The sequence below is a fragment of the Bacillus sp. ISL-46 genome, assembly GCF_018613205.1.
Genome location: NZ_JAGGQR010000004.1, coordinates 115344 through 173014 on the forward strand (window position 1 = coordinate 115344; position 57671 = coordinate 173014).

General features: G+C 39.5%; 51 protein-coding genes, 4 tRNA genes and 1 pseudogene (2 of these 56 cut by a window edge). 14 read left to right on the forward strand and 42 right to left on the reverse strand.

The features are described from left to right. The 3 genes in view from J7E67_RS01945 to J7E67_RS01955 are tightly spaced (at most 2 nt apart) and all read left to right on the forward strand, a layout consistent with a single transcriptional unit that may run on beyond the window. Window positions 1-975: the 3' portion of a circularly permuted type 2 ATP-grasp protein gene (locus tag J7E67_RS01945; protein ID WP_214730808.1), read on the forward strand. 540 nt of this gene lie to the left of the window's left edge; only the last 975 of its 1515 coding nucleotides appear in the window; its start codon lies off the left edge, out of view; it ends in the stop codon at window positions 973-975. Then, the gene (locus J7E67_RS01950; RefSeq protein ID WP_214716219.1) at window positions 972-1931 is read left to right on the forward strand and encodes an alpha-E domain-containing protein; all 960 of its coding nucleotides are present in this window, start codon (window positions 972-974) and stop codon (window positions 1929-1931) included. Before J7E67_RS01945 ends, J7E67_RS01950 begins: the two co-directional genes overlap by 4 nt. Before the next feature lie 2 nt (window positions 1932-1933). Beyond that, window positions 1934-2821, forward strand: coding sequence for a transglutaminase family protein (locus tag J7E67_RS01955; protein ID WP_214716221.1), 888 nt, complete (start codon window positions 1934-1936; stop codon window positions 2819-2821). Between the two features lie 357 nt (window positions 2822-3178). Here J7E67_RS01955 and J7E67_RS01960 read toward each other — a convergent pair whose 3' ends face one another. The 6 genes and pseudogenes from J7E67_RS01960 to J7E67_RS01985 all read right to left on the reverse strand — a co-directional run bounded on the left by J7E67_RS01960 (window position 3179) and on the right by J7E67_RS01985 (window position 9531). After that, window positions 3179-3544, reverse strand: a complete 366-nt coding sequence (locus J7E67_RS01960) for a hypothetical protein (RefSeq protein ID WP_214730810.1) — start codon at window positions 3542-3544, stop codon at window positions 3179-3181. 169 nt (window positions 3545-3713) lie between these two features. Then, window positions 3714-5276 carry an L-serine ammonia-lyase, iron-sulfur-dependent, subunit alpha gene (gene sdaAA / locus J7E67_RS32015; RefSeq protein WP_214730812.1) on the reverse strand — a complete coding sequence of 521 codons (1563 nt, stop codon included), beginning with the start codon at window positions 5274-5276 and terminating at the stop codon, window positions 3714-3716. 60 nt (window positions 5277-5336) lie between these two features. After that, window positions 5337-6517, reverse strand: a pseudogene (locus J7E67_RS01970) (M20 family metallopeptidase). Window positions 6518-6531: 14 nt separating this feature from the next. Then, complete coding sequence (locus J7E67_RS01975; RefSeq protein WP_214730814.1) at window positions 6532-6684, reverse strand: hypothetical protein; 153 nt, start codon at window positions 6682-6684, stop codon at window positions 6532-6534. Between the two features lie 159 nt (window positions 6685-6843). Continuing rightward, the gene (locus J7E67_RS01980) at window positions 6844-8289 is read right to left on the reverse strand and encodes a M20 family metallopeptidase (protein ID WP_251026510.1); all 1446 of its coding nucleotides are present in this window, start codon (window positions 8287-8289) and stop codon (window positions 6844-6846) included. 12 nt (window positions 8290-8301) lie between these two features. Beyond that, window positions 8302-9531, reverse strand: a complete 1230-nt coding sequence (locus tag J7E67_RS01985) for an MFS transporter (RefSeq protein ID WP_214730818.1) — start codon at window positions 9529-9531, stop codon at window positions 8302-8304. Window positions 9532-9667: 136 nt separating this feature from the next. On the opposite strand from J7E67_RS01985, the gene J7E67_RS01990 reads away from it, so the two are divergent. Further along, window positions 9668-11719 (forward strand): helix-turn-helix domain-containing protein, encoded by a 2052-nt coding sequence (locus J7E67_RS01990; RefSeq protein ID WP_214730820.1) that lies wholly within the window; start codon window positions 9668-9670, stop codon window positions 11717-11719. Between the two features lie 159 nt (window positions 11720-11878). Here J7E67_RS01990 and rlmH read toward each other — a convergent pair whose 3' ends face one another. The 14 genes from rlmH to J7E67_RS02060 form a co-directional block, all read right to left on the reverse strand. Beyond that, a complete protein-coding gene (gene rlmH, locus J7E67_RS01995) occupies window positions 11879-12358 on the reverse strand; it encodes a 23S rRNA (pseudouridine(1915)-N(3))-methyltransferase RlmH (protein WP_088084853.1) in 480 nt (159 codons plus the stop codon). A 101-nt stretch (window positions 12359-12459) separates the two neighbouring features. After that, window positions 12460-12618, reverse strand: coding sequence for a CxxH/CxxC protein (locus J7E67_RS02000; protein ID WP_088084854.1), 159 nt, complete (start codon window positions 12616-12618; stop codon window positions 12460-12462). A gap of 154 nt (window positions 12619-12772) precedes the next feature. Beyond that, a complete protein-coding gene (locus J7E67_RS02005) occupies window positions 12773-14014 on the reverse strand; it encodes a S1C family serine protease (protein WP_214716223.1) in 1242 nt (413 codons plus the stop codon). Between the two features lie 250 nt (window positions 14015-14264). Beyond that, window positions 14265-15059 carry an MBL fold metallo-hydrolase gene (locus J7E67_RS02010; RefSeq protein ID WP_214730822.1) on the reverse strand — a complete coding sequence of 265 codons (795 nt, stop codon included), beginning with the start codon at window positions 15057-15059 and terminating at the stop codon, window positions 14265-14267. Between the two features lie 6 nt (window positions 15060-15065). Continuing rightward, entirely contained in the window at window positions 15066-15866 is an 801-nt protein-coding gene (locus J7E67_RS02015; RefSeq protein WP_214730824.1) for a two-component system regulatory protein YycI, read from the reverse strand. Beyond that, window positions 15853-17175, reverse strand: coding sequence for a YycH family regulatory protein (locus J7E67_RS02020; protein WP_214730826.1), 1323 nt, complete (start codon window positions 17173-17175; stop codon window positions 15853-15855). Before J7E67_RS02020 ends, J7E67_RS02015 begins: the two co-directional genes overlap by 14 nt. Continuing rightward, window positions 17172-18998, reverse strand: coding sequence for a cell wall metabolism sensor histidine kinase WalK (gene walK, locus J7E67_RS02025; protein WP_168241411.1), 1827 nt, complete (start codon window positions 18996-18998; stop codon window positions 17172-17174). The genes J7E67_RS02020 and walK overlap by 4 nt, the downstream gene beginning before the upstream one ends. A gap of 5 nt (window positions 18999-19003) precedes the next feature. Next, window positions 19004-19714, reverse strand: coding sequence for a response regulator YycF (gene yycF / locus J7E67_RS02030; protein WP_214716227.1), 711 nt, complete (start codon window positions 19712-19714; stop codon window positions 19004-19006). A gap of 278 nt (window positions 19715-19992) precedes the next feature. After that, window positions 19993-21414, reverse strand: a complete 1422-nt coding sequence (locus J7E67_RS02035) for a peptidoglycan DD-metalloendopeptidase family protein (RefSeq protein WP_214730828.1) — start codon at window positions 21412-21414, stop codon at window positions 19993-19995. A 393-nt stretch (window positions 21415-21807) separates the two neighbouring features. Then, window positions 21808-21880, reverse strand: a tRNA-Phe gene (locus J7E67_RS02040). Window positions 21881-21887: 7 nt separating this feature from the next. Continuing rightward, window positions 21888-21964 (reverse strand) — tRNA-Asp (locus J7E67_RS02045). A 65-nt stretch (window positions 21965-22029) separates the two neighbouring features. Further along, a tRNA-Glu gene (locus tag J7E67_RS02050) sits at window positions 22030-22101 on the reverse strand. A gap of 36 nt (window positions 22102-22137) precedes the next feature. Beyond that, window positions 22138-22213 (reverse strand) — tRNA-Lys (locus tag J7E67_RS02055). A 314-nt stretch (window positions 22214-22527) separates the two neighbouring features. Then, on the reverse strand, window positions 22528-23820 hold the full coding sequence (locus tag J7E67_RS02060) for an adenylosuccinate synthase (protein ID WP_214730830.1): 1293 nt from the start codon (window positions 23818-23820) through the stop codon (window positions 22528-22530). A 223-nt stretch (window positions 23821-24043) separates the two neighbouring features. On the opposite strand from J7E67_RS02060, the gene J7E67_RS02065 reads away from it, so the two are divergent. Continuing rightward, window positions 24044-24961 carry a nuclease-related domain-containing protein gene (locus J7E67_RS02065; RefSeq protein ID WP_214730833.1) on the forward strand — a complete coding sequence of 306 codons (918 nt, stop codon included), beginning with the start codon at window positions 24044-24046 and terminating at the stop codon, window positions 24959-24961. 445 nt (window positions 24962-25406) lie between these two features. Here the strand turns inward: J7E67_RS02065 and dnaB are convergent, their stop codons facing one another. The 8 genes from dnaB to ychF form a co-directional block, all read right to left on the reverse strand. After that, a complete protein-coding gene (gene dnaB / locus J7E67_RS02070) occupies window positions 25407-26762 on the reverse strand; it encodes a replicative DNA helicase (RefSeq protein ID WP_214716232.1) in 1356 nt (451 codons plus the stop codon). A 190-nt stretch (window positions 26763-26952) separates the two neighbouring features. Continuing rightward, complete coding sequence (rplI, locus tag J7E67_RS02075) at window positions 26953-27402, reverse strand: 50S ribosomal protein L9 (RefSeq protein ID WP_214730835.1); 450 nt, start codon at window positions 27400-27402, stop codon at window positions 26953-26955. Continuing rightward, window positions 27399-29372, reverse strand: a complete 1974-nt coding sequence (locus J7E67_RS02080) for a DHH family phosphoesterase (protein WP_214716234.1) — start codon at window positions 29370-29372, stop codon at window positions 27399-27401. Before J7E67_RS02080 ends, rplI begins: the two co-directional genes overlap by 4 nt. A gap of 25 nt (window positions 29373-29397) precedes the next feature. Beyond that, the gene (locus J7E67_RS02085; protein WP_214716235.1) at window positions 29398-30342 is read right to left on the reverse strand and encodes a YybS family protein; all 945 of its coding nucleotides are present in this window, start codon (window positions 30340-30342) and stop codon (window positions 29398-29400) included. Window positions 30343-30465: 123 nt separating this feature from the next. Next, entirely contained in the window at window positions 30466-30705 is a 240-nt protein-coding gene (gene rpsR, locus J7E67_RS02090) for a 30S ribosomal protein S18 (protein WP_214716236.1), read from the reverse strand. Between the two features lie 49 nt (window positions 30706-30754). Further along, a complete protein-coding gene (ssb, locus tag J7E67_RS02095; RefSeq protein WP_088084869.1) occupies window positions 30755-31273 on the reverse strand; it encodes a single-stranded DNA-binding protein in 519 nt (172 codons plus the stop codon). A gap of 59 nt (window positions 31274-31332) precedes the next feature. Next, a complete protein-coding gene (rpsF, locus tag J7E67_RS02100) occupies window positions 31333-31620 on the reverse strand; it encodes a 30S ribosomal protein S6 (protein WP_088084870.1) in 288 nt (95 codons plus the stop codon). A 360-nt stretch (window positions 31621-31980) separates the two neighbouring features. Then, complete coding sequence (ychF, locus tag J7E67_RS02105) at window positions 31981-33081, reverse strand: redox-regulated ATPase YchF (RefSeq protein WP_214716237.1); 1101 nt, start codon at window positions 33079-33081, stop codon at window positions 31981-31983. A 326-nt stretch (window positions 33082-33407) separates the two neighbouring features. Between ychF and J7E67_RS02110 the strand changes: the two genes are divergently transcribed. Further along, window positions 33408-35693, forward strand: coding sequence for an SH3 domain-containing protein (locus J7E67_RS02110; protein WP_214730836.1), 2286 nt, complete (start codon window positions 33408-33410; stop codon window positions 35691-35693). A gap of 51 nt (window positions 35694-35744) precedes the next feature. Here the strand turns inward: J7E67_RS02110 and J7E67_RS02115 are convergent, their stop codons facing one another. The 3 genes from J7E67_RS02115 to J7E67_RS02125 form a co-directional block, all read right to left on the reverse strand. After that, window positions 35745-37751, reverse strand: a complete 2007-nt coding sequence (locus J7E67_RS02115) for a molybdopterin-dependent oxidoreductase (RefSeq protein ID WP_214730837.1) — start codon at window positions 37749-37751, stop codon at window positions 35745-35747. A gap of 82 nt (window positions 37752-37833) precedes the next feature. Continuing rightward, window positions 37834-38031 (reverse strand): DUF951 domain-containing protein, encoded by a 198-nt coding sequence (locus J7E67_RS02120; RefSeq protein WP_026568062.1) that lies wholly within the window; start codon window positions 38029-38031, stop codon window positions 37834-37836. Window positions 38032-38045: 14 nt separating this feature from the next. Beyond that, complete coding sequence (locus tag J7E67_RS02125) at window positions 38046-38912, reverse strand: mechanosensitive ion channel family protein (protein WP_168241419.1); 867 nt, start codon at window positions 38910-38912, stop codon at window positions 38046-38048. Window positions 38913-39074: 162 nt separating this feature from the next. Here J7E67_RS02125 and yyaC point away from each other — a divergent pair, with 162 nt between their 5' ends. Beyond that, window positions 39075-39695, forward strand: coding sequence for a spore protease YyaC (yyaC, locus tag J7E67_RS02130; RefSeq protein ID WP_214716243.1), 621 nt, complete (start codon window positions 39075-39077; stop codon window positions 39693-39695). 44 nt (window positions 39696-39739) lie between these two features. Here the strand turns inward: yyaC and J7E67_RS02135 are convergent, their stop codons facing one another. The 11 genes from J7E67_RS02135 to rpmH form a co-directional block, all read right to left on the reverse strand. After that, window positions 39740-40456 carry a DUF554 domain-containing protein gene (locus J7E67_RS02135; RefSeq protein WP_214716245.1) on the reverse strand — a complete coding sequence of 239 codons (717 nt, stop codon included), beginning with the start codon at window positions 40454-40456 and terminating at the stop codon, window positions 39740-39742. 87 nt (window positions 40457-40543) lie between these two features. Next, on the reverse strand, window positions 40544-41392 hold the full coding sequence (locus J7E67_RS02140) for a ParB/RepB/Spo0J family partition protein (RefSeq protein ID WP_214716247.1): 849 nt from the start codon (window positions 41390-41392) through the stop codon (window positions 40544-40546). After that, window positions 41385-42146, reverse strand: coding sequence for a ParA family protein (locus J7E67_RS02145; protein WP_214716249.1), 762 nt, complete (start codon window positions 42144-42146; stop codon window positions 41385-41387). The genes J7E67_RS02140 and J7E67_RS02145 overlap by 8 nt, the downstream gene beginning before the upstream one ends. 259 nt (window positions 42147-42405) lie before the next feature. Further along, window positions 42406-43269 (reverse strand): nucleoid occlusion protein, encoded by an 864-nt coding sequence (noc, locus tag J7E67_RS02150; RefSeq protein ID WP_214730838.1) that lies wholly within the window; start codon window positions 43267-43269, stop codon window positions 42406-42408. Window positions 43270-43417: 148 nt separating this feature from the next. Further along, entirely contained in the window at window positions 43418-44134 is a 717-nt protein-coding gene (gene rsmG, locus J7E67_RS02155) for a 16S rRNA (guanine(527)-N(7))-methyltransferase RsmG (RefSeq protein WP_214730839.1), read from the reverse strand. 21 nt (window positions 44135-44155) lie between these two features. Then, window positions 44156-46045 carry a tRNA uridine-5-carboxymethylaminomethyl(34) synthesis enzyme MnmG gene (gene mnmG / locus J7E67_RS02160; RefSeq protein ID WP_214716256.1) on the reverse strand — a complete coding sequence of 630 codons (1890 nt, stop codon included), beginning with the start codon at window positions 46043-46045 and terminating at the stop codon, window positions 44156-44158. A 16-nt stretch (window positions 46046-46061) separates the two neighbouring features. Beyond that, on the reverse strand, window positions 46062-47447 hold the full coding sequence (gene mnmE / locus J7E67_RS02165) for a tRNA uridine-5-carboxymethylaminomethyl(34) synthesis GTPase MnmE (RefSeq protein ID WP_088084882.1): 1386 nt from the start codon (window positions 47445-47447) through the stop codon (window positions 46062-46064). A gap of 297 nt (window positions 47448-47744) precedes the next feature. Further along, complete coding sequence (jag, locus tag J7E67_RS02170; protein ID WP_088084883.1) at window positions 47745-48371, reverse strand: RNA-binding cell elongation regulator Jag/EloR; 627 nt, start codon at window positions 48369-48371, stop codon at window positions 47745-47747. Then, a complete protein-coding gene (gene spoIIIJ / locus J7E67_RS02175; protein ID WP_088084884.1) occupies window positions 48368-49144 on the reverse strand; it encodes a YidC family membrane integrase SpoIIIJ in 777 nt (258 codons plus the stop codon). The genes jag and spoIIIJ overlap by 4 nt, the downstream gene beginning before the upstream one ends. 164 nt (window positions 49145-49308) lie before the next feature. Next, on the reverse strand, window positions 49309-49650 hold the full coding sequence (gene rnpA, locus J7E67_RS02180) for a ribonuclease P protein component (protein WP_168241427.1): 342 nt from the start codon (window positions 49648-49650) through the stop codon (window positions 49309-49311). Window positions 49651-49700: 50 nt separating this feature from the next. Next, window positions 49701-49835 (reverse strand): 50S ribosomal protein L34, encoded by a 135-nt coding sequence (rpmH, locus tag J7E67_RS02185; protein ID WP_035446353.1) that lies wholly within the window; start codon window positions 49833-49835, stop codon window positions 49701-49703. Window positions 49836-50502: 667 nt separating this feature from the next. On the opposite strand from rpmH, the gene dnaA reads away from it, so the two are divergent. The 7 genes from dnaA to gyrA all read left to right on the forward strand — a co-directional run. Further along, entirely contained in the window at window positions 50503-51849 is a 1347-nt protein-coding gene (dnaA, locus tag J7E67_RS02190; protein WP_214716260.1) for a chromosomal replication initiator protein DnaA, read from the forward strand. 210 nt (window positions 51850-52059) lie between these two features. Continuing rightward, on the forward strand, window positions 52060-53196 hold the full coding sequence (gene dnaN / locus J7E67_RS02195) for a DNA polymerase III subunit beta (protein WP_214716262.1): 1137 nt from the start codon (window positions 52060-52062) through the stop codon (window positions 53194-53196). Window positions 53197-53320: 124 nt separating this feature from the next. Further along, complete coding sequence (gene yaaA, locus J7E67_RS02200) at window positions 53321-53536, forward strand: S4 domain-containing protein YaaA (protein ID WP_214716264.1); 216 nt, start codon at window positions 53321-53323, stop codon at window positions 53534-53536. A gap of 46 nt (window positions 53537-53582) precedes the next feature. Next, a complete protein-coding gene (recF, locus tag J7E67_RS02205; RefSeq protein WP_214716266.1) occupies window positions 53583-54701 on the forward strand; it encodes a DNA replication/repair protein RecF in 1119 nt (372 codons plus the stop codon). 8 nt (window positions 54702-54709) lie between these two features. Then, window positions 54710-54958, forward strand: a complete 249-nt coding sequence (gene remB, locus J7E67_RS02210; protein ID WP_088084890.1) for an extracellular matrix regulator RemB — start codon at window positions 54710-54712, stop codon at window positions 54956-54958. 64 nt (window positions 54959-55022) lie between these two features. Further along, window positions 55023-56948 (forward strand): DNA topoisomerase (ATP-hydrolyzing) subunit B, encoded by a 1926-nt coding sequence (gene gyrB, locus J7E67_RS02215; RefSeq protein WP_374102986.1) that lies wholly within the window; start codon window positions 55023-55025, stop codon window positions 56946-56948. 26 nt (window positions 56949-56974) lie between these two features. Continuing rightward, window positions 56975-57671, forward strand: partial view of a DNA gyrase subunit A gene (gene gyrA / locus J7E67_RS02220; protein ID WP_214716268.1) — the 5' portion only. It continues 1841 nt past the right edge of the window; the window shows 697 of its 2538 coding nt (coding positions 1-697); its start codon is at window positions 56975-56977; the stop codon falls past the right edge of the window.

A 57671-nucleotide genomic window follows, 5' to 3' on the forward strand; every position in this document is an offset into this window, starting at 1 on the left:
GTAAGAACTCCTTCAGGGTTGTCCTATGTTTATAAAAACCGTTCCCTCATGGTAAATCTTTTTTCAGAATTATATTTTAATCACCATGTTAGAGATATTGATCAAAGTTTAAATATTTTATTAAGTAGTTTACGAAGCCTTGCTCCCCAGTCAAAAAAAAATCCTACTGTTGTTTTACTTACACCAGGAATCCATAACTCTGCCTATTTTGAACATACGTATCTCGCTCAAGAAATGGGAATTGAACTCGTAGAAGGGAAAGACTTAATTGTTCATGACCAAAGGGTTTATTTGAAAAGCTTAGATGGACTTCATCAAGTTGATGTAATTTACCGACGTATTGACGATGAATACCTTGATCCCCTTACTTTCCGTCCAGATTCATTGCTTGGGGTTCCAGGACTAATGAATGTTTACCGTGCTGGCCATGTCGCTATTGCCAATGCCCCAGGAACTGGCATTGCCGATGATAAAGCCATCTATAATTTTGTACCAGAGATGATCCGTTATTATCTAAACGAAGAACCAATTTTAAAAAATGTTCCTACCTATATTCTTTCCAATCAAGTTGATAGAGAGTATGTTCTCAATCATTTGCCTGAAATGGTTGTCAAGGAAAGGTCACTTTCCGGTGGATATGGCATGTTAATTGGACCAACTGCCTCTGAACTGGAAATTAGCTCATTTGCTAAAAGGATTATCCGAACACCTGAAAAATTTATTGCTCAGCCCACAATGAAGTTGTCCACATCTCCATCCGTTACAAATAAAAATATAGCACCCTGCCATATTGATTTACGGGCATTTGTCTTTATGGGGAAAGATGTACATGTTGTTCCAGGAGGACTTACACGGGTAGCTTTAAAAGATGGTTCACTTGTGGTGAATTCATCCCAAGGTGGGGGTACGAAGGATACATGGGTATTGGAAAGCCTTATTAATGATGAAAATAAAAATGAGGTGAAAGAAAAATGATGAATCGTACTGCTGAAAATTTATTCTGGATAGGCCGATATTTGGAAAGAGCAGAAAATTACACGAGAATAATTGATGTAAATTACCATATGCGTCATGAATTAAAAAGTCATGATAATGAATATATATGGGAAAGGCTTATTGCCTCAATTGGTGACATTCATTTTTTTAAAGAACACTTTGAACATGCTAATGAAACGACTGCTCTTCAATTTTTAACGTTTGAGCCGATCAATCAAAATTCCTTGTTTTCTTGTGTTTATTTTGTAAGAAATAATATGCGTGCTTTACGGCAGCTTTTGCCCGGTGAATTATGGGATATAATGAATGAGTTTTATCTTTGGTTAAATGAGCAAGACTTAAGTAGCATGATGATGCAGTCACCGTATAATTTTTTTCAACATTCAAAAGAATGGTTATCCCTTTTTAACGGAACTGCCTATTCCACAATGGTTCGGAATCATGAATGGAATTTTTTTCAATCTGGTAAATCTCTTGAGAGTGCTGAAAACACTGTCCGTATTCTACAAAGCATCTATACTAATTTTACAAAGGACTCCCTTCCTCTTTGTAATCATGCCAAGTATAATCGATTAATTGTATTATTGAAGTCCGTTGGTGGATATGAAGCCTTTCGAAAAGTTTATGCTGATGACGTTACCTTAGCAAAAGTGATTGAATTTTTAATTTTAAATCCTACTTTCCCTCGTTCAGTAAGATATTCCTTGTCTACTTTGGAAATCTTTTTAATGAAGATTAAAAAACAAGACTATCAATTTGATTTACTTGCAGAGAAAGCTATAGAGCTTGTCACAAAATTAAAGCAGAATCTTGCAGGTTTAGATGGTGAAAATTATGAATCTGTTGGATTAGAACTGATTCTTGACATGCTGGAATCTATTAATAGACTCGGAGTAATCATTACAAAAACATTTTTTCAAGAGGAGTTTGTTTAAGCGTGAAATTAAAAATTACTCATCTTACCCAATATACATACAAAGATCCAGTAGTGGCCAGTGTCAATGAGCTCCGGCTTTCTCCCATAAACGATGGACGTCAATCATGTTGTGAGCATACCATTATGATTGACCCGGCCGTTTCATTATTCCCATATACTGATTATTTTGGGAATCTGGTGCATTATTTTACTATTAATTCCCCACATCAACATCTGACAATTAAAATGGATTCCATTGTGGAGACAACTGTGACGGAGCAACGAGAAAGAAGTCAGCTAACCTATGAGGAAGAACGTGCCATCCTTATCAATAAAAAATTCCAAAATAAGTTTGCAGATTATTTAATGGAAACTCCCTATTCTATCATAACACCTGAATTAAAAAAATTCGTTTATACATTTATTGATGAAAATCAATCAAAAAGTATTTATCAATTGCTTGAACAAATTTCAAATGCAATCTATTCAAATTTTACCTACGATCAAAAAGTAACGAACGTAAATACAACCTTAGAAGAAACATTAAGATTAAAACGAGGGGTTTGCCAAGATTATGCCCATATTATGATAGCAACTTGTAGAATATTCAATATTCCATCACGATATGTAAGTGGATATCATTTTATTGGTGATATAGAAAGTAATCAATCTCATTTTCAACACGCTTCCCATGCTTGGGTAGAAGCATACGTACCATCATTCGGATGGGTAGGACTCGATCCAACCAATAATGGTAAAATTGACTTGCGATATGTAAAGCTCTCTTATGGGCGTGACTATAGTGATATCGTCCCAGTAAAAGGTGTTTATAAAGGTTCTAGTAATCAAAATTTAAAAGTTTTCGTTGATATACAATATATACAAGAAGAAGGGAAAAATCTCTGTTAAATTTAAAAGTGTGCTGATTCCTGATTTATATTTAAAAGTAAATATGTTATTTTACTTGCTACTTAAAGAATGATCCGCAACCTTTTCTTTATACACAAAAGTTATTTATAAATAGTTAATAGTGATTTATTAAAAATTTTTCTCAAAAACTGAAAAGAACCAATTACTTTCAAATGCCTTATCCCTACTTAGGTTAGGCTAGAATGTTATCAATGTCTGCTTTTATAACGGAAAAACTAACCCTTTATTTTACATATGCACATTTCAAGGGTTAGTCTGCGTATTATAATTTATTATAAAAAAAACCGCCGCTACTTATGGTAAGGTTCACCGTAACAAGTCTATCGGCGAAAAAATTTATAAGTCAGACCTAGTTTCCATATGTGGTGCATCAGCTAAAAATTCTAATTGTGGTCTTACATACCTTATTACCTTTAAAAAGGCCTTACCTAATTCATTTAGCTCTATTTCTATTCCCATATCTGTTTTAACAACAAAAGCCCAGTCACTTAATGCAAATTTTAATCCATGTGTAATATATTCTATTGGAACATCTTGGCTCAAGCTTTTTAATGGCTCAGGGAATTCTATCCAAACATAATCTTCATAAACATCACTACCATCTTCATGGTAAATATGAAGGTTTACAAATGCTCCATTTAAGTAGGCTTCTTTTGCTTCCTCATGTAAAATAGCCTTAACATTGTAGATACCCTTGGACAAATAAGCAATTATCTCTCTGTAACTATAAAAAGGATCAAGTTTTTGTTCTAACTCACTCCTAGATAATAAGGATATCCATTAGAGCTTTTAGAGGGGAGATTACAACCGTTGTTCCTGTTAGTTTCAACGCTGCTAGTTGAAAGATAAGTGATTTACCTAAGTTAGGCAACTACTTAGTTTGAACCAAGACAATTTCGTCAATAATCGGAATCTCTTTTTTTAATAAAGCTAAGACAGTTTCTTCGATTTTATTGTCAATTTCGCAAACCGTTATCGCAGGACCATTAATTTTTGAACGCTCATTAGCCATTCGGGCAATGTTAAACCCTCTTTGATAAAGAATCCCCAATAATTCTGAAATAACCCCTTTTCGGTCGGTATGACGGATCACAAGTGTTGGGCGTTCACCAGAAAATTTTAACGGATAATCCTCCAATTCTTGAACCTCCACTTTACCGCCGCCTAAAGAACTGGCCAATACCTTTACAGTACGTGAGGCACCTATCAATTCCACGAGAACGGTATTCGGGTGATAGCTTCCAAGCACCCGTTTCGTGAATTCGTATTGTAAGCATTTTTCCTCAGCAATTTTTTTGGCACTTGGAATGCCATCATCCATTGTCGATAAACCAAGAACACCTGCTAATAGTGCTAGGTCTGTTCCATGTCCTTGATAGGTTTCTGCGAAGGAGCCCATCAGCGAAAACTTTACATATAATGGATTTTCATTTAATAGTTGGCGGGCGATGTTCCCGATTCTGACAGCTCCAGCTGTATGCGAACTCGAAGGGCCAACCATTACGGGGCCGATGATCTCATAAGCGCTTTGGTATTTTGCCGGTCCGCAGCCGCTGCTTCTTTCGCTAAAAATCTGCTCTTTTAATTTTCGCCCTGTTGGAGTTCCGGCAAGACCGCCAATCCCTGTTTCCCGAAGAGACTCCGGCATTTGCTGTCCTACTTCATGCATCACATGGATCACTTCATCTGGAGGAATGATGCTTGTTACCCCAGCTAAAGCCATATCTGCCGCAACTTGTGCGGTAATTGCATGTAAACCGTTACGAATGATGCATGGGATTTCCACCAGCCCCGCAACCGGGTCGCAAACCAGTCCAAGTGAATTCTTTAAAGCAAGACCGACAGCATTTCCGACCTGTGTTGGTGTTCCACCAGCAAGCTCTACTAGGGTGCCTGCTGCCATTGCAGTTGCTGATCCGACTTCGGCCTGGCATCCGCCGGCAGCTCCTGAGATGGACGCCTTATTCGCGATTACTAAGCCAAGAGCAGAGGCGGTGAACATTGAATGGACAATTTGTCCCTGGGTAAATTTCCTGCTGTTAAGAGCGTGCACAAGTACAGCTGGCAATATTCCCGCTGAACCTGCTGTTGGGGTGGCTACAATCCGCCCCATTGCCGCATTTACTTCTGATACCGCGAGAGCATTCGCTGCAGCATTTAATGTCGAGGGGTTGACAAAGGAATTCCCTCCTTCGGCATATTGATATAGTCGGTGACCATCGCCTCCAGTCAAACCAGTGCGTGACATAACAGGGCTCGTTGTTCCTTTGCGGACTGCCTCTTCCATCACCGTAAATTGCTCGGCCATTTTTTTAAGTATCGTCTCCCTAGGTTCACCTTTTTGCTGTATCTCTATTTTAATCATTAATTCTGCAATGCTTGTTTTCTCCTGCTCCGCAAGTTCGATTAATTCTTTTAAACTAGTAAAAGACATATGATCACTCCCTTAGAGAAAACGGTCCTCACGCTCAAAGCATAAGAACCCTTCCCTAGTTTACTTTTGTCCAAAGTATTCAGCAACAACAGCTGCCATTGCTTTTGCTGCAATAATCAGGCTATCCTCATTAATGACAAATTTAGGATGATGGTGAGGATAAACAGGACCTTCAGCAGGCTTTGCCCCAACATAGAAGAAGCTGCCTGGAACCTTTTGTAGATAATATGCAAAATCCTCTGATCCGATACAGGCGGTGTCTCTACAACCGCTTTGATTTCAGGTATTTCTGCCTTTCTAATCCCCTTAACAACCAGTTCTGTCATCTCATTATCGTTCACTAAAACAGGGTAATCATGTGAATAGATTAAATCATAGGTAATATCAAATTCTTGAGCAAGCCCTGCTAAAATTCGCTTGAATTCCGTTTCTACTGTAGCGCGAACTTCACTGGACATCGTCCGAACATCTCCTTCAAGTTCCACACTATCCTTAATAATATTGAAGGATCCTTTACCATCAAACGAGCCGATGGTTACTGTTGCCATATCAAACGGATTGATTCGGCGGCTGACAATCGTCTGAGCTGCGACAACGAAATGACTTGCGGCAACAATGCTGTCATTACTTGTGTGCGGCATTGAACCATGTCCGCCTTTTCCTTGGATTTTCACTTTGAAATACGAACGTCCGGCCAGCATTTCTCCGGCACGATAGCAGACTTCTCCAGTATCCGCTAGGGACATTAGGTGAATGCCGAAAACACTATCAACACCTTCTAAACATCCATCTTCAATCATCGCAACGGCGCCGCCAGGAGGTGTTTCTTCCGCAGGCTGATGCAGAAGTACGATATTTCCTTTTAATTGATCTTTCATCTCGATTAATGCTTCGGCTAAAATCATTAAATAGGCAGTATGTCCATCATGACCGCATGCATGCATAACGCCTGGATTTTGTGATTTAAACGGGACATCTGCCTCTTCCGTAATTGGCAATCCGTCAAAATCAGCTCTTAGGGCAATCGATTTGCCTGGGAGGCCGCCTTCGATTGTTACAACTACTCCATATCCACCAACATTGGTTCGTATTTTTACATCTTTATCTTTATAAAAATCAGCAATATATTGAGCTGTCTTTTCCTCTTTAAAAGATAACTCAGGATATTGATGAAGGTATCTGCGAATTTCTATCATTCTTTCTTTTTTCTCATCTAGTTTTTGTAAAAGTTGATTTAACATATTCTCTCCTCCTATTATTTTTCTGTTATAACAGCAAGGGTAATGAGACTGCATACAACAATGGCTAATGCTAGTGTTCCTCCAACGGCATTGAATGCCAGGATGGTTCCAACTGTACTAATCGATAATGAGAATTTTGTTTTTAGAAAAGATGGAATCCAAGACATATTTCCATAAAAGCCTATGCAAGCCGTTAGGCGGTTTATGAGGCGTAGTTGAACTTATGCCTGATAAGAAAGTTATACTTTCTTATCGGCCAAAGAAAAAACGGAAGCCGTAGGAAAAATTCACATAGATTGCGATTTATCAAATTCACTTTTAGAATTTCATATTGTTTGATACACCTTTTGTCTATATTTCGGAGGTGTAAGGTCTTCCGGGATTAGAGATTTATAAGTTTCCCCATCGAGTCTTGTCGCTAACTCTTTTTTAGCATTTTCAAGTAATTCTGGGTTTTCAAGAGCCGAAATAGCAGTAAATGCGATTGCTTTTCCAGCTAATAGCATTGCATCATGTGCGTATCTTTCTTTACCTTGTGCGACAGCCTGCCAAGTATGAAACGGTGTTCCAAAAGCCCAGGTGGAAGTAACACATTGTGCTGTTGGAACATTCCAGCTAACATCGGCAACATCAGTAGAACCTCCCATAAATGTTTCTTTTTCAGAAAAAGGAACGATAAAGTCGGCAATAGGTCGTTCTGCTAATTGAGAAGCTCCCTGTTTCCCAACTTGTAAAGCTGCCGCACGCTTCTCCTCGACAGTCAATGTTTCATAGATTGTTTTTGCATAGTTTATATCATGTTCAGTAGCAAGAGGCGCTCCTATTTCTTGCATAAATTGGTACATCACTTTTTCAAGAGTCATGTTAGGAATCAAATTATGACAAGATCCATGAATTTCGAAATCAACCTTCGTTTGCGTCATAAGTGCCGCACCGCGGGCACAGTCTACTACTCTGTCATAAAGCTCTTTTACCTGATATGGTTTCGGTGCACGGATTAAATAGGTCACTTCAGCATCAGCTTGAACTACGTTTGGAGCCATTCCTCCCGTATTTGTTACCGCATAATGAATGCGTGCCTCATCAATAATATGTTCCCTCATATAATTGACTCCGACATTCATTAGCTCGATAGCATCTAAAGCACTTCTACCCAAATGGGGAGCTGCAGCAGCATGGGCACTTCTCCCTTTAAATTTAAAGTGTGCATGGATGACGGCATTTGCAGTAGAGTGCATGACAGCATTCATTGTTGCAGGATGCCATGAGAAGGCAGCATCAACATCTTTAAAAAGACCGTCTCTTGCCATAAATGTTTTCCCGTATCCACTTTCTTCTGCCGGACAGCCGAAATATTGTACTGTTCCAGCAAGCTTATGTTCTTTCATATAATCCTTAACCGCAATGGCTGCCGCTAGGGAACCTACTCCCAGCAAATTATGTCCGCAGCCATGGCCATTTCCATTTTTAATAATGGGCTCAAACTTATCACTGCGTGCTTGTTGGCTTAGCCCTGCCAAGGCATCGTATTCACCGAGAATAGCAATGACCGGATGACCAGATCCATATGAAGCAATAAAGCCTGTTTCAAGACCAGCTATTCCCCTTTTTACTGCAAACCCTTCCTTTTCCAATGCTTCACAAAGCAAATCAGCTGAACGGAATTCCTCAAATCTGGTTTCTGCAAACTCCCATATTTGATCACTTAGCTGTGCATACAATGTGCGTTTTTCATCTATTAAATTTGTAATTTTTTTTGATATAGCAGTCAATTTTTCCATCTCCTAACTTACATTTTTATTGAAAGAAGGAACCTCTTTCTTGGTGCGAATTAAAAATAAAGATCCAGCACACAATAGAGCAAACATAATTAGCATAATAAAAGCAACTGTATAAGAACCGTCAAAAGCATCTACTAAAAATCCTATTAACATGGGAGTTAGGACACCAGCGAATTGTGCACCAGTATTAATGAACCCATTTGCAGTTCCTACAACCTCTTCAGATAGCATTTTTAATGGAGATGAGATGATCAGAATAATATTAAACGACATTAATACAGTAACAACACTTTGATAGACAACAAACATTGCTATGTTTGGCGCATAAGCCATTAAATATAGAAAAACCGCAGTTAATACTGCAAATACGGCTGCAATTACCTTATCTTTCCCTTCAGGTAATTTATCTAAAATATAGCCACTTACAATCATCGCAATAATTCCTGCAAACGCTGGAATAGCTGAAATATACCCAACTGATGTTAAGTCGAGATGGCGTGCCTCTACTAAATAGGTTGGCATCCATGCCATTAATCCCCATTGCACTGCATAAATGGCAAAATAGGCAATGAACAAATTCCATATAATCGGAGTTTTTAAAACATCTCTTAAAGGAGCTTTACTCTTGGAAGGGTTATCATTCCTTCCTATAGTTGAACCTTTCCGCTCTTTTATGAAAAAGACGTATAGCAAGGCAAATATAATACCAATGGCACCCGCAATGTAAAAAATCATTCTCCAACCGATACTTTGCATGGATTGGGTACCAATTATTGGTGTTATTACCCCCATAATCGTACCAGAAGTAAGCATGAATGACATGGCACGGCTCCGTTCATTTTGCGGAAACCAACTCGCAATACCTTTTGATGCAGATGGAAAAAAGCTACCTTCCCCAAGTCCAAAAAGAAATCGAATAAGGATTAAGGACATGAAGGACCATGCCATTCCTGACAAAATAGTGAAAACGGACCAAGCAAAAACAGCCATGATAATTATTTTTCGGAAACCAAAACGATCGGCGAGCCATCCACCTGGAATTTGCATTAATGCATAACCTGCAAAAAAGCTACTTAAAACAATTCCTGTCTGTGAGGCACTTAATTGGAGATCCTTTGAAATACCTAAAATCGCATAATTCATAAAAAATCGATCAAAATTTCCAATTGACCACCCTAAAAATAGTAAGATGATAATGACATACTTCCAGTTCTGCGATAATTTGGATACCATATAGTTCCTCCTAGCGAAATTTGTTGAACTCTATTTAAGTATAAAAAATTTAGACTATTCAAACAATGTTGGGTCCTATATAATAATCACATAAATTATGTTTAGTTCTACATAGTCCTTTGGGGGGTTGTAAAAAGTGGAGACCTTGATGAAAATCAAACAATTTTTAATTGATACCTGTTGCCTTTCACATTTTCAGATGTGGCAAAGTATAAAAGGATTAGATTTTTCACTTGTTTTATCTCATCATTTTGACAAAGAAACTCCCACACCAGAAAGATTTTTCAATGAAAAAATACTTACCAATGAAAAATACACCGATATTTACTATCGTTATTCCAATCATACAACCATTGTCATCAGACTCAGCAAATCTTCCGTACTAAACATTGAGAGCAAGCAAAAACTTAAACCGATAATAGATTTACATTACTTGCAAGTAATGCTAGATAGAGAAAAATATATTAGGAACAAAATGATGGAGAGCATTCGTGATATATCCGTACTCGAAGATTTAGATGACTTGTTAAAAAAAATATTAGAAAATGCCATATCTGTTATACCTGCAGCAGATATGGGAGTTCTATGGATGTACGAGCCAAGCTTAGATGTGCTATTTCCTAAAGCTTGGACGGGCGGTCCTAGTGAAGAAATTAGAAAAATGAGGATGAAGGTTGGGGAGGGAATTATCGGGAAAACATTTAAAGATAATAAATCTTTTATTTTTACCAATATAGATGAAATTCTCTCAGAATCATCTAATATTTCATCAGATAATCTTTTTCATCTGTATAATTCTGTCCAATTTGATGATTTGAAATCCATTATTTCAGTTCCAATAAAGGTTGAGGAGAGTACTTTATGTGTATTGATCGTCTACCAAAATGGTTCTTATCCCCTTTTAACGAAAGATGATCAACAACTGTTAGAAAGTTTTTCTGATCAGGTTTCTATTGTATTAAGAAATTCGAGACTCTACCAAAATCTCAAAAAACAAAATGATCTTTTAATTCAACGAGATACAATACACAATACTTTAATAAAACTGTCTCTTCAAAATAAGGGTTTACAAAAAATTGCAAATGAAATAAAAAAGATGATAAACCATCCATTAATGATAGTAGACTTAACAGATAATCAACTATATTCAAGTCCAACCCCATGGAAATTGGAACTTCCTTCAGAAATGATAAAAATAAATACAAAATTACAAACTCAATCTTTTTTTACTGAGTCTATTAATAGTCAATCATTGTATATTCACCCCATTATTGCTATTGATGTACCGATTGGAATAATGGCAGTAGAAATGGAGAAAGATGATCTTTTTCCTTTAAACAAAATGATTATTGAACAGGCAAGTTCAGTGATTGCATTAGAGATTATCAGAAAACAAACATTAGTGGATTCTTATTATCAAAAAACAAATGATCTATTTAATGATTTTATTCAGTGCCGAGAATATAACCTGATACGAAAGAAGGCCATTGAACTTAGAATTGATCATCATTCCTATTATATGGCAATCGCAATTCATATCCATCCTCATGCAGATTTTCATTTTCTTTATATGCAAATGCACAAACTAATTGCCCAAATTAAAAAAGAGTTAGGAATATATGTTTCAATCGTTTTTGGTTATGGAAATAAAGTGACGTTGGTATGCCAATTTAATAACTATGCAGATCAAGATTATGTAAAAAAGAAACTAGAGCTTATTCATTCCAACTGGATTAATGTGCATGAAGAATCGCTAAAAGTAGGGATTGGTACTTGCTATCCAAGTATGGGTAATATAGCAAAAAGTTACTCCGAAGCGGATAAAGCCCTTTCTTTTCTTATCTCGAGGCAGCTTAAAAGTATCGTAAATTATCAGGATATTGGCATTAATCATCTTTTTATTCACCAACCCATGGATGACTTGAACTCGTTTGTTAGTGAAGTTTTTAACCCCCTCCAATCTGATAAAGATGGTGCTTTAGATTTGGAACAAACCCTGCTTGCATATATGGAAAACGACCGTCAAGCTACACAAACAGCCAAACTGTTGCATATCCATGTTAATACTTTATATCAAAGGCTAAAAAGGATCGAAGAAAAGCTTCAAATTTCCTTTTCTAATCCGGAAGACATTTTAAAAATTCAGCTTGCATGTTATTTAAGAATTTCAATCGTCTCACTAACTTGACTTCCGCAATATTACTATTAACAGCTTGATAGGTAAGCAATATATTAAAAAAGATCACTCAATTTAGTTTGGTGATCTTTTTTACCTATATTAGTACCTGCATATAGCCTCTTTTATTTATTATGTGACCCGATAAGGTAATCAATGTAAAAACCGCCGTTACTTATGATAAGGTTCCCCCCGATTAATCCGAAACGCTCTATATATCTGCTCAACGAGTATGAGCCTCATCAATTGGTGGGGGAAGGTCATCCGCGAAAAAGAAAGCTGCTCATTAGATCTTTTTATGACTTCATCACTTAAGCCCAATGACCCGCCGATCACAAAGGCAATCTTACTTTTTCCATAGGTAGCTAGCTTGTCTAGTGAATCAGCAAGTTCCTCGGATGAGCCTAATTTTCCTTGAATCGCTAAGGCAATTACATATGTATCTTGGCTAATCTTTGCTAAAATTCTTTCGCCTTCTTTTTGCTTTACCTGGACCATTTCCAACTCACTTAATATTTCAGGTGCTTTTTCATCGGCAACTTCAATGACATCAACTTTTGCATAGGCAGTCAGTCGTTTTAAATACTCCTCAATACCCTGTTTTAAATATTTCTCTTTCAATTTACCAACCGTAACAATCGAGATATTCACAATCCACAGCCCTTTTCAACTTGATTACAAACAGCTTACAAACAAGATATCCACAGAAGTTATCCACATATTCACATTTTTTATCCACATCTTGTATGGAATCATTTGTTCGCCACAACATATGTAGCCGTATTTTGACAATATTCACAGTTTGTTGATAAGTTATCCACATCTATTTTCGACAAAACGGGAAAAGTCTCAAAATCATCCACAATCGTATCTAAGGCAATATCCACATGTTCCTCACAGCAATAAATCATTTTCTACTTCACCTTTCCTACACTTATACATTTCATTAAAGCTATTGTTTACTTTATATCATCCTGTCATACGAAATAACGCAATAACTTATACATCATAACACAAATAAAAACAGGAAAGTGAACGGTTCACTTTCCTGTTTTGCCCACGCTTTTATTGAGTTGTTTCTGCTGCTAATCTTAATGTCGTTTGCTTCAACTTACCTTCACGGTAATATTTAATCTCCAATTGCTCGCCAATTTTCTTTTTCTGGTACAAATGTTTCCGAAGATCGATGACGTCGTTAATTTTTTGCCCATCCATCTCTACGATGACATCCAACTCTTGCAAGCCTGCTTGAGCGGCTGGCGAATTTGGTACGACTTGTCGTAAGGCTACACCATAATTGATTGATCGAGGCAATTTCAACGCTTCTTCTTGATAGTAGGCTGGAATTTCAGAGACTGATTTTAAATCCACTCCCATATATGGACGTTTAACCGTTCCAAACTTTTCAAGATCATCGATAATTGGCCGGGCCGAATTGATTGGGATGGATAATCCAATTCCTTCAACTGCATTTTGCGCAATTTTCATGGAGTTAATTCCAACTAGCTGGCCAGTAATATTAATTAAGGCCCCGCCGCTGTTTCCTGGATTAATGGCCGCATCGGTTTGCAGTACTTCTGCATTCCAGTCGATTAATCCATCCTGATTAATATCAACCGGAATCGTCCGCTTAAGTCCAGAGATAATTCCTTGTGTGACCGACCCTGAAAAGGTTGCGCCAAGCGGGTTCCCGATCGCGATAACGGGTTCACCCATTTTTAAACTATCGGAATCACCAAATTCAGCTACCTTTTTTATCTTGTCCGCATCGACCTCGAGGACAGCCAAATCAGTCCAGACATCACTGCCGAGCAGCTTAGCAGGGATCTTTGTCCCGTCAATCAAACTTACTTCCAGCTTTGTTGCCCCTTCAACCACATGATGGTTTGTGACAACGAAAGCTTTACCTCCAGCCTTCTTATAGACAACTCCTGAGCCCGTTCCAGCGGCTTCTTCCTCTGAATCGGCTTGATCATCAGACCAAAAGCTGGTGGACTGGATATTATTGATTCCGACCACAGCATCAGCTGCTTTTTCAACTGCCTTCGTTGTATTTGTGTTCACATCATAGGAAACCTGTTTTTGGATGATATTCTGATCATTATTATTGTTAGTTGATTCTACTGCATTGTTTTCATTTGAATCAATTTGGTAGGGGAGGAACCCACGATTGGATAAGGCTGGAATAGCAATAATTACTAAAATTGCACCAAGTATCGCACCAACTACGCTGGCTAGGAAAACTCCACCCCTGTTTCCTTTCTGTTCCCTGAAGCGGTTTTGTGAATGATCATCATAATAACCCACTTTACATCATTCCTCACTTTCCGAAAAGATTGCTACCGTTTATTTTGGCTTATAATTACAATTATACTCGTTCATCTATAAATTACTAAATAATTACCTTGTATTAATAAAAACTTACGACTTTGTTCATAGTTTTTTAATAAATTATCGTCTGTTGATTTGCGCTCCAGGCGCTTCGTTCCAATCAACATAGCCAATAAAAAAAAGAATGAAGTGCCTATAAAAAGGCTCTTCATTCTTTTAAAATGATCTACACAGCCGTTAAGGCAGTCGGGATTTTCGGGTCTGTATCGTAAAGGCCAAATTGTTCGCCAACAATCAGCCCACGCTCCTGAAGGGTCTGTGTTACCGCCATTTTTGCTAAGTCCTTCATGTTATTATCCATGCTTAAATGGGCAAGATAAATTCGCTTAGTTTGATCGCCAACCACATCACTCATCGCAAAGGCTGCGTCCTCATTGGAAACATGGCCCACATCACTTAAAATTCTTCGTTTAATATTCCATGGGTATCTGCCCATCCGAAGCATTTGAACATCATGGTTGGATTCAAAAATATACACATCTGCATTGGAGATGGTCCCCTTCATCCTGTCACTGACATAACCTGTATCCGTGATTAAGACAAGTTTCTTTCCTCCATGATGAAAAACGTAAAACATGGGTTCTGCAGCATCATGTGATACCCCGAATGATTCAATATCAACAGCACCAAAGCTCTTCACTGTTTCCGTATCAAAAACAAACTTTTGCTCCGTTGGAATCGCTCCGACCGAGTGTTCCATCGCCCGCCAAGTTTTTTCATTCGCGTATACAGGCAACTGATATTTACGGGCGAGAACCCCAATTCCCTTAATATGGTCACTGTGCTCATGCGTGACAAATATTCCGGAAAGTTTACTAATATCACGGTCAATTTGTCCAAACAGTGCCTCCATTTGCTTACCGCTAAACCCAGCATCAACTAGAAACGAATGTTCATCAGACTCCACATAAAGGGCGTTCCCTGTACTCCCGCTTGCAAGAATGCTATAACTTAAAGACATGCTATTTCACTCCAATTTACTATTTTCATCGCTGTTAAATTGAATAATCTGCCCTTCAAATGCGTTCACAAACAGGCTCTCCTTACCATCGACCTCAAAGCGCCAAGTTGGTGCTAATACTTGTGAAGCAGCCAACTGGATGAGTGTGGAATAGCCAAGCTCTACCCTGGTAATTTTACTCTTCGACTTCAACATCCCTTTCTGGTGCAAGGTTTCAATCGCCTTTAACGGCTTAAGAATTTCTTCTTTTGCTGTTAAAGTTTCCATTTCCTCCAGGAAGGTCTGTTCATAAGATACAATTTGATCAGCTTCATTCACTTTAAATGTGATCATCCCATTAATATTCTTAAACAACGGGAAATTTTCCGATCGTTGATAGTAAGTGATCGTTTGATCTTTGTTACTTTTCTCTCCAAATTGATAATCCTCTCCAAAAAGCACATTATCCGTTAAAAAGGTAGAAAGCTCTGCCGGTTCAAACTTATTAGTTAACTGCAGTGGCTTCTCTAATTTGGCATGAAGAGAGGTTGTCCCGATTCCGCTTAGAACAACAGTCTGTCCCTTAAGTTTTTTAATATCTTCTTGATTAAACATCTTAGGCTTTGCACTGAGGTATTGAGCCTTAATGGGATCCTTGGGAAGGTCCACAAATTTGATTTCATCCGCTTTCAGTTTTTCTTCAAACGAGGCCTCCGTAATCACTTCATATTTATTGGCATCACGGACTTTCATGAATTGAAATAAGAGATAAACATCTAAAATTAAGAACGTTATAATAAAAATTGTTTTAATCTTACTCCAATCCATGCTGCAATCCTCCTAGGTCTTCCATCGTAATCTGTCCCCATGTTTTATCATAGCGATAGAACCAGGCGGGTTCTAAAAGGATTAGCTTATTCTCATCTGAATCCTTTTCCATCCGATAGCCCAAGATCATTTCTTCAAGAAGACTTGGCTTAAAATTCTTTTTGTTTTGTAAAAATTCCAGTGCATCATGCCCCGATGGGCGTGTGACCTTTTTCATTTCCGTTGTAAGGGGAAGCTCCAAAGAAATATTTGGCCGAATATATTGATTGATTTCATCTCGGCCCCAAACCTCACTAATTTCAGCAATCCCGTTTCCGTTAAAGACGGGATAGCCTTCGATGCTGTATAAACGAAAGGTTACGGAGTGATTAAGTTCATTTTTGTCAACATAGCGATAAGGGTCTGTCCAGCCGCCATGTTCATTCACAAAGTCAATACTCCGTTTGACTAAATCATAAGAGCTATTAACAAAATTCTCTTCTACGGTTGGATTGACATAGCGAAGGACGTTACTTTCGAAATTCAACGTCATTTTACTAGAATCGTTCGTATATTCCTCCCCTGAAGGGACGAAGCTTTTTTGCACAAAACTAGGATCGCTGAAAAGTGCTTCTTTAAATTCCTCAGAATCAAGATTAACAGGCAAATATTTATAGGTTGTCATTTCTGTTTCAGTTTCTGGAAGAAAAATCGTCCGCCATTCAGAAGCTTCATAGGCGAAATGACGTGGGAACTGCGCTGCATTTTTATAAATATTACGATTAAATTCACTTAAATGAGCAGAAGAAATATGACTTATATATACTTGCTGATGTTCAGTGGAAACAAAATAAACTATCCCATTTTCCTTTTCTGAATTCTCAACATTGACAATGATTCGATTGAAGGTGAAAGAAGGTATTTTTTTACCCTCAATATTTAAGACACTGCGATATAACTCAATCGGGACTTCTCCTGGAAAAATAATTTCCGCATTGCCGCTGCCATGGATTAATTCCTTAATGTTCTTCACTTCGTTTGTATATTTTTTTACATCAAAAAAGGCCCAACTGCTTAATTGCTTGAGAACCTTTTCGATCTCTTCTGTGTTATTGGTTCCATAATGCTGACCCTTCACGTGAAAAAACACCTGGTCAGGCCTGACGATCTTTTGGACCTCTTGTTTTTCACTTAAGGTGACTTCAGCTACCGTATTACTCTTTTCCATCGTGTCATAATTAGGCTGGTAGGTCCAAAGATTCCATGTTAAAAGAATACTAACCAGAACTAAAAAGGTTAAAATCCCTGATTTAATATTTTCGTATCTCATGACCATTCATCCTCTTCAGAACGTTCATATGGGAGCGAAAAGGAAATCTTTGTTCCTTTCCCTTCCTCACTTGTTGCCCAGATTGCCCCACCATGAGCATTAACCATTTCCTTTGCAATCGCCAGACCTAGGCCCGTACCGCCTAGTTTCCGAGTTCTTGCTTTATCGACACGATAAAAACGATCAAAAATCTTTCCAATATTCTCTTTCGGAATCCCCATGCCTTGGTCTGTTACGCTGACAATAATTTTATCGTCCATCTCTTTAATCGAAAATGTAACGTTTCCGCCTTCAGGTGAATACTTTAAGGCATTTGAAATAATATTGTATAAGACCTGTGTCATTTTATCTTCATCAATTTCAACAAATATCACATGATTCGGGAGTTTTCTTTTAAAAGTGACGTTTTGTTCCTTCGACATTTCAAACCTGTCAATGATGCGGTGGAAGAAGTCGACGAAGTTTACCCATTCGATTTTCAGCCTGTAATCCGTACTATCCATTTTTGAAAGCTGGAGCAGGTCATTGACCAAGCGAATCATTCTTTCTGTTTCGGTCCGCGTCACTTCTAAAAATTCCGGAGCAATCTCCTCATCCCGCCAGGCACCATCTGCAAGAGCTTCTAAATAACTCCTCATTGTCGTTAGCGGTGTCCTAAGTTCATGGGATACATTGGCGACAAACTCTCTTCGTTCGGCGTCAATTTTTTCCTGATCCGTGATATCATGCAAAACCGCAATTAATCCATTGACAAAGCCCGTCTCTTTTTGAATCACAGAGAAATTGGCACGCAGGAAATAACGCTCGGTTTTTGTACTGTAATCTAAAATGATCGAATCCTTTTCCTCCAATAAGTCTTCGAAGGAATTGGTATCATCTAAATCTAATAACGATACAATTGGCTGGGTCAGAACTGTTTCACGTGAAACATTCAGCATTTCTGCCGCTGGTTCATTGATTAAAATAACCCGGCCTTTCCGGTCGGTAGCAATTACACCATCCGTCATATAGGACAAAACAGATGACAGCTTCCGACGTTCCCCTTCGGTCATGGCCTGTGCTTCCTGGAGCTTTTTCGTTAAATTATTAAACGTAACGGCCAGTGTCCCAATTTCATCATTGCCATATACTTTAACTTTCCGTGAAAAATTACCCTTGGTCATCGCTAAGGCCTGCTTCTTCATATCAGCAATCGGTCTTGTGATGGTTTGGGCTAATAATATCCCTAATATAGCTGTAATCGATAAGGCAATCGCTGTCCCTGTAGCAAAAATCCCATTAATGGTTTTCATTTGTTCAAAGACATTTTCTATTTTTGCGACAAGGTAGATCGCACCAATTACTTTTTTACCAGACATAATCGGAGTAGAGAGGACCCAAATCCGATGGCCTGTTTGGGGGTCGATTAATATTGCGCTTTGATCCTCTTCTAAAACCATTGATTGTTTGATTCGGAGCTCTGTTGTCCTTTGTCCAACCACCCCTTGGTTACTGGGATGTGAGGTACCAAGAATTTTAAGGGACCTGTTTTCAATCACCCGAACTTCCGAAATATCACCTGCATCAAAGTCTCTGAGTATTTTTTTGATATCCTCTTCGAGTGTTGGATCTTCAGGCGTTCTCTCTTTCTCCATTTCCTCAACCAGATTGTAGGCAAGCAAATCAACCCGTTGCTTTATCGAAGTCTGGAAGTTTGTCCGTAATGTTTCTTCAAGCTGTTTGACAAAATAAACACCGATAATTTGCATGGCTACTAAAATAAGGAGGACATAGATGATAACGAATTTTACGTTTATAGAGCGAAAGAAACCAACCTTTCTCATTCATCTTACTCCTGTTCAGGATTCCGCAAATAGTATCCAACTCCGCGGCGAGTAACAATCCACGTTGGATGACTCGGGCTGTCCTCAATTTTTTCCCGCAATCTTCTAACCGTTACATCAACGGTCCGCACGTCTCCGTAGTAATCGTAACCCCAAACCGTTTGCAGGAGGTGTTCCCTCGTCATCACTTGACCGATATGTTTAGCCAAATAGTAAAGCAATTCAAATTCACGGTGCGTAAGCTCGATTGTCTCACCGCGTTTTGAAACGACATAAGCATCAGGATGGATAATAAGTGAACCAATTTCAATTTCATTGGTTTCGTTCTCTGCATCTGGCTGCGTCAGAATTTGCTGGTGACGGCGCAAGTTAGCTTTTACGCGCGCAATCAATTCTCTTGTACTAAACGGTTTGGTTACATAATCATCCGCACCGAGTTCAAGACCTAAGACTTTGTCAATTTCAGAGTCTTTGGCAGTCAACATAATAATCGGCATTTCATACTTCTTACGGACTTCACGGCAAACTTCCATCCCGTCTCGTAATGGAAGCATAATATCTAAGAGGATTAAGTCTGGTTGGATTTCATCAACCAACTGGAGTGCTTCGTTTCCGTCATAAGCACAATAGACAACGTATCCTTCTTTTTTCAAGTTAAACTGTAAGATATCTGCAATTGGCTTTTCATCATCAACAACAAGAATTTTCTTTTCCATACCATCTCTCCTTATCATTTAGTCGATCTAATCTATTTAACAAATGCTCTAGAAGTCATAACTATACTAGATTACTGTATCATGTTATTGGCATAAATTCACCTATAAGTAGCATTTGGCAAGATTGGAATAACAATATTTTCTATTTATAAAAAAGGCTCTGTTAAACTGGGCTGTTGATTTCCGCCCCAATCAACGTAGGCTTTAAAATCAACAATAACCTTTAACACAGCCATAAAAATAAGAAAAGTCTCTAGTATCATCTAGAGACTTACCTTTTATCTTAAATAGGAAAGTGGATTTACTAGGCTGCCATTCTTATACACTTCAAAATGCAAGTGTATACCTGTTGCATCTCCCGTAGCTCCCATTACACCTATACTAGTACCCTTTGAAACCGTCTGGCCTGCCCTAACTTTGAGCGACGACATGTGTCCATAAATGGTACGGAAACCATTTTGATGGTCAATGACAATTTTATTCCCATAACCGCCGCCCCAGCCAGCAGAAACAACGACGCCATTATCGGCTGACTTTATTGTTCTGTTGCTTGGTCTGGCAATATCAATGCCTTTGTGCATTCTGCCCCATCTAGGCCCTTGTTTACTGGATACATACCCACCTACAGTCGGCCAAGCAAAGTTTCCTTCCCCACGAGACGGAATGACTTTTGTTCCTTTGATAACAATCTGATTCACAGGCTGTTCAAGGACTGTCGCATTTGACTCCACTTTCTGCACTGCTACACCATTTTGTTCAGTAATTTTATAGGTAACAGACCGCGAGCCACTATTCCCCTCTTGTTTTACCTTTGTCTCACCTTTTAGCAAGGAAGAGTCTTCAACAACTGTATTTTTAAATGGAATTTCTTCCTTTTTATTTACTTCTTTATCAATAATCACTTCGATAAATGGTTTTGGAACGGTAATATTAATTTTTTCGCCGATTTTTAAGAGCGTATCCCCTTTTAGTCCGGGATTCACTGCTAAGATCTCCGCCAGTGTCAAGTCGTGGTTTTGTGCAATCATTTCGAGCACATCGCCTTCTTTAATCACATATTTCTGTTCTTCTAATGTACCTTTTTGTAAAAAGGTTACTGCTTCTTCGGCTGACATCATTTTTTCTGGAACAATATTTTCTACTGAAAAGGAAACATTTTTTGATAATCGAACGTCTAATAGACGAGACTCATTTTCTTTTAATGCTGGTAATGTCGAATTGACGGAAGCTTTTCTGGCCTTAAGTTCGGTTAATTGATCCTCCGGCACGTATTGTTGGATTAGCTTATTCATAACTTCTTCAGCTGTATTTTGATTATCTACGTAAACAACGGGCTTACCATCAATAATAATCGCAGAGGCCTCTGTTTGAAGTTGGAATATACTCTTAATAGTTCGGACTGTTTCTTGATTGTTTGCAGCAGAAGGAAATACTTGATATGGAATGTTTTGCACCTGTTGATCGATATTGTTGCTGTCATCGACTTTTGCAGCAATTATTTTATTTACAACAGCTTTATCTGCAATATTTCCTATATATGTACCATCCAGATATACGTCATAATCCTTGGTTGATTTTGATGTATCTGCAAAAGCAACCGGTCCGTTACTAAATGCAATCAGCGATGAAGCGATTGTAGTAGCAATCGTTGTCTTAAGAAATAACTTTTTTGTTTTTGATACCTTATTGAAAAGTAGCATTTTTCCTCCCTAAACCACGGTAAAACCCTCTTAATCTAGTGTTTACCCACTAAAGAATTCCCCAGTATTTTAGACCTTCTATACTTTAACATAATTTTTTGTAAATAGATTAATAGTCTTTATACTGTAACAAAAATGTATAATTACTGACATTTACCTACATTTACGTGAAATATTCTAATTAGATTTCCGTGTTTTTCTTTTTAAAAAGTAGGGGAAAGTCCCTATTAAATAAGGGTTTTTCTAGTTCTGAAGGAGGAGGATATAATTATTACAATAATCGACAAAAACTAATGGTTCTTTTGTAAAAAAGAGGTGGTTTTATTACACTGGGATTACAATCGCAATTTTTAACTAAAAAGAGAAGCCTGCAAATGCAAGCTTCTCTTTTTATGGCTCAGGACGGAATCGAACCGCCGACACAAGGATTTTCAGTCCTTTGCTCTACCGACTGAGCTACTGAGCCACTTATATGGCGGTCTGGACGGGACTCGAACCCGCGACCTCCTGCGTGACAGGCAGGCATTCTAACCAACTGAACTACCAGACCAATATTTAATTGATTGTCAGCAAGGAAACCGTCCTTGCCAGCCTCTTACTGACAATCAAAAGCCATGACCCCTACGGGACTCGAACCCGTGTTACCTCCGTGAAAGGGAGGTGTCTTAACCGCTTGACCAAGGGGCCATATATTAAAAGTTATTTTGCAAAAGCAAAAAACTTTGGTGAGCCATGAAGGACTCGAACCTTCGACCCTCTGATTAAAAGTCAGATGCTCTACCAACTGAGCTAATGGCTCGTACTAAAATGATTCTCTAATCCATTAATTCGCCGGATGCCCACGCCTCAGGAAGCTTATTCAAGTAGCAGCTCGGCGTGTGCCCTGATGCTATTTCAAGGAAGCTTATTCGATCGTGCTTTACCAACTGAGCTAATGGCTCGTACTAAAAACTTTGTCGTATTGTGACGACGCTTTTTATAATATCACGGACTATCTATTCAACGCAATACTTTTTTTAAAAAAACTTTTTAAAAGATTTGAAGCCCTCAAAATCGAGGGCTTCATTTTATCAATTAGATCTATATAACTCCAGCGCCAAGGCGCTTCCGCTTTTAGATTTGTCTCCATGGGCTGCGGACTACATTTGTTTGATTACGATCTGGTCCAACAGAGAACGTAGTTAACGGAATTCCAGTAAGCTGTGTTACACGTTCCACGTAATGACGTGCATTTTCAGGTAATTCATCTAATGTTTTAACTCCAGTAATATCCTCACTCCAGCCAGGTAATTCTTCATAGACAGGTTCGCACTGTGATAAAACCTTTAAGCTTGCAGGATATTCTGTAATCAATTCATCTTTATAACGATAGGCAGTACAAATCTTTAATGTCTCTATACCCGATAGTACATCAATCGAGTTGAGGGACAGGTCGGTTAAGCCACTTACACGGCGAGCATGGCGAACTACCACACTGTCAAACCAGCCAATTCGACGAGGACGCCCAGTTGTTGTGCCATATTCACGACCAACTTCGCGGATGCGATCGCCGATTTCATCATTTAGTTCAGTAGGGAAAGGTCCATCACCAACACGAGAAGTGTATGCCTTACACACTCCAACCACATGAGTGATTTTAGATGGTCCGACACCAGACCCAATCGTCACACCGCCGGCTACTGGGTTAGATGAGGTCACGAATGGGTATGTCCCTTGGTCAATATCAAGCATGACACCCTGTGCGCCTTCAAAAAGAACCCGTTTGCCTTCATCTAAGGCATCATTCAATACAACTGATGTATCACAAACATATTGTTTAATTTGCTGACCATATTCATAATACTCTTCTAGGATTTCTTCCTTCGTAAATCCTGTAGTCTCATAAATACGTTCGAACAAACGATTTTTCTCTTGTAAATTACGATCAAGCTTTTCTTCAAATACATCGTGTTCGAGCAGGTCAGCGATTCTAATCCCCACGCGAGCTGCCTTATCCATATAGGCAGGTCCAATCCCTTTTTTAGTCGTTCCAATTTTATTAGCGCCCTTACTTTCCTCTTCCACTGCATCAAGTTTTAAATGATATGGAAGGATGACATGGGCCCGGTTACTGATACGAAGATTATCGGTTGTAACGCCCTTTTCATGTAAGTAGGCAAGTTCGGTTACAAGTGCCTTTGGATCAACAACCATACCATTTCCAATTACACAGACTTTTTCCTTATAAAATATTCCTGATGGAATTAGATGTAATTTGTATGTTTCTCCATTGAACTTAATGGTGTGTCCTGCATTGTTTCCTCCCTGGTAACGGGCAATTGCCTCGGCATTTTCTGAAAGGAAATCGGTAATTTTACCCTTTCCTTCATCTCCCCATTGCGTCCCAACCACTACTACTGATGACATATAAGGCACCTCCAAATTAAATGCGATTTTCTATTTTCCATACACAAGTTTACCAACTTTCATGGCTAAAAGCAAACAAAACACGAACGTTTTATATAAGTACATATTATTATGTTCGTAAAATATTAATTTAGGAAACTATCAATATCGCATCTTGCAAATTTGGATATTTTTCCATAAAATAGAATTATAGTTTCGTAAAATAATAATAAGGATGTGGAATATGATTATTAAACATCGGCAAGAGCGATCGGAAATAATAATTTTAAGATCATTAAATGTTCGAATGAGTTTATCAGATAAGGAAGTAACTAACTATTTAAATCTTAAAAAAGGATACGAAGGGGAGAAAAAGAGTGATGTATGGTTAGAAGGGCTTTCCGAGGATTGGCTTATTATCCATGATTTATTACTTGAGTATAACAATTCTAAATTTCAAATTGATACCTTACTTATTTCGCAGGACACCATTTACCCTTTAGATGTGAAAAATTATGAAGGCGACCACTATGTTGAAGGTGATAAATGGTATATTAGCGCTAAAAAAGACGGAAAGAATCCGTTACACCAATTGAGCCGTTGTGAAACTTTGCTTCGATCCTTGCTCCGCGACCTCAGATATCATTATCCGCTGGAATCCTACCTTATCTTCATTAACCCCGAGTTTCATTTATATCAAACCTCAATAAATCCTTCTATTGTTTTTCCAACACAGCTGAACCGCTTTTTGAAAAAGTTAAATACGAAGCCGGCAAAATTGAATAAAAGACACTTCAAATTAGCTGAGCAATTAGTAGCTCTTCATCTAATCGACCTACCGTACCCGCGCTTACCAGCTTACGCTTATGGTCAATTGGAAAAAGGGACCCTTTGTCCGAAATGCTACTCCTTTTTTTCTGATCTTAAGGGAACGAAATTGGTGTGTGGCAATTGTGGCTGCACGGAGGGAGTAGAGTCGGCTGTTTTACGGAGTGTAACTGAATTGATGCTTCTTTTTCCTGATCGAAAAATTACCACAAAGGCTATTTTTGAGTGGTGTAAGATTATTAAGTCGGAGAAAACTATTAGGAGGATTCTTGCTAGGAACTTTAAATACATAGGGCACGGTAAATCAGCAAATTATGTCTTTTCGAATGATTAGTCAGTCCTAAGTGATACCTTTTATTAAATCATGTGCACTATGTAAATGAATTTAACTCAAAGGGGCGGGAGAGTATCATAAGCTCCTTTGATTAACGTTGAGTCACTTTTTCAACCTCAAAAGGCATCACGCACTTCCTTTGGTTACCGTTCCTCCTCTTGTTCTACTCCAACGGGACCATAACGCTCTTATGGTTACCGTTCCTCCTCTTGTTCTACTCCAACGGGCACCATAACGCTCTTATGGTTACCGTTGTATCTCTTTTTTTACTCCAATGGGCACCATACCACTCTCAGGGTTCCGGTTCCACCTCTTTTTCTGCATCCACGGGCATTAGTCGCTTCCACTAATCACCGCTGATCCATTATCTAAGCCTCCACGACCAATAGTCGCTATTAATCTACACACAAAAAAGGCTAGCCAAAAAAACTTGGCTAGCCTTAATCTATGCACCCGGCGGATCATTATACCGTGTCTCGAGGTTGACGAACTTATTATATTCCTTAACAAAGGCTAACGACACTGTTCCGGTCGGGCCGTTACGCTGCTTGGCAATAATAATCTCGATAATATTCTTATTCTCTGATTCCTTATCATAGTAGTCATCACGATACAAGAACGCCACGATATCGGCATCCTGCTCAATACTTCCGGATTCACGGATATCGGACATCATCGGGCGTTTATCTTGTCGCTGCTCGACACCACGGGAGAGCTGAGAAAGAGCAATAACAGGAACCTTTAATTCACGTGCTAATTGCTTTAGGGAACGTGAAATCTCAGAAACTTCCTGCTGACGGTTTTCACCAGATCGTCCGCTTCCTAAGATCAGCTGCAAATAATCAATTAAAATCATGCCTAAACCATGCTCCTGCTGGAGACGGCGGCATTTGGAACGGATATCACTGATTCGAACCCCTGGAGTATCATCGATAAAAATCCCTGAACTCGACAAGCTGCCCATCGCCATCGTCAGCTTACCCCAGTCTTCATCCGTCAGGGAACCTGTACGAAGCCTTTGCGCATCGATATTCCCCTCAGAACAAAGCATACGCATAACCAGCTGTTCGGCACCCATCTCCAGACTAAAAATCGCGACATTTTCATTCGTTTTCGTCGCCACATTGGCCGCAATATTCAAGGCAAACGCTGTTTTACCCACGGAAGGACGAGCTCCAACAATAATTAAGTCATTACGCTGGAATCCTGCTGTCATTCGGTCCAGTTCCGCAAATCCTGTTGAAATACCCGTAATGTCCCCAACACGGTTATGCATTTCCTCAATATTGTCATACGTACGCACAAGTACATCCTTGATATTATGGAAAGCACCGGCATTCTTTCGCTGCGCCACTTCCATAATACTTTTCTCCGCTTCACTTAAGAGAGCTTCCACTTCATCTTCGCGGGAATATCCATCCGAAGCAATGCTTGTTGCGGTACGAATTAATCTTCTAAGTAATGACTTTTCTTCAACTATTCTTGCATAATACTCAATATTTGCTGCTGTCGGAACAGAGGCGGCCAATTCCCCTAAATAACTAACCCCGCCTGTATCCTCAATCAGTTTGGCAGCTGCAAGCTCCTCAGTTACCGTAACTAAGTCAACTGCTTTCCCTTGATCATTTAGACTAAGCATGACATTAAATATTTTTTGGTGGGAAGCACGATAAAAATCCTCAGGAATTAATATTTCTGAAGCTAAAATCAAAGAGGCAGGTTCTAAAAAAATCGCCCCTAACACAGCCTGTTCGGCCTCTATATTTTGCGGCGGCATCCGGTCCGCATATAAGTCATTCATCTATCAAAAACCTCCTATCATGAAGAGGATGATTTATATTAAAATAGCAAAAGCTCAGCAATTATCAAAGTTCTAAACTATCATATCAAATCCAAAAAAGAAAAAAGTGACCAGTTAAGACCGATCACATGGTGTTGATTACATTTTATATTCTATCATGTTCCGCAGCGATTTCGCACTGGGAAAATTTTTATTTTACTTCGGTAACAGAAACGGTTAACGTTGCGACTACTTCATGATGAAGCTTTACTGGAACCTTTGTGTGGCCAAGCGTACGAATCGCATCCGCTAATTCCATTTTGCGTTTATCAATTTTAATACCATGTTTCTTTTGTAATTCTTCAGCAATCTGCTTTGTTGTAATCGAACCAAATAAGCGGCCGCCTTCACCAGCTTTAGCAGTTAATTCCACCGTAATTTGATCCAATACCTCTTTTAATTTTTGTGCTTCCGCTAATTCTTCGGCAGCTGCTTTTTCTTCCTTCTTCTTAAGTGCATCCAGCGTACTAATATTCGCGTTATTGGCTTCCTTTGCTAAACCTTGTTTAATTAAAAAGTTATGGGCATAACCATCAGCTACATTCTTGACTTCGCCCTTTTTCCCTTTACCTTTCACGTCTTTTAAGAAAATTACTTTCATTCTTTTTTCACTCCTTCAAAATATTCATCAATTGCTAGCTTTAATTTACTTTCCGTTTCTGCGATCGATAAACCACTCAGCTGTGTGGCGGCGTTAGTCAGGTGCCCTCCGCCTTTTAGGGCTTCCATAATCACTTGGACATTGATGTTTCCGAGTGACCTTGCACTGATGCCAATGACCCCTTCGCTGCGCTCGGAGATAACAAAGGAAGCAAGCACTCCGTCCATTGTTAACAATGTATCCGCTGCTTGGGCAATAATCACTTGATCATTAAAGTCATTTGCAGTTCCTTTTGCAATGGCAATCCCATCACGGTAAAAGGTAACAGACTCAATTAACTTGGACCGTTTGATATATGTATCAACATCTTCTTTTAAAAACTTTTGAACGAGGATCGTATCTGCTCCATGTGCTCTTAGATAGGAGGCCGCATCAAACGTTCTTGAGCCTGTTCGTAACGTAAAACTTTTTGTATCGACGATGATACCCGCCAAGAGAGCGGTGGCTTCAATCATTTCGATTTTACCCCGTTTTGGCTGATATTCAAGAAACTCAGTCACCAGCTCTGATGTCGATGAAGCATAAGGTTCCATGTAAACAAGTAAAGGATTAGCAATAAAATCCTCACCGCGGCGATGATGGTCAATCACAACGACATGATCAATTTTATTAAGAAGCCGTTCTTCCATGACCATGGAAGGTTTATGGGTATCGACGACGACGAGCAGGGTTTTATCAGATGCGATTTCAAGCGCCTCTTCCGGACCAATAAAATGTGAAAATAATTGCTCTTGATTGCGGATTTCCGACATGAGCCGTTTGACACCATTGTCGATTTCCTGCATGTTAACAACGATATAAGCATCTTTCTGATTCATTTGGGCTACTTTATAAATGCCAATGCTAGCGCCAATCGAATCCATATCCGGATGTTTATGGCCCATAATGATCACTTTATCACTTGCCATAATTAAATCCCTTAAGGCATGCGAAATGACCCGTGCCCTAACTCTGGTTCTCTTTTCGATTGGATTCGTTTTACCGCCATAGAACTTCACCTTGCCACTTGCCAATTTAATGGCCACTTGATCGCCGCCTCTGCCTAAGGCTAAGTCCAAGCTTGATTGGGCTAAAACCCCCAATTCTGGCAGGGAAGAAACGCCTGTTCCGACGCCAATACTTAAGGTAAATGAGACGTTTTGTTTGGAAGTCATCTCTCTTACTTCATCAAGAATCGTAAATTTACCTTTTTCCAACTTCTGAAGAATTCCTTCACTAAACACAGCCATAAATCGTTCAGATGAAATTCTTTTTAAAAAGATCCCATTATCCTGCGCCCATTTATTCAGGATTGACGTCACCAAATTATTGATGCTGCCACGCATCTGGTCATCCATCCCTTGGGTAAGATCATCATAATTGTCTAAAAAGATAATCGAAATGACAGTTCGGTCATTTTGATACATTTTTTCGATTTCCTTTTGTTCCGTCACATCGAAAAAGTATAAAAGCCGTTCTTCCCGTTTATGAATCACACGGAATTTTCGTTCATGGAGCGTAATGATTTCTGTCTCTACTTCCTGTTTAATTAACGGGATCAGCGTATCTGCGACATCATAAAGTGATCTTCCGACCAAGGTATCCTCATCGAAACAAGAGGCTAGAAATGGATTTGTCCATTCGATATAATACTCATCATTAATAAGCATAATCCCGATTGGCATTTCCATCAATGCTTCTTCGCCCACTCTTTTAACCCGGTAAGAAAGGGTCGCGATGTACTCTTCCATTTCTTTTCTTTGGCGGCGGTCAACAACAAACATATAGTAGAGCGGGAAGAGCATGATAAACAGCCCGGCTGCACTAATGGTCCAATTATAGAAGGACAAGGCAATGATCAATACCACTGTAACGCCTATTAACCCATAAAAAGGGTAACGAATCGACCGCTTTTCTAAAAATGCAGGCAATATTTTCAGCTCCTAGTCGTGAATCTTACTCTTTCATTTCAAATCGCTTTCGAAAATCAAAGCCTAAATCAGTAATGCCTAATAACATTATTATATAACGGACTATTGGAATCATGAAAGTAAGAATTACAACTAACACAGCAAGTCCCTTTGCAACCGACTTTTGGTGGAAAATAAAAAATAAAAGAGCCAGACCCTGAAGCATGATAAATGTCTCTAATATGTACCTGGCGTTAATTAAAATAGAATATAAGTAAGTTCCCTCTTGCGGATGAAAGAGCAGCATCATCCCTAAGGCAATTAAATAATACCATAAAAGGCTTTTAGGCAGGACAAGGTTGCGAAAACTGCCCCATGGCTGTACGTTCACCCCAAACCTCTTCGCAATTGGAAAGCAAATCCATTGAGTAATAAAAGAGGAAAGGATGGAAGCGAAAATCAGAGCACTTGGTGCAAGCGTTACGATTTGCTTAAGCATTAAGGCATTTTGCTCTTTTAAGAGTTCAACTTGGTCTTCTCTTCCCATTGCTTTAAGCATTACCTCAGAGCTTTTAACTGATTCATTTAACGCTACAGTAAGTTCATGGATAATATCGATTTTCATAAAAGCAACCATGACAACATATGAAATCACAAGGCCAGCCATAAATGTAAGGGAACTAGCTATTAATATGAACGTCCGGCTCTTGCCTTTTTGGAGCAAATAGCCAATAACAGCACCAACCGAACCATAAATCAGCATTAAGCCAACTCCCATTAAAGAGCCTGCAATAAATGCAATAAATATGGCGGCTACTAAAAAGGCGGCAATCAGTTTCAGATTATTTTTAACAGAAAACATGATAAATGGCAGCGGCAGTACCAGGTTTAGGATTGATCCAACGACAGGAACATAAATCGTTATTAATAATAGCGCAGCAAAGGCCGCCAAAAGAACAGCACCCTCTGTAAGCTTGCGTACATCTTTCACTACTTCACCCCTAATTTTACAAAGCTATTCTTTATTTTAGCGATATAAGGTGTTCTATTCAACTCTAGAGTATAACAAAAAGGCAGCAGGGATAACCCTAACTGCCTTTTTACTTATCTATTTTTATTCACCTGAAACAAATGGAAGTAATGCCATTTGACGTGAACGTTTGATTGCAACTGTTAATTTACGTTGGTATTTAGCGCTAGTACCAGTTACACGACGTGGTAAAATCTTTCCACGCTCAGAGATAAATTTCTTAAGTAAATCCACATCTTTATAATCGATGCGAGAGATACCGTTTGCTGTGAAATAACATACTTTACGGCGTTTTGCGCGACCGCCTTTACGTCCTCCTGCCATGAAAATTCCCTCCTTTATCATTTTTAGTTTATCGTTCATTTAAGGTTGTTTAGAATGGAAGGTCGTCATCGGAAATATCAATTTGACCATTACCTGCAAACGGATCCTCGTCCATTCTTTGGAAACCATTATTCGTGTTTTGGTTTTGACGTTGTTGATTCTGATTGCCGCCGCCATAAGGATTCCCTTGAGGTTCCCTTGGTGGAGCACCGAATTGATTGTTGTCGTTTCTACCATTTCCGCCTGAAGAACCCCTAGGCTCAAGAAATTGAACATTATCTGCCACAATCTCAGTAAAATACTGACGTTTTCCATCCTGCTCGTAAGTACGAACTTGAATTCGACCATCAACACCTGCTAAGCTGCCCTTTTTCAAGAAGTTGGCAACATTTTCAGCAGCCTTACGCCAAACTACACAGTTAAGAAAGTCTGCTTCACGTTCCCCTTGGGGATTTGAAAATTGACGATTTACTGCAAGAGTAAATGTAGCAACTGCAATGCCATTTGGTGTATATTTCAGTTCAGGGTCTTTGGTTAAACGGCCAACAAGAACAACACGATTTATCATCAGAATCAACTCCTTTTTTTTCAGAAAATGTTTCACATGAAACATTTTCAAATCTATTATTAAGCTTCTTCTCTAATTACTAGATGGCGAATGATATCTTCGCTGATTTTTGCAAGACGAGAAAATTCTTGTACTGCAGCAGCTGAAGATGTTGTTTTAGTGATTTCGTAGTATCCGTCGCGGAAATCGTTGATTTCATATGCTAAACGACGCTTACCCCAATCCTTTGTTTCAGCAGTTTCCGCTCCGTTATCAAGAAGAATTGTATTAAAACGCTCTACAAGAGCCTTTTTAGCTTCATCTTCAATATTTGGGCGGATGATGTACATGATTTCGTACTTATTCATCACAGTCACCTCCTTTTGGTCTAACGGCCCATTTGGGCAAGGAGCAATTATTCATTACTCACAAGTTGAAATTATAGCATAGTTATTTAACAAAAGCAATCTCATTCACAGGATTGAGATTTTTTCCAACTAGCGCTGTTAAACTTGCCTGTTGATTTCCGCTCCAGGCGCTTCGCTTTCCGCGGGCGGTTCGGGGAGCCTCCTCGTCGCTTAAGCGACTGCGGGGTCTCCCCTGCACCGTACTCCCGCAGGAGTCTCGCGCCTTCCACTCCAATCAACATAGTGCCAAAATCAACAATGAGCTTTAACATAGCCTTTCCAATTAAAAAAAGCTCTGCAAATCCTGCAGAGCTTGAAATATTATACGTTGAAACGGAAGTGGATGACGTCGCCGTCTTTTACTTCATATTCTTTACCTTCTAAACGGACCTTGCCCGCTTCTTTTGCTGCGGTATGACTGCCAGCTGCTAATAAATCTTCATAAGAAACGGTTTCGGCGCGAATAAAGCCGCGTTCAAAATCAGAGTGAATAACTCCCGCACATTGCGGTGCCTTCATTCCTTTTCTGAAGGTCCAGGCCCGAACTTCTTGAACACCTGCTGTGAAATAGGTCGCTAAGCCAAGCAAGTGATAGGCCGCACGGATTAATTGGTCAAGGCCGGATTCTTCAATGCCTAACTCCGATAGGAACATTTGCTTTTCTTCACCTTCGAGTTCAGCAATTTCCTCTTCAATCTTCGCACAAATCACGATCACTTCTGCATTATCTGCAGCAGCAAATTCGCGTACCTTTTGAACATATTCATTGTCAGAAGGATCGGCAATATCATCTTCACTCACGTTGGCTACATAAAGAACAGGCTTGATTGTTAACAGATGCAGACCTTTAACAAGTTTCATTTGTTCATCCGTAAAATCAACGGTACGAGCTGGTTTCTCTGCTTCAAACGCATCTCGGAGCATGGAGAGGACTTCAAATTCAGCCGCTGCTTCCTTATCTTTTTGCTTAGCCAATTTTTCAACACGGTTAATCCGCTTTTCAACCGATTCCATGTCAGCAAGAATTAACTCCAAGTTAATGACTTCAATATCATCGATAGGATCGACTTTACCAGATACATGGGTAATGTTATCGTCTGCAAAACAGCGGACTACTTGGCAAATCGCATCCACTTGGCGAATATGTGAGAGGAACTTATTTCCGAGTCCTTCACCTTTACTTGCGCCTTTAACAATCCCGGCAATATCGGTAAATTCAAAAGCGGTGGGAACCGTCTTTTTTGGTTGAACAAGTTCAGTTAATTTTTGCAGACGGGCGTCAGGTACTTCAACGATTCCGACGTTCGGGTCAATCGTACAGAAGGGGTAATTGGCCGATTCTGCCCCTGCCTGGGTAATTGCGTTAAATAAAGTAGACTTACCAACGTTCGGCAAACCTACGATACCAGCTGTTAATGCCATTTATTTCACTCCTCAAAAAATAAGATCTATTTTAAATAAAATTAGTTCTGATAATAAAAAGACAAGTCTTTCACAATTATAGGCATTTCAATGTAAAAAGACAAGAATGATTAATGGTAACGACAATAACAGAAATCAGGTACAAAGATTTGTTTTTATGTCAACAAATGCCAAATATAGATAAAAAGAGACCGAAATTTCAAACTGATCCCCCCTCTTTCTACAAATTTCCCTATATTATTTAGTAAATATGGTAAAATTTAATACAAACATTACTTGATAGTTTAACTAGAAAAATAGACTAATAGATATTTGGAGGAGGAGTAATGAAAAAGACAAACACACAACAAGTACCTAAAAAGTCAGATGGACCCTGGATTTCAGGAAGTATTGTAAAAAAAGCCTTACTACCGAGTTTTTGTTTTGCAGTGCTGTCTACCGTTGCTTTTGAGGAAACAATTTTTGCCGAAAAAACAAGTTCTACACAAATCAGTGGTAATAGTGTTCAGACTACCAAGTATGTAAATGTCACCAGCGGGACATTAAATTTGCGGAAAAGTACTTCAACTAGTTCAGCTATCATTGCTACTCTATCAAAAGGGAAGGCTGTAACCGTCTATTCTGAAACAAAGGGCTGGGCCAAGGTAAACGTGAACGGTAAAACTGGCTATGTCAGCTCGGGCTTTCTATCATCCAAAAGTCCGACCAATATCCCCTCATCATCGACGACAACCGCCAAAACTAAATACGTAAATGTAAAAAGTGGCACGTTAAATATGCGTAATGGTACTTCAACAAGTGCATCGATTATTGTAAAACTTGCAAAAGGGACGGCGGTAATGGTTTATTCTGAAGCGGGTGGCTGGGCGAAAATTAAGGTTTATGGAAAAACGGGCTATGTAAGTTCTGCTTTTCTATCTGGTACGAGTCCAAGCAAAAATCCTAGTACGGGTACATCAGCTTCTCCCCCTGTGAAAACCACAAAAAAGGTTGTAAATGTTGGTGCTAGCTCTACCTTGAACCTAAGGAAAGGTCCATCAACCAGTTCAACAGTTCTTGAAAAATTAAAAAATGGAACTGAAGTAGAGGTCTATTCCGAGTCAAAGGGCTGGGCTAAAGTAAAATTCAATGGGAAAGAGGGGTATGTAAGTTCTAGATATCTTTCTACTACGAAAGTAAGTTCTACTCCTGTGAACGAAATACCGGATAAACAAACGACCATAAACAAATATGTAAATGTCAACCTAGGCTCCACTCTAAATATGCGCAAAAGTGCCTCATTGAATACATCCATTTTGATTAAATTAGCTCGTGGGGTGAAAGTCATCGTTCATTCTGAAGCAAAGGGCTGGGCTAAAATAGAAGCATATGGGCAAACGGGCTATGTCCAAGCTCACTATTTATCTGAAACTACTCCCCCTGTTGGATCGGATACTGCGAACAATAATTCGGAACCGAGTAAAGAAACTACGAAGACAAAATATGTGGATGTTATATATGGTTCCAGCTTAAATATGCGTTCTAGCGCTGCTGGGAGCGCCTCTATCGTTACAAAGTTATCAAGAGGAACCCTTGTCACGATTCTTTCCGAAGGAAATGGTTGGGCTAAAGTAGCGGCCAATGGAAAAACGGGATATGTCAGCACGCAATACTTGTCAACAACTCCGCCCTTTAATCCCAATACCACTGATGGAACCATTGATAAGGTTATTGAAAGCTATGACATTCCCTTATCTGATTTGGTACAAAAGCAGATGGCAGTTAATCCACAAACAGACAAGTCATATGATACGTACATCAGAGCTGATGGCTTAACATTAACTAGTGAAACAAGCGGGACAGTCAATGGATCGAGTTGGGATGTAAGAGGTGGAGCTGGTCCTGCCTATTGGGTAGTCGGCCAAGTGAAGAAGCAGGATACTCTACAAATTCTTGGTAAACTAAAGGGGACAGATGGGTATAACTGGTACCAAGTAAAATTTAATAAAACCTGGGTAAATGCGAGTACGGAAGATATTACCTATTATGTGGATCCAAATAATTTCCAAAAGAATACGGTCGATTCCCTGCAATTTCTTAAACTGTCAGTGACAGCCAATATAAGTGCTAAAGAGGTTAATGAAAGAATTCTGTCTGGAAAAGGTAGTTTGCAAGGATTAGCATCCACCTTTATCAAGGCTGGAAATACATATGGAATAAATGAACTTTACTTAATATCCCATGCTTTATTAGAAACAAATAAAGGTAAATCACAACTGGCTCAAGGCGTCCAAATTAATGGAAAAACTGTTTATAATATGTTCGGAATTGGTGCTTATGATCAAACTGCGGTCACCAGTGGGGCCCAATTTGCTTATAATGCTGGTTGGTTTACTCCTGAGAAGGCTATTCTCGGCGGTGCACAATTTATTGCCAACGGATATATTAACGCAGGGCAGGATACCCTCTATAAAATGAAATGGAATCCAGGTTCAACAGTAACAAGCGGTAGTGCAACACATCAATATGCGTCAGATATCGGCTGGGCTGCCAAGCAAGTCCACCAAATATACAATTTATATAATTTAATAGATTCTTATAAACTAGTACTAGAGATCCCGAAATATAAATAAGTCTAGTTATGAGAAAGGGGGCCGCTGAGCAGCCCCCTTTTCTGTTATAAATTAATGGACCTTTTCAATATTCACGAGACAATCATATAAGGTGCTCCCGAGGCCATTATCAGATGCACCGCTCGAGGTCAGGTGATTAACGGACCCGCCAAACTGCTTCCAAATTCCTTCATCGATATTAATGGTATTCGGATGGACAGCCGCTGCTATCGAAATATAACCCTTTACTTCGCCGCGGTCATTCCAGACCCTTACAAAATCATCCTTTTGCAACCCGAGAACCTCAGCAATATTTTTGGCAACCTCCACCTTCACTTTTGGTATCACTGGGTAAAGGTGGTAGTTCTGCGAGTGATTGGAGCGCATCGGATGAATGGTCAACAGACTGTATGGATATTTTTCAGCAAGCTTCCGATTTTCCCATTTAGACTCTGCGGGTACGGCTAAGGTTAACCGTCCAGCGCTGCCGTTACGTTGACCTAACTGTGCAGTGAATTCAAACTTACCGGATGGTGTTTTAAACTTTCGGTCCTGCCATGGGATGGCGAGTACCGGCAATTCTAATGTATGCTTCTCCATTAAAGTTTCTAGAGATGCACCCTTTTCTTCCAATGCTTGAAAGGCCATTCTTAGGAATTGCTGTCTTGTAAAATCAAAATCCTCACCAAAGCCAAGTCTTTTCGCTAATTCAGTCCAGATCCATAAATCTGGTTTTGCTTCACCCGGTGCTTCTACAAGCTTAGGACCATAATTCACATAATGGTGATACATCGAAGAATAATAAATATCCTCTTCCTCAAAGGCAGTTGTGGTCGGCAACACATAATCCGCGAGTTGCGCGGTGTCCGTCATAAATTGCTCAATCACCACCAGCGTCGCTACGGAAGAGAAGGCTTTTTCAACCACTTGGGTGTCAGGCACCTGGGTCAAGGGGTTCCCACACGTCACAACAATCATCTGAATTTCTGGGTCTATTGCCTTTAACACTTCTTCTGCCTGTTTCATAATTGAAAATTGGCGCTGCTTTTGTTTGCGAGTTGGCAGGGTCAACTCCTCAAACACGAAGCTCTGCCCAACTTGAAGGTTGGCATAATTGGCGCCGCCGCCCGCAATGCCAATATTCCCGCTGCATGCAACAAGGGCATCAATGAAGCGAATCGTATTGCCCCCATTTTTATAGCGTTGTAAGCCAAGCCCCATAAAGGTAGAAGTTGGTTTGTCCGCATAAACATGAGCTAATTTAGTGATCACTTCACAAGGGACTTCCGTCATTTCACTAATTTTTTCGATCGAGATGCTGTTAAGGAGCTGTTCAACCTCATCAAAGCCAGCGGTAAATTGCTCAATAAAGCTGCGGTCTTCCACTCCTAAGCGGAGCATTTCCTTGATAATTCCCGCCGCTAATAGTCCGTCCATCCCAGGTTTAATTGATATATAGTCTTCGGCAATTTTCGCCGTTGCATTAAAGATAGGGTCAATGACCACTAGTTTCGCGCCACGCTTTTTCGCTTCTAAAAGCTTTTCGTAAAAGTGCATATTTGTGCGGGCAACATTTCGTCCCCAGACAATAATATTTTTGCTGTTGTAAAGATCATCTGGTTCGTGGCTGTAAGCATCACCAAAGTCCCACTTTTGTGCTTCAATTCCTGCTCCCCAGCAGAGCGAGCCGTAAAGCTCGGTCACACCGCCATAGCAATTAAAGAAACGCTGGTCGAGGTTTTTCAATAAGCCATTATTCGCATAGTCATGGCTGTGTAAAACAGCAGTAGAACCGTACTGTTCTTTTATTTGTATTAATTTATCAGCGATCTCATTGAGTGCCTGTTCCCAGGAAATTTGCTCAAATTGACCGTTTATCTTTTTTAATGGATGCAACAACCGTTGCGAGGAGTTTGTCCTTGTTTCGAGCATCCGTCCCCGTCCGCAAATTTTCCCTTGTGTGATTGGATGGGAGGGATCTCCTTCTACTTTAGTAACCCGGTCATTTTCGACTGTCACATTAAAACCGCAGCTATCCCAGCAATTTAACGGACATGCTGCCTGACGTATTTGTACCAATTTCCCCACCCCCTATGTGCAAAATTCTATTTCTACTTTTCTAATAAGAATAATATAGTTTGGCAAAAAAAAGAAGCAAGAGTTACTCCTCATGCTTCACCAAAATTTTCTTCATTTTCCTTGAAAATTCTCTCCTTGGTATGAGGACACTGTGACCACAGCCCTCACATTTGATCCGAACGTCCATCCCCATGCGGATCACCTTCCAACGATTTGTTCCACAGGGATGCTGTTTCTTCATCTCGACAACATCATTTAAGGCAAATTCTTTTTCTTCCATTGCAAAATCTCCCCTTATTTAGGTTGTTCAGACCCATACATGACCACTCTTGGATTTGGAGCTTTAATGCCATTCTCGTCTAATTGTAGCTTGATATCCCTGCGAATATTTCGAGAAACGGCCGCTTGCTTCATTGGCTGTGTTTCTGCGACAACCCGTAAAACAACCTCGGTCGCACCCATTGTTTGAATCCCTAATAGCTCAGGGGCTTTAACTAACTCTTCATATTGGGCAGGCATAAACTGAATGGTATCCTCAATTACCTTTTCCGCCTTCGCTATGTCCTCACCATAGGCGATGGCAATATCAACAACAGCGATACTATTATTTATTGAGAAATTGGTTACTTCGATGATACTGCCATTTGGTAAAATATGCAGTTCCCCGGTCCAACTTTTTATTTTTGTGGTTCTTAACCCTATAGTTTCGACATTACCTTCATATTGTCCTATGCGAACATGATCACCGACTGAAAATTGATCCTCAAAAATAATAAAAAAGCCAGAAATAATATCCTTCACTAAACTTTGTGCACCAAAACCAACGGCTAAACCAACAACCCCCGCCCCCGCAATCAGTGCTTTTACATCAATTCCTAACACAGAAAGGATCATCATAAAGGCGATAAAATAAACCACATAAGAAAGGACATTATCGAGCAGCCTTGAGAGCGTTTCTTCACGCCGATCTGATGTATTGAGCGGAGAGAGGTTTCTAATTTTAAAGATATTATGGATCATCAATTTTCCAATTCGAATTAAGATATTGGTAATGACCAATATCGCAAGGATTTTTAGAAGGGCTTCCCCCATATTCAACCATGTATCTTCATTTTGAAATTTATCGATTAATTTTTGCATTCCCTTTTGTGTGAGACTCATTCAGACACCATCCTCTAATAACTTCATAATCCACATCTATTTTAGCAATTATTCTGCGCAGTTAATAGCATAATGAATTTTCCTTTTTCTCCCCAGTTCATGTATAGATTTACTGAAAATTCCGTATACTAATAAGACTATTTACTGTGAGGGAGTGACTTAATGAATCTGAAGACCAGTTTTTTTGACAGGAGGGCTAAGACGCGAATCAGCCACGATGATTTGCATGCGGCTGAAAATCTAGCTGAAGAGTTACTTGCTGTGATTCCCAGTCTGACAAAGCGCCCAATTGTCTTTGTATGTATTGGTACCGACCGCTCCACAGGGGATTCATTAGGACCACTTGTTGGGACACTGCTGGAAGAAAAGGGTATAAGGTCGTTTTATGTATACGGAACATTAGATGAACCGATTCATGCCGTCAATCTTTCTGAAAAACTAAAGGAAATCCATGCAAAACATGATGACCCCTATATTATTGGGATTGATGCTTGTTTGGGCAGGATTAAAAATGTCGGAGTCATTCAATTAGGAAATGGTCCTGTCAAACCAGGAGCTGGAGTAAACAAAGAACTACCAGCGGTCGGAGATATACATATCACCGGCATCGTCAATGTCAGCGGATTTATGGAGTTTTTTGTCCTGCAAAACACCCGCTTAAATCTTGTCATGAGAATGGCAAAAACGATTGCCAATGGGATCTATCAAGCAAGCATTTTATACCCTAAACAAACCTGGACGGAATTAAACTTAAATTGGCTCGAAGAAGAGAAAACAAATTAAAAGAGCAAACGGTGTTATATCCGATTGCTCTTTTTTTCCATTGATTACAAATAGTGATGGTAATAATAAAGAACGGTTACAATCAGTCCCGTTACAACAATGCCTGGCAGCAGATTGGCTACTCTAATTTTCACCATTCCGGTTAAATTTAGGCCAATCGCAAAAATCATGATCCCACCCGTGGCCGTCATTTCAACAATAAACTGATCCATTAATGCTTGGGGAACAAATTGGTCAATCTGGGTAGCAAACAGGGCAATCAACCCTTCATAAAGGACAACCGGAATCGCAGAAAAAATAACGCCTATCCCTAAAGTTGTCGTTAAGATTAACGCCGTAAATCCATCGATCAATGATTTGGTGTACAAGACAGCATGATCGCCGCGGATGCCGCTATCAAGTGCACCAATAATCGCCATCGCCCCAATCACAAAAATGAGTGTAGCAGTGACAAACCCTTCTGAGATACTCCCTTTTCCATTGTTAGAGCCGACTTTCTGCTCAAGCCATATACCTAAGTCATTTAATTTATCCTCTAATTTGAGAGCCTCGCCGGCTACAGCTCCAACCACCAAACTAATAATAACAATGAGAAAGTTTTCACTCTTCAAGCCCATTTGCAACCCTAAAACCATGACGGACAACCCGATGGCATACATGACAGTAACCTTCATTCCTTCTGGGATGCGGTTTAACAACTTCCCAAGAAGCGTTCCAATGACTATTAACAGCCCATTTACAAGTGTTCCTAAAAAAAACATCCTATTTCACCTTTTTCTTCGACCTTCGAAATATATACCTAATAAACTATCATATTTACCCAAAAAAATAAACCATCGAAAGGATGGTTATAAGGATTCATTTTGATCAAGCATTTCCAGAATTCGTTCAAGATCATCTTGTGAGAAAAATTCAATTTCAATTTTCCCTTTATTTTTATTCTGCTTAATGTTTACAGTGGTTCCAAACCGTTCACGAAGGGTGTGTTCACGTTCCTGGATAAACACATCCTTCTTCTGTTCTGGCTTTTTTGTTTCACGTGAAACATTTTCATTTAAGTGCTGAATCAGTTTTTCTAACTGACGGACACTGAGCGCTTCCTTGATGATCTTTTCCACTAATGCAGGAACTTTTGCCTTTTCCCTGAGTCCTAACAAGGCACGGCCATGTCCCATTGATATCTTAGCAGTGGATATTAACTCTTGAATGTTCGGAGGGAGGGAAAGCAGACGAACATGGTTCGCTACATGCGGCCGGCTTTTGCCTAATCGCTTCGCTACCTCTTCTTGGGTTAGCTTTAACTTTTCCATTAATGTTTGATACGCTAAACCCTCTTCGATGGGATTTAAATCTTCCCGCTGTAGATTTTCAAGAACGGCCAATTCCATCATTTGCTGCTCTGAAAGGTCGCGGACAACAGCTGGGACTGTTTCAAGCTTTGCTTCCCTTGCAGCCCGAAAACGTCGTTCACCGACAACAATTTCATACCCTCTAAGGCTTTTTCTAACCACGATTGGCTGTAAGATTCCATGTTCTAAAATAGAATCTTTTAATTCATCAATTGCCTCTTGTTGGAAGGTTTTTCGCGGCTGGTAAGGGTTGGGACGCAGTTCCTTAAGCTTGATTTCTTGAACTGTTTCTTCCTTGCCAACATCCGTAAAAATTGCGTTTAGTCCCTTTCCTAAACCTTTAGCCATTTGAGACCACTTCCTTCGCTAAATCTAAATACACCTCAGCACCACGGGATTTCGAATCATAAGTAATGATTGGTTCCCCATGGCTTGGTGCTTCACTTAGACGGACATTCCTTGGAATAATGGTTTTATACACTTTATCTTGAAAATACTTTTTTACTTCTTCAATTACTTGAAGTCCGAGATTGGTTCGAGCATCAAGCATCGTTAATAATACGCCTTCAATTTTCAAATCCTGATTCAAATGCTTTTGAACAAGTCTGACTGTACTTAATAATTGGCTTAAGCCTTCTAACGCATAGTACTCACATTGAACAGGAATTAAGACAGCATCAGAGGCCGTTAATGCATTGATTGTCAATAAGCCTAACGATGGCGGACAGTCGATAATAATATAATCAAATTGGTCTTTGACTTCTCCAAGTGCACGTTTCAAACGAACTTCTCTTGAAATAGTCGGAACCAATTCAATTTCTGCCCCAGCCAGTTGAATTGTTGCTGGTATCACATACAAATTTTCCACTGATGTCTGTTTAATAACATCCTTTGCTTCTACATCATCTACTAAAACATCATATATGCATTGGTCAACTTCTGCCTTTTCAATACCAATCCCGCTTGTTGCGTTTCCCTGCGGGTCCGTGTCGACTAGCAGGACACGTTTCCCAATATATGCTAAGCAGGCCCCTAGGTTGACAGAGGTAGTCGTTTTACCGACTCCGCCTTTTTGATTCGCGATTGCAAGAATTTTGCCCACGATGTCACCTACCCTTTTATTCTCTCAAAGTTTTATTCTATGTTTCTATTAAATTCTATTAAAATACTAGTCATTTGGCTAATCTAAACTGAATTTATGATAGGAAAAATTCCATTCCTTTATTTTATCATGAAACAGAAGGGTTGTTGGATTTTTTCTAAAAATATTCAAATGTTCAATTAGTTTATAACTGTAGCCAAAAAAATAAGAACCAAACATTTGTATATGTCTGGTTCTAGCATCTATTATTCTATTGATCTTACTTTTTCTTTGGTATGCGAATCGTAAATTGGTAGAATTCATCAAATTCTTCTTCTTCAGCATTGAGATTAATCCCGCTGTCCGTTACCATTGTTAATGATTGACGAATGGTATTTACGGCGATTCTCATATCTTTACTGAAAGCCTTCCGTTTCGACTTTGGCTTTTCGCTTTTTTGTTCAAGCAGTTTGACAACACGTTCCTCTGTCTGCTTGACATTAAAATTCTTATCAATAATTTCAGCCAATAGCACCACTTGTTTTTCTGGATCCTTGAGAGGGATCAGTGCACGAGCGTGGCGCTCTGTAATAATTTTATTTAACAATGCCTCTTGAATGGGCTTCGGTAATTTAAGAAGACGAAGCTTGTTAGCAACGGTTGACTGCCCTTTCCCAAGGCGTTGTGCTAATGCTTCTTGGGTTAAGTTGTGCAGTTCCAGCAATTTACCATACGCCATCGCTTCTTCAATCGGCGACAGCTCTTCCCGTTGTAAATTCTCAATTAAAGCAACAGAGGCAGTTTCAGTATCTGATAAATTTTTTATAATGGCTGGTGCTTCGGTCCAACCGAGCTTTTTCATCGCACGAAAACGGCGTTCCCCAGCAATAATTTCATATTGGTCAATGGCAAACTCTCTAACGACAATCGGTTGAATGATCCCATGAATGTGAATTGTTCGCGCTAATTCTTCAATTTTCTCTTCATCAAAAACCGTACGAGGCTGAAAACGGTTTGCAACAATATGATCAATTGGTATCTTTTTTATTTCCTCGTTTTTTTCTACAATTAGCTCTTTTTCAAGCGCAACCTCTTGTTCTCCCTTATCGCCGAGGCCAAAAAAGCGTGTAAACGATTGCTTCATCCCCAACACCACCTTTACGAAACTCCCTATTACTTATTCTCTGAATACAGACATTCTTCCTGCCTAGAATAACATGTTTATTGAAAAATTGTTAGCATTCCAAATCCGTTTTTCTTACAATACACCGCGCAAAGGAAGCGTGCTTTTCTTATTCAATCGGTGTCTTTCCTGGTGTCCCAGGCTTGCGCGGGTATTTCTTTGGTGTTTGTTTTTCCTTTTTAATGATTAAAATATTCCGCTCGCTTTCTTCCATTGGCAGTGTAAAGGTGTGCATCTCTTCCAACCTTCCGCCAAGGGTGGTAATTGCCTTTTGACCAATCTCTAATTCATCTTTCGCATGGGCAGCCTTCATCGCAATAAAGTGTCCGCCTACTTTAACAAGCGGCAGGCAAAGTTCACTCAACACAGACATTCTTGCCACGGCCCTTGCCGTTACGACTTCAAAATTTTCGCGGAAATTTGGATTTACCCCAAAGGTTTCGGCGCGATCATGAATAAAATGAACATTTTCCAATTTTAATTCCTTCACGAGATGATTTAAAAACGAAATGCGCTTGTTTAGTGAATCAACAATCGTCACTTCGATATGTGGGAAAACAATTTTTAGCGGAATACTAGGGAACCCCGCTCCCGCCCCCACATCACAAAGATGGAAAGGCTTTGTAAAATCAAAATAGAATGAAGCCGTAATCGAATCATAAAAATGCTTTAGATACACTTCAGCTTTATCCGTAATGGCGGTTAAATTCATTTTTTCATTCCACTCGACCAATGTCTCAAAGTACATTTCAAATTGGCCGAGCTGTTCACTTGAAAGGGAGATCCCTTTTTCCCTTAGGTTTGCTGCAAATTGTTCAATGATCATTCAATAATCTTCCTCACATAATTATTCATTTGAAACTCTAGCTATTTTGCCTTGTTCTAGATACACAAGCAAGATCGAAACATCCGCTGGATTCACCCCTGAAATCCGGGATGCCTGGGCAATTGATAGCGGTTTGACTAGTTTTAGTTTCTGTCTGGCTTCTGTCGCAAGGCCTGACACCGTGTCATAATCAATATTCTCAGGGATTTTCTTATCTTCCATTTTCTTTAAGCGGTCAACCTGTTGTAGTGACTTGGTAATATAGCCCTCATATTTTAACTGGATTTCAACCTGTTCCTTCACATCTTCATCAAGGCTGACATCACTAGGAAAAATGGTTTCAAGAAGATCATAGTTCATTTCTGGTCTTTTTAATAAATCAGAAGCGCGGATTCCATCCTTTAATTCACTGCCGCCAATGCTTCGAATAAGCTCTTGAACCTCAGCAGTCGGTTTCAAGAACGTCGACTCTAAACGCTGCTTTTCAGCCTCAATAGCGTCTTTCTTTGCTAAAAATCGTTCGTATCGGTCGTCACGAATCAGTCCAATTTGATGGCCTATTTCAGTTAAGCGTAAATCAGCATTATCATGTCGTAACAGTAGGCGATACTCTGCTCTTGACGTTAACAAGCGGTATGGCTCATTTGTTCCTTTAGTGATCAAATCATCAATTAAAACTCCAATATAAGCATCAGAACGACTTAAAATTAACTGGTCACGGCCAATCGCTTTCAGTCCTGCATTGATACCAGCCATGATTCCTTGTCCTGCTGCTTCTTCATAGCCGGATGTTCCATTAATTTGACCCGCTGTATACAGTCCTTCAACCACTTTTGTTTCCAGGGTTGGCCATAACTGTGTTGGCACAATCGCATCATATTCAATCGCATACCCAGCTCTCATCATTTGCACATTTTCGAGTCCTGGAACGGTTTTAAGAATTTCCTGCTGTACATCTTCCGGTAGGCTCGTGGATAGACCCTGTACATAGACTTCCTTTGTGTGTCTTCCTTCAGGCTCAAGGAAAATCTGATGGCGCGGCTTATCATTAAAGCGGACGACCTTATCTTCAATCGATGGACAATACCTTGGTCCTGTTCCTTTAATCATTCCGGAATACATTGGAGAACGATGTAGATTGGCGTCAATTAACTGATGGGTGCGTTCATTTGTATAGGTCAACCAGCATGGCAGTTGGTCCGTAATATATTTCGTTGTTTCATAGGAAAAAGATCGTGGAACTTCGTCGCCAGGCTGGATTTCTGTTTTACTATAATCAATCGTATTACTATTAACACGTGGCGGAGTTCCAGTCTTAAATCGGACAAGGTCGAAACCAAGCTCCTCTAAATGTTCAGACAGCTTAATCGATGGCTGCTGATTATTTGGACCACTTGAATATTTCAACTCACCAAGGATAATTTCCCCACGCAAATAGGTTCCGGTTGTAATGACGACCGTTTTTGAGCGGTAGACCGCACCTGTCTTTGTGATAACCCCTTTAGAAACTCCATCCTCGACAATCAGTTTCTCGACCATCCCTTGGAGTAATGTTAGATTCGGTTCTTCCTCGAGTGTTTTTTTCATTTCATGCTGGTAAGCATATTTATCAGCCTGCGCTCTTAACGCGCGGACAGCTGGACCTTTTCCCGTGTTCAGCATTCTCATTTGGATATAGGTTTTATCAATATTTCGACCCATTTCCCCGCCCAGAGCATCTATTTCACGAACGACGATCCCCTTAGCTGGTCCGCCAACGGATGGGTTACATGGCATAAAGGCAACCATATCAAGATTGATGGTAATCATTAATGTTTTGGCGCCAAGTCTCGCAGCCGCAAGGCCCGCTTCACAGCCGGCATGGCCTGCTCCAACGACAATGACGTCATAATTTCCTGCTTCGTATTGCATGTTGTCACTCCTCTTTCTATTTCCCTAAACAGAATTGTGAGAAAAGTTGGTCGATCAGGCTTTCGTGGACACTCTCGCCAATGATTTCGCCAAGTAATTCCCATGTTCTTGTTAAATCTATTTGAACAATATCAATTGGGGTACCCATTTCGACCCCGTCAATCGCTTCTTCGATTGTCTTTAAGCTTTGGTGCAATAGTGCAATATGACGACTGTTTGAAACATAGGTCATATCGCCAGCATCAATCGAGCCTGCAAAAAATAACGAAGCGATCGCTTCCTCTAACTCATCGACGCCACGGTCCTCAAGGAGTGAAGTAGTGACAATCTTATGCTCTTTTGCTAACTCATTCACTTTCTCCAGGTCAATTTGCTGCGGCAAATCTGTTTTATTGACGATAACGATAACATCCATCCCTTTGACCACTTCAAAAAGCTGCTCATCTTCCATGCTTAACTTGTCAGCGTAATTTAAAACAAGCAAAATCAAATCCGCGTCTTGTAAAACTTGGCGGGAACGCTCAACCCCAATTCGTTCGACAATATCCTCTGTTTCCCTAATTCCCGCCGTGTCCAAAAGTCGCAATGGGACACCGCGAACATTCACGTATTCTTCAATTACATCCCTTGTGGTTCCAGGAATATCTGTCACAATCGCCTTGTTTTCGTGAACTAGACTGTTTAATAGCGAGGATTTTCCTACATTCGGACGGCCAACAATCGCAGTAGACAGTCCTTCTCGTAAAATTTTCCCCTGTTCCGACGTTTGCAATAGCTTTTTGATCTCTTCCCGAACAAAATGGGCCTTCTCTGCTAACATCTTATGAGTCATTTCTTCGACATCGTCATATTCTGGATAATCTATATTCACTTCCACATGGGCAAGGATTTCTAAAATTTCCTGCCGTAGTCTTCGAATTAATTTCGACAGGCGCCCTTCCATTTGTCCCAAGGCGACGTTCATCGCGCGGTCCGTTTTTGCCCTGATTAAATCCATTACCGCTTCCGCTTGGGATAAATCAATCCGTCCATTTAAAAATGCCCTTTTTGTAAACTCTCCCGGTTCCGCGAGTCTCGCTCCATTCGTTAACACCTGCTGAAGAACTCTATTCACAGAAACAATCCCGCCATGGCAGTTTATTTCAACAACATCCTCTTTTGTAAAAGTTTTTGGCCCTTTCATGACAGACACCATAACCTCTTCAACCACTTGCCCCGTATTAGGGTCTATCAAGTGTCCATAGTGGATCGTATGGGTTGCTGCTTCAGTCAGCCTTTTCCCACCGATACTCCTAAATAGCTTGTCTGCTATCGGGAATGCTTCATCCCCACTCAAACGCACAATCGCAATCGCACCCTCGCCCATTGGAGTCGATATTGCCGCAATCGTATCAGATTCCATTTCCTTCACCTCACATTTAAAAAATCGGTTCATCTATATAAAAAATATTTTTTCTCCAAAACAATAGAATACCACATCATTTTCTGTGGAAAAAGTAAACCCTCTTCCAAATAATTAATCCACAATTCACTTCTATCTCATTATTATTTTAACTTATCCACATGTGAATAACAATAAAACGAAAAATGTGAAAAAATTGAATGTTATCAACAGGCTAATTTTTTTAAAATTCGACAAAAAAAGACACCCTATCATTCAATAGGATGCCTTTGTGATTTTGTTTTTAAGTTTAAATCCTTATCTTTTTGATGCTGGAGTAATCACAATAAAGCGATGTGGCTCCGATCCATCAGAAAGTGTTTTGACGCGTTTATTATCAGATAAAGCAGCATGAATCACTTTTCGCTCATAGGAAGGCATCGGTTCTAAGGTTACATCTTTTCCTGACTTAACCACCTTTTGGGCGAGACGATGGGCTAATTGAATCAGCGTTTCATTTCTTCTTTTTCGGTAATCCTCCGCGTCCAAGATCACGGTTAAATACTGATTCGAAAAACGATTTAGCACTAATTGCGTCAAATATTGAAGCGAATTTAATGTTTGACCTCTTTTTCCAATCAATAACGCAATCTTTTCACCCGTCATAATAAAATGAACATGTTTACCGTCGCGTTTGATTTCTATTTCTGCGGGCGCTCCCATCTGTTCACTTACTTGAGTAAGAAATTTCTTTGCTTCTTCAATGGGATCAATGATGACGGTTACTTTTACAACAGCCGGACGTGAACCAAAAATACCGAAAATCCCTTTTTTCCCTTGATCAATAATATCAATATCTGTGCGGTCTTTGCTGGTTTGTAATTGAGCTAAAGCTGATTTTACTGCTTCTTCGACAGTTTGTCCTGTAGCAGTTACCTGTTTCACTTTTTTGCTCCTCCCGCATTACCGGATGCTTTTGCCATTTTCAAATCCGGTCCTTTAATAAAATAGGTTTGCACAATCATAAAAATATTTCCTACTACCCAGTACAACGAAAGCGCGGCAGGGAAACTAAAGGCAAAAACAACAATCATGATTGGCATCATCCAAAGCATCATCGCCATTTGTGGATTCTGATCTTGTCCAGCCATCATAATTTTTTGCTGAATAAACGTGGTTATACCTGCCACTATCGGCAAAATATAGTAAGGATCTTTATCACCAAGGTCAAACCATAAGAAATTATCGTTTGCAATTTCCCTTGTTCGTGAGATGGCATGGTAAAAACCAATTAAAATTGGCATTTGTACAATTAATGGAAAACAGCCAGCCATTGGATTTACACCATGTTTTGAAAAAAGTGCCATGGTTTCCTGTTGCAGCTTTTGCTGTGTTTTTTGATCTTTAGAACTATATTTCTTTTTCAGTTCGGCCATTTCTGGCTGCAATGCCTGCATCGCTTTTGAACTTCTTGTCTGCTTGATCATTAGCGGCAAAATCGCAAGGCGGATCAGGATAGTTACGACAATAATTGATAACCCAAAACTGCCCCCGAGAATAAGCGCCCCTTCTTTGATCAACCAGGATAAAGGATAGACAATGTACTCATTCCAAAAGCCTGAACTCTCCGATGTGATTGGCTTCTTAATTTCACTGCATCCTGTCAGGAACATAAATACAGAAAGTAAACCAATACCTAGTAATATTCGTTTTTTCAACCAAATTTTCCTCCTTACAATAAAGATAATGAACAGTTTAGAATCAAATCTATGTACAATTTATTTTGGATGATTTCAAAGGTATTTTAGCACTTAGGCAAAGGAATTGTCTTCAATAGGATATAAATATTCAACGAATTCCTTTGCAAATTATGTCCTTAAAGTCACTTTTTCAAAACCTTCCCAACTTTAAGTACATGGGTTAAACTTTTTTTCACCTCAAAAAAATCCATTTCAGCTGCTGGTTTCCTGGCAATAATCACGTAATCATTCCCTGGTGCTAACTGTTCGTTCAGTTCAAAAATGGATTGTCTTACATACCTTTTAATTCTGTTCCTTGTCACAGCATTTCCAATCTTCTTACTCACCGACAGGCCAATTCGAAAATAGTCTTGTCCCTCTTTTTTTAATGAATAGACGACAAACTGCCTATTTGCAAATGATTGGCCCTTTTGAAATGCCGCTTGAAATTCTTTATTTTTTTTAATACGCAGCTCTTTTTTCATAAAAACACCTTCAGTCGGATTAGAAAAAAGACCACTGACTTTGCAGTGGTCTATGCTGATAATACTTTTCTTCCCTTTAGACGACGACGAGCTAGAACCTTACGGCCATTAGCTGAGCTCATACGACTACGGAAGCCATGAACTTTACTGTGTTTACGGCTATTTGGTTGATATGTTCTTTTCATTATATGACACCTCCCTGAGGAATAGCTATCAAGTTTAAATGACAGTCTTACTTATTATAAAGACCTCACCATAAAATTGTCAACTACTCTTCACTATTGTTTCCATTTCCAAATTTTATTGAACATGAATTTGCTAATTTCCAGAAATTCTATAGCTATAAGAAATGATCTTAACCATGAAAGTGGAATTCTTATTTTTACTCCCATAATTCATCCAGCCCTTTCTCCTGGAAGGTACGAATATCCTGTGGATAAATTTTCGACATTTTTTTCACATTCTACACAAGATATTGACAGGTTTTGCACAAAATATCTACTTGTGGACAATTACTGTGCACATATTGTTACAGTTGTGGATAAACTGCGAAAAGGCATTGCATATCAAGCAATAATTTGATATCATATTTGTGTTTTCACTCTGAATAACTTTATCCACAACAATACGTTATCCACAAATTGTGGATATCATGTGGATAGTTTATCCGAGGGTACTGCAGAAAGTTGTCCACAAGAGGTGGATATTGTCGAAACTCCATTTTACTTCCTTATTATTTATTATCCACATTCACTATTTCGTATATTTATAAATTAATAGGTTGTACTGACGGTATAATTACGAAAAGCGCGTTATTTTATAAAAAAAAACACAACAAAGGAGGGATATTATTTGGAAAATATTGCGGATCTTTGGCATGCTGCATTAGCCAATATAGAAAAAAAAATAAGCAAACCAAGCTTTGATACCTGGCTTAAGTCCACAAAGGCCCATTCCCTTCAAGGCGATTTGCTAATCATCACTGCTCCCAATGAGTTTGCTCGTGATTGGCTGGAAGAGCGTTATTCGCAGCTAATCTCTGGGATCCTCTATGAAATTACCGGAGAAGAGCTTTCTGTTAAGTTTATCATTCCGCAAAATCAAAACGAGTCAGAAAGTGATGTCCTGCTGCCACCAAAAAAGGTAAAAAAGGACGATGACCATGGGGAATTTCCTCAGGGTATTTTAAATCAGAAATACACTTTTGATACGTTTGTTATTGGCTCAGGCAACCGTTTTGCCCACGCTGCATCACTGGCAGTTGCCGAAGCACCAGCCAAAGCATACAATCCCCTCTTTATTTATGGAGGAGTTGGATTAGGGAAAACGCACTTAATGCATGCAATTGGCCATTATGTCTTAGATCATAACCCTGCAGCAAAAGTGGTTTATTTATCATCTGAAAAATTTACAAATGAATTTATTAACTCGATTCGTGATAATAAAGCAGAGAGTTTCCGCAATAAATATCGAAATGTCGATATTTTACTTATAGATGATATTCAATTTTTAGCTGGAAAAGAATCAACACAAGAAGAATTTTTTCATACCTTTAATGCTCTTCATGAGGAAAGCAAACAGATTATTATCTCCAGCGACCGGCCGCCTAGAGAAATTCCAACGTTAGAGGACCGGCTCAGGTCACGGTTTGAATGGGGATTGATTACAGATATTACACCGCCCGATTTGGAAACGAGAATTGCCATTCTTCGCAAAAAAGCTAGAGCTGAAGGATTAGATATACCTAACGAGGTTATGCTTTATATCGCCAATCAAATTGATACAAACATCCGGGAGCTAGAAGGAGCACTGATCCGAGTGGTCGCCTATTCTTCCTTAATCAATAAAGATATTAATGCTAATTTAGCAGCAGAGGCATTAAAAGATATTATTCCAAGTTCAAAGCCTAAAGTAATAACCATTCTGGATATTCAGAAGACAGTCGGGGAACTCTTTAGTATAAAACTCGAGGACTTTAAGGCAAAAAAGCGGACAAAGTCGCTTGCCTTTCCTAGACAAATTGCGATGTACCTATCACGGGAATTAACCGATTATTCTTTGCCAAAAATAGGAGAAGAATTTGGGGGCCGCGATCATACGACTGTCATACATGCACATGAGAAAATTTCCAAACTTCTTCAGACCGATGCCCAGCTGCAAAGGCAAATGAAAGAACTGCATGAACTATTAAAAGTTTAGGCAGTTATTGGTGTTTTTTTCTTTCAAATATGTGAATAACTTCTTTGCATTTACACACAGTCTGTCCACATGTGGATAGGCTGTGTTTCCGTTGAAATAATCCAGTTATCCACATATCAACAGGCCCTACTAGTACTTCTACTCTTTTTTTAAAAAAATATATTATGTTATAGCTATAAAAAATATGCTTAAAACGGAGGAATACATGCGATGAAATTTATCATCCAAAGAGATCGGTTAGTTCAGAGTGTTCAAGACGTTATGAAGGCTGTTACTTCAAGAACAACAATCCCTATCTTAACCGGAATTAAAATCACAGCTACATCAGAAGGTGTTACCCTAACAGGAAGTGATTCCGATATTTCCATTGAATCCTTTATTCCAAAAGAGGATGCTGGTGATGAAATTATTGAATTGAAACAAGCAGGAGCGATCGTTCTCCAAGCAAAGGTATTTAGTGAAATTGTCAAAAAGCTCCCGACTGATTCGGTTGAAATTGAAGTCTTAGGCTCGCTTCAAACGGTCATTCGTTCTGGAAAATCTGAATTTAACTTGATTGGCCTGGATGCTGAAGAGTATCCTCACCTTCCACAGATCGAAGAAAATAATAAATTTCATATTGCAACAGATCTTTTAAAAGCGATGATTCGCCAAACTCATTTTGCAGTGTCCTCCTCAGAAACACGCCCCATCTTGACAGGTGTAAACTGGAAGGTTGAAAACGGGGAACTAAACTGTATTGCAACAGATAGTCACCGGCTCGCGCTTCGAAAGGCGAAGATCGAAATAGCGAACAACGAAAATTATAATGTGGTCATTCCAGGGAAAAGCTTGAATGAGTTGAGTAAGATTATTGATGACAGCCATGACTTAATTGATATTGTTATTACCGAGAATCAAATATTATTTAAAGCGAAGCACTTATTATTTTTCTCCAGATTGTTAGAAGGAAATTATCCGGATACCTCTCGTTTAATTCCCAATGAAAGTAAAACGGATGTGACGGTAAATACAAAGGAATTTTTACATGCGATTGATCGGGCCTCATTATTAGCAAGAGAAGGCAGAAACAATGTTGTCAAATTTTCGACAATTGAAGGCGGAATTATTGAAATTTCTTCAAATACTCCTGAGGTTGGGAAGGTAGTCGAGGAAATTCAAAGCGAAGCCATCGAGGGTGAAGAATTAAAGATTTCTTTTAGTGCCAAATATATGATGGATGCATTAAAGGCGCTTGAAGGAACAGATGTTAGGGTAAGCTTTACTGGAGCCATGCGCCCGTTCGTCATTCGCCCGCTTCATGATGAAACGATTTTGCAATTAATATTACCCGTTCGAACATACTAAATTTATAGAGCCTAAACCCATATGCCACCACACATTGGTGGCTTTCTTTTAGTTTCCTTTGTATCTCTGTGAAATATTTAGTAAAATAAAGTATTGAGACCATTTTAGAAATGAGGGTGACGATTTGCCTGAAAAAATTAAGATCAATACTGAATTTATTACGCTGGGTCAATTTCTTAAATTGGCTGAAGTAATACAATCAGGCGGCATGGCAAAATGGTTTTTAAGTGAACATGATATATTGATTAATGGCGAACAAGATCAAAGAAGAGGAAGAAAGCTGCGCACCGGTGACAAAATCCAAATTGCTGGTTTTGGTGAGTTTGTGATTACCGAGTAATTATCAAAATAATTACCGAGTAGCAAGGCTAAAGGATGTCGTTTGCATGTATATCGAAAAATTAGCGCTAACAAATTATCGAAACTACGAAGAATTGTTCGTAGAATTTGAAAATAAAGTAAATGTCATCCTGGGTGAAAACGCCCAAGGTAAAACAAACGTCATGGAATCTATTTATGTTTTGGCCATGGCGAAGTCGCACCGAACCTCCAATGATAAAGAACTTATTCGCTGGGACCAAGAGTATGCTAAAATAGAGGGTAGGGTTCAAAAACAACACAGCTCATTGCCGCTGCAATTAATTATTTCTAAAAAGGGCAAAAAAGCAAAATGCAACCATATTGAGCAGCAAAAATTAAGTCAATATGTAGGCAATATGAATGTGGTTATGTTTGCTCCTGAGGACCTTAACTTAGTGAAAGGCAGCCCGCAGGTCCGAAGGCGATTTATTGATATGGAAATTGGACAGGTATCGCCCATTTATTTACATGATATGAGTCAATATCAAAAAATTCTCCAGCAGCGTAATCATTTTTTGAAAATGTTACAGATCAGAAAACAGACCGATCAGACCATGCTTGAGATATTAACGGAACAATTTATCCAGATGGCTGTGAAAATTGTGGCGAAAAGGTTTGAATTCCTGCGCTTACTTCAGAATTGGGCAAAACCGATTCATCAAGGGATTTCAAGAGGCTTGGAAACGCTCGAAATTACCTATAAACCGTCAGTAGAGGTATTAGAAGCTCAAAATTTGTCGAAGATGATAGCATGCTTTGAAGAAAAATTCAGCAAGGTTAGAACAAGGGAAATTGAGCGAGGTACTACGCTTTTCGGTCCCCATCGTGATGATCTGCTTTTTTATGTGAACGGTAGAGACGTTCAAACATTTGGATCACAAGGTCAGCAGCGTACCACAGCACTTTCAGTAAAGCTTGCTGAAATTGAATTAATTTCTGCTGAAATTGGTGAATATCCCATTTTACTGCTAGATGATGTTTTATCGGAATTAGATGACTATCGGCAGTCTCACTTGCTTAATACCATCCAAGGAAGAGTTCAAACCTTCGTGACTACCACAAGTGTCGAGGGTATTGACCATCAAACATTAAGGGAAGCTTCCACGTTTATCGTTGAAGCTGGTGTCATAAAGAAAATTAATTGAGGTGAACCATGTATATCCATATCGGGGAAGATATTAATATTAGGGCAAGAGATATTATTTCTATCTTGGATAAAGAGAGTGCAAACAACTCGCCGCTTGTAGAGGAGTTCATCAGTCAACGTAAAGAAAAGGTAATCAATCTGTCGAAAAACCCCTTTAAATCAGTCATTATTACATATGACAATGTTTACTTATCCCCGATTTCTTCAGGAACTTTAAAGAAACGATCAACTCAAATGAATATACATGAATTTTGATATTTATTTATTTTTTAATTAACGATATAGATATATTTTTGTCAGAAGGTGCAGGTGAACAAGCATGACTTTGGAACAAAAAGCAGTCGAAGAAGCATATGGTGCGGATCAGATACAGGTTCTTGAAGGACTTGAAGCTGTTCGAAAAAGACCCGGTATGTATATTGGTTCAACAAGTGGTAAAGGTCTTCATCATCTTGTTTGGGAAATTGTTGATAACAGTATTGACGAGGCGCTGGCTGGTTTCTGTGATGAAATCAATGTCATTATTGAAGAAGACAACAGCATCACGGTAAAGGATAATGGCCGTGGAATCCCAGTCGGAATTCAGGAAAAAATGGGTAGACCAGCGGTTGAAGTCATTATGACTGTGCTGCACGCCGGCGGTAAATTCGGCGGCGGAGGATATAAGGTATCCGGAGGACTGCATGGTGTTGGTGCGTCAGTAGTTAATGCCCTTTCCACGGAACTTGAAGTATATGTACACAGGGATGGTCAAATTTACTCAATCAAATTTGAACGCGGCGCGGTAGTTCAAGAATTAGAGGTCATTGGAACAACTGATATCACAGGTACAGTTACGCACTTTAAACCAGATGGTGAGATTTTTACTGAAACATTGGTCTATGAATATGACATTCTTGCCACTCGCCTTCGCGAACTTGCCTTCCTAAACAGAGGAATAAAAATCACGATTGTGGATAAGCGTGTTGAAAATAAACGCAATGAATACTACTACGAAGGCGGAATTAAATCGTATGTTGAGCATTTAAACCGCACTAAAGAAGTGGTTCATGAAGAACCGATTTACATGGAAGGAGAGCGTGACGGCATTAGTGTTGAAGTCGCACTCCAATATAACGAAGGGTATACAGATAACATTTACTCTTTCGCAAATAATATCCACACCTATGAAGGTGGAACGCATGAATCCGGTTTTAAAACGGCGTTAACAAGGGTTATAAATGATTACGCTCGGAAAAATAGCTTAATCAAAGAGAATGATACCAATCTTTCTGGTGAAGATGTTCGTGAAGGTATAACAGCAATTGTCTCCATTAAACATCCTGATCCCCAATTTGAAGGTCAAACAAAGACAAAGCTTGGAAACTCTGAAGTCAGAGCAATTACGGATACTGTTTTTGCCAGTACTTTCGATAAGTTTCTATTAGAAAACCCAACCGTAGCTAGAAAAATTGTTGATAAAGGTTTAATGGCCGCACGTGCAAGACTAGCTGCTAAGAAAGCAAGGGAATTAACACGCCGGAAAAGTGCCTTAGAGGTTTCCAGTTTACCTGGAAAATTAGCTGACTGTTCATCGAAAGATCCTGCGGAAAGTGAAATTTATATCGTTGAGGGTGATTCTGCCGGTGGTTCAGCGAAGCAAGGACGTGACCGTCATTTCCAAGCCATTTTGCCGTTAAAAGGGAAAATCCTTAATGTTGAGAAAGCTCGTCTTGATAAAATTCTTTCTAACAATGAAGTTAGGGCAATGATCACGGCGATTGGAACGGGAATTGGGGAAGAATTTGATATTTCTAAGGCTCGTTATCATAAAGTCGTTATCATGACGGATGCCGATGTTGATGGTGCACATATTAGAACACTTATTTTGACGTTCTTTTATCGTTATATGAGACAACTGTTAGAGGCTGGTTATATCTATATTGCTCAGCCGCCGCTATATAAAGTCCAACAAGGTAAACGAATTGAATATGCCTATGATGACAAAGAACTTGACCGGATATTCGCGGAGCTTCCAAGTACACCGAAGCCTAATATTCAGCGTTACAAAGGTTTGGGAGAGATGAACCCTGAGCAATTATGGGAAACAACCATGGATCCTGCTAGACGAAGTATGCTTCAGGTTAATCTTGATGACGCTATTGAAGCGGATGAAACTTTTGATATGTTAATGGGTGAAAAAGTAGAACCACGCCGTAATTTTATTGAAGCAAATGCGCAGTACGTGAAGAATTTAGATATTTAAAGAAAAGGTGAAAGGAGGTAACAAGTATGGCTGACACACCAAATCCTCAAATAAAAGATATTAATATTAGTCAAGAAATGAAAACTTCCTTCCTTGACTATGCGATGAGTGTTATCGTTTCTCGTGCCCTCCCAGATGTTCGGGATGGGTTAAAACCAGTTCATCGCCGTATTCTATATGCTATGCATGATCTTGGCATGCATTCAGACAAACCATATAAAAAATCAGCCCGTATCGTTGGGGATGTAATCGGTAAGTATCACCCGCATGGTGACTCTGCCGTATATGAAACGATGGTTCGGATGGCACAAGACTTTAACTATCGTTATATGCTTGTAGATGGACATGGAAACTTTGGCTCTGTCGATGGTGACGCGGCGGCAGCAATGCGTTATACAGAGTCGAGAATGTCTAAAATCTCAATGGAATTATTAAGAGATATAAACAAAGATACGATTGATTATCAAGATAACTATGATGGTGAAGAAAGGGAGCCGGTTGTTCTCCCAGCAAGATTCCCTAACCTTTTAGTAAACGGTACAACGGGAATTGCAGTTGGTATGGCTACCAATATCCCGCCACACCAGCTTGGAGAAGTTATAGATGGAGTCTTGGCAATTAGTCATGACCCTGAAATTACGACGCAAGAGCTCATGGAAATTATCCCTGGTCCAGATTTCCCAACAGGCGGAATCATTTTGGGCAGGAGCGGTATTCGTAAGG

Excerpts from the sequence above, each read along its gene's own strand:
- J7E67_RS01950 (WP_214716219.1), top strand. The coding sequence starts at position 972 with ATGATGAATCGTACTGCTGAAAATTTATTCTGGATAGGCCGATATTTG.
- rplI (WP_214730835.1), bottom strand. The coding sequence starts at position 27,402 with ATGAAAGTAATTTTCTTAAAAGACGTGAAAGGTAAAGGGAAAAAGGGC.
- J7E67_RS02110 (WP_214730836.1), top strand. The coding sequence starts at position 33,408 with ATGAAAAAGACAAACACACAACAAGTACCTAAAAAGTCAGATGGACCC.
- rnpA (WP_168241427.1), bottom strand. The coding sequence starts at position 49,650 with ATGAAAAAAGAGCTGCGTATTAAAAAAAATAAAGAATTTCAAGCGGCA.
- rpmH (WP_035446353.1), bottom strand. The coding sequence starts at position 49,835 with ATGAAAAGAACATATCAACCAAATAGCCGTAAACACAGTAAAGTTCAT.
- dnaB (WP_214716232.1), bottom strand. The coding sequence starts at position 26,762 with ATGAATGACTTATATGCGGACCGGATGCCGCCGCAAAATATAGAGGCC.
- yycF (WP_214716227.1), bottom strand. The coding sequence starts at position 19,714 with ATGGAAAAGAAAATTCTTGTTGTTGATGATGAAAAGCCAATTGCAGAT.
- J7E67_RS02015 (WP_214730824.1), bottom strand. The coding sequence starts at position 15,866 with ATGGATTGGAGTAAGATTAAAACAATTTTTATTATAACGTTCTTAATT.
- J7E67_RS02000 (WP_088084854.1), bottom strand. The coding sequence starts at position 12,618 with ATGATTTATTGCTGTGAGGAACATGTGGATATTGCCTTAGATACGATT.
- rsmG (WP_214730839.1), bottom strand. The coding sequence starts at position 44,134 with ATGATCATTGAACAATTTGCAGCAAACCTAAGGGAAAAAGGGATCTCC.
- J7E67_RS02035 (WP_214730828.1), bottom strand. The coding sequence starts at position 21,414 with ATGCTACTTTTCAATAAGGTATCAAAAACAAAAAAGTTATTTCTTAAG.
- J7E67_RS01975 (WP_214730814.1), bottom strand. The coding sequence starts at position 6,684 with ATGTCTTGGATTCCATCTTTTCTAAAAACAAAATTCTCATTATCGATT.
- dnaN (WP_214716262.1), top strand. The coding sequence starts at position 52,060 with ATGAAATTTATCATCCAAAGAGATCGGTTAGTTCAGAGTGTTCAAGAC.
- mnmE (WP_088084882.1), bottom strand. The coding sequence starts at position 47,447 with ATGGAATCTGATACGATTGCGGCAATATCGACTCCAATGGGCGAGGGT.
- J7E67_RS02135 (WP_214716245.1), bottom strand. The coding sequence starts at position 40,456 with ATGTTTTTTTTAGGAACACTTGTAAATGGGCTGTTAATAGTCATTGGA.
- J7E67_RS02020 (WP_214730826.1), bottom strand. The coding sequence starts at position 17,175 with ATGAGATACGAAAATATTAAATCAGGGATTTTAACCTTTTTAGTTCTG.
- mnmG (WP_214716256.1), bottom strand. The coding sequence starts at position 46,045 with ATGCAATACGAAGCAGGAAATTATGACGTCATTGTCGTTGGAGCAGGC.
- walK (WP_168241411.1), bottom strand. The coding sequence starts at position 18,998 with ATGAGAAAGGTTGGTTTCTTTCGCTCTATAAACGTAAAATTCGTTATC.
- sdaAA (WP_214730812.1), bottom strand. The coding sequence starts at position 5,276 with ATGTCTTTTACTAGTTTAAAAGAATTAATCGAACTTGCGGAGCAGGAG.
- J7E67_RS02060 (WP_214730830.1), bottom strand. The coding sequence starts at position 23,820 with ATGTCATCAGTAGTAGTGGTTGGGACGCAATGGGGAGATGAAGGAAAG.
- J7E67_RS02010 (WP_214730822.1), bottom strand. The coding sequence starts at position 15,059 with ATGTCTTTAAGTTATAGCATTCTTGCAAGCGGGAGTACAGGGAACGCC.
- rpsR (WP_214716236.1), bottom strand. The coding sequence starts at position 30,705 with ATGGCAGGAGGACGTAAAGGCGGTCGCGCAAAACGCCGTAAAGTATGT.
- recF (WP_214716266.1), top strand. The coding sequence starts at position 53,583 with ATGTATATCGAAAAATTAGCGCTAACAAATTATCGAAACTACGAAGAA.
- J7E67_RS01985 (WP_214730818.1), bottom strand. The coding sequence starts at position 9,531 with ATGGTATCCAAATTATCGCAGAACTGGAAGTATGTCATTATCATCTTA.
- noc (WP_214730838.1), bottom strand. The coding sequence starts at position 43,269 with ATGAAGCAATCGTTTACACGCTTTTTTGGCCTCGGCGATAAGGGAGAA.
- remB (WP_088084890.1), top strand. The coding sequence starts at position 54,710 with ATGTATATCCATATCGGGGAAGATATTAATATTAGGGCAAGAGATATT.
- yyaC (WP_214716243.1), top strand. The coding sequence starts at position 39,075 with ATGAATCTGAAGACCAGTTTTTTTGACAGGAGGGCTAAGACGCGAATC.
- rpsF (WP_088084870.1), bottom strand. The coding sequence starts at position 31,620 with ATGAATAAGTACGAAATCATGTACATCATCCGCCCAAATATTGAAGAT.
- ssb (WP_088084869.1), bottom strand. The coding sequence starts at position 31,273 with ATGATAAATCGTGTTGTTCTTGTTGGCCGTTTAACCAAAGACCCTGAA.
- ychF (WP_214716237.1), bottom strand. The coding sequence starts at position 33,081 with ATGGCATTAACAGCTGGTATCGTAGGTTTGCCGAACGTTGGTAAGTCT.
- J7E67_RS02125 (WP_168241419.1), bottom strand. The coding sequence starts at position 38,912 with ATGAGTCTCACACAAAAGGGAATGCAAAAATTAATCGATAAATTTCAA.
- J7E67_RS02065 (WP_214730833.1), top strand. The coding sequence starts at position 24,044 with ATGATTATTAAACATCGGCAAGAGCGATCGGAAATAATAATTTTAAGA.
- J7E67_RS02120 (WP_026568062.1), bottom strand. The coding sequence starts at position 38,031 with ATGGAAGAAAAAGAATTTGCCTTAAATGATGTTGTCGAGATGAAGAAA.
- gyrB (WP_374102986.1), top strand. The coding sequence starts at position 55,023 with ATGACTTTGGAACAAAAAGCAGTCGAAGAAGCATATGGTGCGGATCAG.
- J7E67_RS02140 (WP_214716247.1), bottom strand. The coding sequence starts at position 41,392 with ATGGCTAAAGGTTTAGGAAAGGGACTAAACGCAATTTTTACGGATGTT.